This window comes from Algibacter agarivorans (assembly GCF_039543245.1).
Lineage (GTDB): Bacteria > Bacteroidota > Bacteroidia > Flavobacteriales > Flavobacteriaceae > Algibacter_G > Algibacter_G agarivorans.
This window is the reverse complement of record NZ_BAABJJ010000001.1, coordinates 1-57,671: the sequence shown is the minus strand read 5'-3', so window position 1 is coordinate 57,671 and position 57,671 is coordinate 1. Positions and strand designations below refer to the sequence as shown.

At 33.1% G+C, this 57,671-nt stretch carries 60 protein-coding genes, 1 tRNA gene and 1 pseudogene (1 of these 62 running past the window's edge); 21 read left to right on the top strand and 41 right to left on the bottom strand.

The annotated features are described in order from the left end of the window. Together ABD935_RS00310 and ABD935_RS00305 are read right to left on the bottom strand one after the other, a co-directional pair. Positions 1-766, bottom strand: the 5' portion of a protein-coding gene (locus ABD935_RS00310; RefSeq protein ID WP_345189444.1) for a M48 family metalloprotease. Its footprint begins 2 nt before the window's first position; 766 of the gene's 768 nt are visible here — the first part of the coding sequence; the start codon lies at positions 764-766; the stop codon is cut by the window's left edge — 1 of its three bases falls inside, at position 1. Between the two features lie 96 nt (positions 767-862). Continuing rightward, positions 863-1,330, bottom strand: a complete 468-nt coding sequence (locus ABD935_RS00305) for a GNAT family N-acetyltransferase (RefSeq protein WP_345189442.1) — start codon at positions 1,328-1,330, stop codon at positions 863-865. A 62-nt stretch (positions 1,331-1,392) separates the two neighbouring features. Here ABD935_RS00305 and ABD935_RS00300 point away from each other — a divergent pair, with 62 nt between their 5' ends. Beyond that, complete coding sequence (locus tag ABD935_RS00300) at positions 1,393-1,818, top strand: GNAT family N-acetyltransferase (RefSeq protein ID WP_345189441.1); 426 nt, start codon at positions 1,393-1,395, stop codon at positions 1,816-1,818. 49 nt (positions 1,819-1,867) lie between these two features. Then, positions 1,868-1,940 (top strand) — tRNA-Gly (locus ABD935_RS00295). Positions 1,941-2,156: 216 nt separating this feature from the next. On the opposite strand, the gene pepE is transcribed toward ABD935_RS00295, so the two are convergent. Continuing rightward, the gene (gene pepE, locus ABD935_RS00290; RefSeq protein ID WP_345189440.1) at positions 2,157-2,864 is read right to left on the bottom strand and encodes a dipeptidase PepE; all 708 of its coding nucleotides are present in this window, start codon (positions 2,862-2,864) and stop codon (positions 2,157-2,159) included. Positions 2,865-2,958: 94 nt separating this feature from the next. Between pepE and ABD935_RS00285 the strand changes: the two genes are divergently transcribed. The 5 genes from ABD935_RS00285 (at position 2,959) to ABD935_RS00265 (ending at position 8,074) form a co-directional block, all read left to right on the top strand. Then, positions 2,959-3,759: a carboxypeptidase-like regulatory domain-containing protein gene (locus ABD935_RS00285; RefSeq protein ID WP_345189439.1), complete on the top strand. Its 801-nt coding sequence runs from the start codon at positions 2,959-2,961 to the stop codon at positions 3,757-3,759. Positions 3,760-3,843: 84 nt separating this feature from the next. Further along, positions 3,844-4,632, top strand: a complete 789-nt coding sequence (locus ABD935_RS00280) for a peptidase associated/transthyretin-like domain-containing protein (RefSeq protein ID WP_345189438.1) — start codon at positions 3,844-3,846, stop codon at positions 4,630-4,632. 160 nt (positions 4,633-4,792) lie between these two features. Then, positions 4,793-5,296 carry a DUF6702 family protein gene (locus ABD935_RS00275; RefSeq protein WP_345189436.1) on the top strand — a complete coding sequence of 168 codons (504 nt, stop codon included), beginning with the start codon at positions 4,793-4,795 and terminating at the stop codon, positions 5,294-5,296. Between the two features lie 110 nt (positions 5,297-5,406). Then, positions 5,407-7,713: a M1 family metallopeptidase gene (locus ABD935_RS00270; protein WP_345189435.1), complete on the top strand. Its 2,307-nt coding sequence runs from the start codon at positions 5,407-5,409 to the stop codon at positions 7,711-7,713. A 73-nt stretch (positions 7,714-7,786) separates the two neighbouring features. Next, on the top strand, positions 7,787-8,074 hold the full coding sequence (locus ABD935_RS00265; RefSeq protein ID WP_345189434.1) for a Sec-independent protein translocase subunit TatA/TatB: 288 nt from the start codon (positions 7,787-7,789) through the stop codon (positions 8,072-8,074). A gap of 129 nt (positions 8,075-8,203) precedes the next feature. On the opposite strand, the gene ABD935_RS00260 is transcribed toward ABD935_RS00265, so the two are convergent. From ABD935_RS00260 to kynU, 9 genes are all read right to left on the bottom strand, one after another. After that, the gene (locus ABD935_RS00260) at positions 8,204-8,848 is read right to left on the bottom strand and encodes an O-methyltransferase (protein WP_345189432.1); all 645 of its coding nucleotides are present in this window, start codon (positions 8,846-8,848) and stop codon (positions 8,204-8,206) included. Positions 8,849-8,934: 86 nt separating this feature from the next. Then, positions 8,935-10,017: an amidohydrolase family protein gene (locus ABD935_RS00255; RefSeq protein ID WP_345189431.1), complete on the bottom strand. Its 1,083-nt coding sequence runs from the start codon at positions 10,015-10,017 to the stop codon at positions 8,935-8,937. A 141-nt stretch (positions 10,018-10,158) separates the two neighbouring features. After that, positions 10,159-10,692, bottom strand: coding sequence for a 3-hydroxyanthranilate 3,4-dioxygenase (locus tag ABD935_RS00250; RefSeq protein ID WP_345189430.1), 534 nt, complete (start codon positions 10,690-10,692; stop codon positions 10,159-10,161). Between the two features lie 223 nt (positions 10,693-10,915). Continuing rightward, positions 10,916-11,698 carry an SDR family oxidoreductase gene (locus ABD935_RS00245; RefSeq protein WP_345189428.1) on the bottom strand — a complete coding sequence of 261 codons (783 nt, stop codon included), beginning with the start codon at positions 11,696-11,698 and terminating at the stop codon, positions 10,916-10,918. Between the two features lie 174 nt (positions 11,699-11,872). Further along, positions 11,873-13,315, bottom strand: coding sequence for an aldehyde dehydrogenase (locus ABD935_RS00240; protein WP_345189427.1), 1,443 nt, complete (start codon positions 13,313-13,315; stop codon positions 11,873-11,875). Further along, entirely contained in the window at positions 13,308-13,718 is a 411-nt protein-coding gene (locus ABD935_RS00235; protein WP_345189426.1) for an endonuclease domain-containing protein, read from the bottom strand. Before ABD935_RS00235 ends, ABD935_RS00240 begins: the two co-directional genes overlap by 8 nt. Before the next feature lie 206 nt (positions 13,719-13,924). Further along, the gene (locus ABD935_RS00230; RefSeq protein WP_345189425.1) at positions 13,925-14,359 is read right to left on the bottom strand and encodes a RidA family protein; all 435 of its coding nucleotides are present in this window, start codon (positions 14,357-14,359) and stop codon (positions 13,925-13,927) included. Positions 14,360-14,669: 310 nt separating this feature from the next. Further along, positions 14,670-16,076: an FAD-dependent oxidoreductase gene (locus ABD935_RS00225; protein ID WP_345189422.1), complete on the bottom strand. Its 1,407-nt coding sequence runs from the start codon at positions 16,074-16,076 to the stop codon at positions 14,670-14,672. Positions 16,077-16,202: 126 nt separating this feature from the next. Further along, on the bottom strand, positions 16,203-17,471 hold the full coding sequence (kynU, locus tag ABD935_RS00220) for a kynureninase (RefSeq protein WP_345189421.1): 1,269 nt from the start codon (positions 17,469-17,471) through the stop codon (positions 16,203-16,205). A 118-nt stretch (positions 17,472-17,589) separates the two neighbouring features. On the opposite strand from kynU, the gene ABD935_RS00215 reads away from it, so the two are divergent. Beyond that, entirely contained in the window at positions 17,590-18,009 is a 420-nt protein-coding gene (locus ABD935_RS00215; RefSeq protein ID WP_345189419.1) for a (4Fe-4S)-binding protein, read from the top strand. Positions 18,010-18,119: 110 nt separating this feature from the next. Here the strand turns inward: ABD935_RS00215 and ABD935_RS00210 are convergent, their stop codons facing one another. Next, positions 18,120-18,788 (bottom strand): hypothetical protein, encoded by a 669-nt coding sequence (locus ABD935_RS00210; protein WP_345189418.1) that lies wholly within the window; start codon positions 18,786-18,788, stop codon positions 18,120-18,122. A 33-nt stretch (positions 18,789-18,821) separates the two neighbouring features. On the opposite strand from ABD935_RS00210, the gene ABD935_RS00205 reads away from it, so the two are divergent. Beyond that, positions 18,822-19,622, top strand: coding sequence for a class I SAM-dependent methyltransferase (locus tag ABD935_RS00205; RefSeq protein ID WP_345189416.1), 801 nt, complete (start codon positions 18,822-18,824; stop codon positions 19,620-19,622). Between the two features lie 65 nt (positions 19,623-19,687). Here ABD935_RS00205 and ABD935_RS00200 read toward each other — a convergent pair whose 3' ends face one another. The 5 genes from ABD935_RS00200 to ABD935_RS00180 all read right to left on the bottom strand — a co-directional run bounded on the left by ABD935_RS00200 (position 19,688) and on the right by ABD935_RS00180 (position 26,142). Further along, the gene (locus tag ABD935_RS00200; RefSeq protein ID WP_345189415.1) at positions 19,688-21,085 is read right to left on the bottom strand and encodes a reverse transcriptase family protein; all 1,398 of its coding nucleotides are present in this window, start codon (positions 21,083-21,085) and stop codon (positions 19,688-19,690) included. Positions 21,086-21,249: 164 nt separating this feature from the next. Beyond that, on the bottom strand, positions 21,250-22,470 hold the full coding sequence (locus tag ABD935_RS00195; RefSeq protein WP_345189414.1) for a phosphoribosyltransferase-like protein: 1,221 nt from the start codon (positions 22,468-22,470) through the stop codon (positions 21,250-21,252). A 277-nt stretch (positions 22,471-22,747) separates the two neighbouring features. Then, positions 22,748-23,407, bottom strand: a complete 660-nt coding sequence (msrA, locus tag ABD935_RS00190; protein ID WP_345189413.1) for a peptide-methionine (S)-S-oxide reductase MsrA — start codon at positions 23,405-23,407, stop codon at positions 22,748-22,750. An 857-nt stretch (positions 23,408-24,264) separates the two neighbouring features. Continuing rightward, positions 24,265-25,044 carry a zinc ribbon domain-containing protein gene (locus ABD935_RS00185; protein WP_345189412.1) on the bottom strand — a complete coding sequence of 260 codons (780 nt, stop codon included), beginning with the start codon at positions 25,042-25,044 and terminating at the stop codon, positions 24,265-24,267. Positions 25,045-25,047: 3 nt separating this feature from the next. Beyond that, entirely contained in the window at positions 25,048-26,142 is a 1,095-nt protein-coding gene (locus ABD935_RS00180) for a Nif3-like dinuclear metal center hexameric protein (RefSeq protein WP_345189585.1), read from the bottom strand. 209 nt (positions 26,143-26,351) lie between these two features. Here ABD935_RS00180 and lpxK point away from each other — a divergent pair, with 209 nt between their 5' ends. After that, entirely contained in the window at positions 26,352-27,350 is a 999-nt protein-coding gene (lpxK, locus tag ABD935_RS00175; RefSeq protein ID WP_345189411.1) for a tetraacyldisaccharide 4'-kinase, read from the top strand. On the opposite strand, the gene ABD935_RS00170 is transcribed toward lpxK, so the two are convergent. The 7 genes from ABD935_RS00170 to ABD935_RS00140 all read right to left on the bottom strand — a co-directional run bounded on the left by ABD935_RS00170 (position 27,340) and on the right by ABD935_RS00140 (position 34,625). Then, positions 27,340-29,541, bottom strand: a complete 2,202-nt coding sequence (locus ABD935_RS00170; RefSeq protein WP_345189410.1) for an ATP-binding protein — start codon at positions 29,539-29,541, stop codon at positions 27,340-27,342. The two genes, lpxK and ABD935_RS00170, sit on opposite strands and share 11 nt — an antisense overlap. 63 nt (positions 29,542-29,604) lie before the next feature. Further along, positions 29,605-30,621: a type I glyceraldehyde-3-phosphate dehydrogenase gene (gap, locus tag ABD935_RS00165; protein WP_345189408.1), complete on the bottom strand. Its 1,017-nt coding sequence runs from the start codon at positions 30,619-30,621 to the stop codon at positions 29,605-29,607. Positions 30,622-30,623: 2 nt separating this feature from the next. After that, positions 30,624-31,502 carry a lipoyl synthase gene (gene lipA, locus ABD935_RS00160; protein WP_345189407.1) on the bottom strand — a complete coding sequence of 293 codons (879 nt, stop codon included), beginning with the start codon at positions 31,500-31,502 and terminating at the stop codon, positions 30,624-30,626. Between the two features lie 49 nt (positions 31,503-31,551). Further along, entirely contained in the window at positions 31,552-32,766 is a 1,215-nt protein-coding gene (locus ABD935_RS00155; RefSeq protein WP_345189406.1) for an Nramp family divalent metal transporter, read from the bottom strand. Then, positions 32,767-33,312: an RNA polymerase sigma factor gene (locus ABD935_RS00150; RefSeq protein ID WP_345189404.1), complete on the bottom strand. Its 546-nt coding sequence runs from the start codon at positions 33,310-33,312 to the stop codon at positions 32,767-32,769. Continuing rightward, positions 33,303-34,415, bottom strand: a complete 1,113-nt coding sequence (locus tag ABD935_RS00145; protein WP_345189401.1) for a glycosyltransferase — start codon at positions 34,413-34,415, stop codon at positions 33,303-33,305. Before ABD935_RS00145 ends, ABD935_RS00150 begins: the two co-directional genes overlap by 10 nt. Before the next feature lie 6 nt (positions 34,416-34,421). Beyond that, complete coding sequence (locus ABD935_RS00140; protein ID WP_345189400.1) at positions 34,422-34,625, bottom strand: membrane or secreted protein; 204 nt, start codon at positions 34,623-34,625, stop codon at positions 34,422-34,424. Positions 34,626-34,778: 153 nt separating this feature from the next. Here ABD935_RS00140 and aqpZ point away from each other — a divergent pair, with 153 nt between their 5' ends. Further along, on the top strand, positions 34,779-35,465 hold the full coding sequence (gene aqpZ, locus ABD935_RS00135; protein ID WP_345189399.1) for an aquaporin Z: 687 nt from the start codon (positions 34,779-34,781) through the stop codon (positions 35,463-35,465). A 71-nt stretch (positions 35,466-35,536) separates the two neighbouring features. On the opposite strand, the gene ABD935_RS00130 is transcribed toward aqpZ, so the two are convergent. From ABD935_RS00130 to ABD935_RS00115, 4 genes are all read right to left on the bottom strand, one after another. Continuing rightward, positions 35,537-36,325 carry an anti-sigma factor domain-containing protein gene (locus tag ABD935_RS00130; protein ID WP_345189398.1) on the bottom strand — a complete coding sequence of 263 codons (789 nt, stop codon included), beginning with the start codon at positions 36,323-36,325 and terminating at the stop codon, positions 35,537-35,539. Positions 36,326-36,337: 12 nt separating this feature from the next. After that, positions 36,338-36,868: an RNA polymerase sigma factor gene (locus ABD935_RS00125; protein WP_345189397.1), complete on the bottom strand. Its 531-nt coding sequence runs from the start codon at positions 36,866-36,868 to the stop codon at positions 36,338-36,340. A 68-nt stretch (positions 36,869-36,936) separates the two neighbouring features. Then, entirely contained in the window at positions 36,937-37,950 is a 1,014-nt protein-coding gene (gene murB, locus ABD935_RS00120) for a UDP-N-acetylmuramate dehydrogenase (protein ID WP_345189396.1), read from the bottom strand. After that, entirely contained in the window at positions 37,950-39,140 is a 1,191-nt protein-coding gene (locus ABD935_RS00115) for a pyridoxal phosphate-dependent aminotransferase (RefSeq protein ID WP_345189395.1), read from the bottom strand. The genes murB and ABD935_RS00115 overlap by 1 nt, the downstream gene beginning before the upstream one ends. A gap of 122 nt (positions 39,141-39,262) precedes the next feature. Between ABD935_RS00115 and ABD935_RS00110 the strand changes: the two genes are divergently transcribed. Beyond that, positions 39,263-40,600: an aspartyl protease family protein gene (locus ABD935_RS00110; RefSeq protein WP_345189394.1), complete on the top strand. Its 1,338-nt coding sequence runs from the start codon at positions 39,263-39,265 to the stop codon at positions 40,598-40,600. Between the two features lie 56 nt (positions 40,601-40,656). On the opposite strand, the gene ABD935_RS00105 is transcribed toward ABD935_RS00110, so the two are convergent. Continuing rightward, positions 40,657-41,073 (bottom strand): DUF1573 domain-containing protein, encoded by a 417-nt coding sequence (locus ABD935_RS00105; protein ID WP_345189584.1) that lies wholly within the window; start codon positions 41,071-41,073, stop codon positions 40,657-40,659. 292 nt (positions 41,074-41,365) lie between these two features. On the opposite strand from ABD935_RS00105, the gene ABD935_RS00100 reads away from it, so the two are divergent. From ABD935_RS00100 to ABD935_RS00085, 4 genes are all read left to right on the top strand, one after another. After that, complete coding sequence (locus tag ABD935_RS00100) at positions 41,366-43,999, top strand: valine--tRNA ligase (RefSeq protein ID WP_345189393.1); 2,634 nt, start codon at positions 41,366-41,368, stop codon at positions 43,997-43,999. 230 nt (positions 44,000-44,229) lie between these two features. Next, positions 44,230-45,510 (top strand): DEAD/DEAH box helicase, encoded by a 1,281-nt coding sequence (locus tag ABD935_RS00095; protein ID WP_345189392.1) that lies wholly within the window; start codon positions 44,230-44,232, stop codon positions 45,508-45,510. A 12-nt stretch (positions 45,511-45,522) separates the two neighbouring features. Beyond that, complete coding sequence (locus ABD935_RS00090) at positions 45,523-45,732, top strand: DUF6500 family protein (RefSeq protein ID WP_345189391.1); 210 nt, start codon at positions 45,523-45,525, stop codon at positions 45,730-45,732. 85 nt (positions 45,733-45,817) lie between these two features. Next, positions 45,818-46,042, top strand: coding sequence for a VF530 family protein (locus ABD935_RS00085; protein WP_345189389.1), 225 nt, complete (start codon positions 45,818-45,820; stop codon positions 46,040-46,042). An 82-nt stretch (positions 46,043-46,124) separates the two neighbouring features. Here ABD935_RS00085 and ABD935_RS00080 read toward each other — a convergent pair whose 3' ends face one another. The 11 genes and pseudogenes from ABD935_RS00080 to ABD935_RS00030 all read right to left on the bottom strand — a co-directional run bounded on the left by ABD935_RS00080 (position 46,125) and on the right by ABD935_RS00030 (position 54,656). Beyond that, positions 46,125-46,439, bottom strand: coding sequence for an EF-hand domain-containing protein (locus ABD935_RS00080; RefSeq protein ID WP_345189388.1), 315 nt, complete (start codon positions 46,437-46,439; stop codon positions 46,125-46,127). A gap of 76 nt (positions 46,440-46,515) precedes the next feature. Beyond that, entirely contained in the window at positions 46,516-46,965 is a 450-nt protein-coding gene (locus ABD935_RS00075; protein ID WP_345189386.1) for a tRNA (cytidine(34)-2'-O)-methyltransferase, read from the bottom strand. Then, entirely contained in the window at positions 46,955-47,179 is a 225-nt protein-coding gene (locus ABD935_RS00070; RefSeq protein WP_345189385.1) for a hypothetical protein, read from the bottom strand. Before ABD935_RS00070 ends, ABD935_RS00075 begins: the two co-directional genes overlap by 11 nt. A gap of 4 nt (positions 47,180-47,183) precedes the next feature. Further along, a complete protein-coding gene (gene trpA / locus ABD935_RS00065; protein ID WP_345189384.1) occupies positions 47,184-47,945 on the bottom strand; it encodes a tryptophan synthase subunit alpha in 762 nt (253 codons plus the stop codon). Positions 47,946-48,143: 198 nt separating this feature from the next. Then, positions 48,144-49,325 (bottom strand): tryptophan synthase subunit beta, encoded by a 1,182-nt coding sequence (gene trpB, locus ABD935_RS00060; protein ID WP_345189583.1) that lies wholly within the window; start codon positions 49,323-49,325, stop codon positions 48,144-48,146. Positions 49,326-49,445: 120 nt separating this feature from the next. Continuing rightward, positions 49,446-50,138 (bottom strand): annotated as a pseudogene (locus ABD935_RS00055) (phosphoribosylanthranilate isomerase); the annotation flags it as partial. Positions 50,139-50,155: 17 nt separating this feature from the next. Beyond that, a complete protein-coding gene (trpC, locus tag ABD935_RS00050; protein WP_345189383.1) occupies positions 50,156-50,941 on the bottom strand; it encodes an indole-3-glycerol phosphate synthase TrpC in 786 nt (261 codons plus the stop codon). 77 nt (positions 50,942-51,018) lie between these two features. Further along, a complete protein-coding gene (trpD, locus tag ABD935_RS00045) occupies positions 51,019-52,011 on the bottom strand; it encodes an anthranilate phosphoribosyltransferase (protein WP_345189382.1) in 993 nt (330 codons plus the stop codon). Positions 52,012-52,135: 124 nt separating this feature from the next. Further along, positions 52,136-52,720, bottom strand: a complete 585-nt coding sequence (locus tag ABD935_RS00040; RefSeq protein WP_345189380.1) for an anthranilate synthase component II — start codon at positions 52,718-52,720, stop codon at positions 52,136-52,138. A gap of 178 nt (positions 52,721-52,898) precedes the next feature. Then, a complete protein-coding gene (locus tag ABD935_RS00035; protein ID WP_345189379.1) occupies positions 52,899-54,305 on the bottom strand; it encodes an anthranilate synthase component I family protein in 1,407 nt (468 codons plus the stop codon). Positions 54,306-54,359: 54 nt separating this feature from the next. After that, positions 54,360-54,656: a GIY-YIG nuclease family protein gene (locus tag ABD935_RS00030; RefSeq protein ID WP_345189378.1), complete on the bottom strand. Its 297-nt coding sequence runs from the start codon at positions 54,654-54,656 to the stop codon at positions 54,360-54,362. A 313-nt stretch (positions 54,657-54,969) separates the two neighbouring features. Between ABD935_RS00030 and ABD935_RS00025 the strand changes: the two genes are divergently transcribed. The 5 genes from ABD935_RS00025 to ABD935_RS00005 all read left to right on the top strand — a co-directional run bounded on the left by ABD935_RS00025 (position 54,970) and on the right by ABD935_RS00005 (position 57,544). Then, positions 54,970-55,512, top strand: coding sequence for a TlpA family protein disulfide reductase (locus ABD935_RS00025; protein WP_345189377.1), 543 nt, complete (start codon positions 54,970-54,972; stop codon positions 55,510-55,512). 4 nt (positions 55,513-55,516) lie between these two features. Then, positions 55,517-56,137, top strand: coding sequence for a thioredoxin family protein (locus ABD935_RS00020; RefSeq protein WP_345189375.1), 621 nt, complete (start codon positions 55,517-55,519; stop codon positions 56,135-56,137). A gap of 111 nt (positions 56,138-56,248) precedes the next feature. Next, a complete protein-coding gene (locus ABD935_RS00015) occupies positions 56,249-56,566 on the top strand; it encodes a rhodanese-like domain-containing protein (protein WP_345189374.1) in 318 nt (105 codons plus the stop codon). Positions 56,567-56,663: 97 nt separating this feature from the next. Further along, entirely contained in the window at positions 56,664-57,059 is a 396-nt protein-coding gene (locus tag ABD935_RS00010) for a rhodanese-like domain-containing protein (RefSeq protein ID WP_345189373.1), read from the top strand. A 215-nt stretch (positions 57,060-57,274) separates the two neighbouring features. Next, entirely contained in the window at positions 57,275-57,544 is a 270-nt protein-coding gene (locus ABD935_RS00005; RefSeq protein WP_345189372.1) for a hypothetical protein, read from the top strand. The last annotated feature ends 127 nt before the right edge of the window (positions 57,545-57,671 follow it).

Here is a 57,671-nt window from a genome sequence, read left to right as displayed (position 1 = left end):
ACTGATTTTTATATTTCTCAATAGCTTCATGAATTTTTTCTATGCGATTATCAGGGTCTGGGTGTGTGCTTTGCATTTCCGGAACTCGATTTGGTCCAGCCGCTTGTTTTAAGATTTCCATAACGCCAATCATGGCTTCTGGGTTGTAACCTGCTTTAAGCATAAAGCGAACACCTAAATCATCACTTTCTAATTCATCATCGCGTCCATTTGTTAACAAGGTGTTTTGACCAATACCACTAACTAAACCACCCATATCCGCGCCAACAGATCCAGCTGTTGTTAATCCTTGCCAGTATTCACTTTCGGCAATACGTTCTGCACTATGACGGCCTAATACATGTCCAACTTCATGGCCTAAAACACCAGCTAATTGATCCTCGTTTTCTAATTTAGAAAATAAGGCGTATGTTATAAATATTTGTCCACCGGGAAGCGCAAAAGCATTAATGGTATTTGGGTCTGCTAATAAATGAAACTCATATTTATAAGGTGTTTCTCTTGCTATACTATTGTTTACTAATTTGTTTCCAACGTTATCAACTAAAGCTTGATATTGGTTATTAGAATGCAGGCCACCATGTTGTTGGGCCATTTGCGGAGCACTTTGTAAACCAATGGCAATTTCCTTATCTGGAGTCATAGATATGGTTTGGGTTCTACCTGTATATGGGTTTACTTCTTGCTGGCTACATCTTTTGAAAACAAAAAATAAGGCAATGGCTGCACCGATTAGTAATCTGACTTTTAGATTTTTCCCTCTCATCTTTAAAAATTTATAATAACTAAAATTACAAAAAAATAGCTTATAGTTATTAGACCCATTTTTGACATAAAGTCACTCAAAAATAGGATGTAGATCTTATAATTTCTTGTACATAGCATAATGTAAGCCTATGTTTTTAATATCAAATGGTTTCCCTATAATTTTATACTCGGATTTTTTATAAAAATTAACAGCAACTTCTCGGGCATTGCACCATACTATCTGAATGTTTTTAGTTTTCAACAAGGTTTCACCATGACTTAAAATAAGGTTTCCTATGCCTTTGCCTTGATATTCTTTTAAAATGGCCATTCCTCTTAGTTGGTATTGGGGTGTTTCAGAAATATCAATGCGATTATTTTTAAAAAAGGAACAAATGCCTACTAATTTTACTTGATCAAATAAGCCTAAATGTATGGTGGTTTTAAAGTTATCCCCATCAAAAATGCAAGATTCCATAGGCATTCCAGATCTTAGAACAGGATGCCGAACCTGATGTGTATCTTCAGGGTTTATTAACTTTATTTTGTAATTTGAAGTTTTAATAAGATGAATATTATACATGTTACAAGTCAAACTTAAACATTATTTTTAAGGAATTAATTATCTTCACTTAAAATTTATTTATGGCTTTTGCATTTAAAATTATAGAAAAAGAACATATAGATTCAGTTATACCTTTAGTTCAAAAGTTGAATGGGAATCAAGTTTCTGATGCTGTTATGAAACAGCGTTTTTCTGAAATGATTACCCAAAATTACGAATGTGCTGTTATTTATGATGGTGATAAACTAATAGGTGTTTGTGGTTTATGGTTTTGCACAAGGCACTATTCTGGAAAAAGTGTAGAGCCAGATCATGTTTTTATAGATGATGGCTATAGGAGCAAAGGTTTAGGGAAGCTGTTTTTTGAATGGATTTACAATTATGCGCTAAGTAAAGGTTGTGAAGCGGCAGAGTTAAACACTTATGTGAGCAATGGGTCATCTCATAAATTTTATTTTAATGAAGGTTTTAAAATATTAGGGTATCATTTTTTGAAAAAGTTATGATTTTTTCTTGCAGGTAAATAAACAGTTTATATATTTGCAGCCGATTATTGCGAGAGTAGCTCAGTTGGTAGAGCGTCAGCCTTCCAAGCTGAATGTCGCCGGTTCGAACCCGGTCTCTCGCTCAAAAAGGTTTCACGTAAAGTGAGACCTTTTTTTATGCAGAATGGTTTGGATTACGGGCAGGAATTATTGTTGGCTGATAGGCTTGCATGAGTGATAGAAGTGGAAAACTCGCAGTAATCCTTATGGCCTGCCGGCCGAGATTGCGAGGATTTGGAACCCTTTGACTCCGCTCAGGATAAACTTCTAGCCCGACCCTAGATACCCAAATTATTTTGCTATTTTAAGTGGTTTAATTCTATTCCGGAATCAACTTCATACGGTGTTTTGTTGTATTCAAAAATCCTAGCAGTCAAATGCCCTTTTAAAATAATAGAATCATTTTTTACGAGCAGCCAGCTTCCTTCTCTTAGACCAACAACAGGCTGCGTATTAAAATAATGGAATTCTTTTATTCTAGTTTCTCTGGTTTCGCCCTTGTGTTTACTAGTGGTGTCGGGGTCTAAATAATGCGGATTAATATTGAAGGGCACTAAGGCCAAGGCATTAAAGCTTGGTGGGTAAACAATAGGCATATCATTCGTGGTTTTTATATTTAAGCCACAAATATTACTGCCAGCACTGGTTCCTAGATAGGGCGTTCCATAAAAAACAACCTCTTTTAACGGTGCAATTAAATGATTTTTGTGTAATTGGTTTGTTAATACAAAGGTATTACCACCACCTACAAAAATAGCTTCGGCATTTTTTATGGCTTCTATAGGGTTTTCAAAAGTATGAAGCCCATTGACTTTTTTATCGATTTTACCAAAAGCAGTGCTTGCTATTTCGGTATAATCATCATGTGAAATACCGCTAGGTCTAGCATAGGGAACAAAAAGAATAGTGCTTGCCTGTTCAAAAAACACTTTTAAGTCGGCCATTATATAGTCTAAATACCCACTTCCGTGAATGGTCGATGTGCTTGCAATTATAATATTTCGCATAATATTTGTGTTTTCAGCGTAAAGCTAATTAAATTTTCATCTGTTTTGTTTTACAAATAGAAATTAAAGTAGTAATTTGAAGATAAAAACCACCATGAACAAATTTATCTTCTTTTTAGCTTTTTTAACGACGCTTAGTACAATTTCCCAAAACATTACTAGAATTGAAGTTTCTGGAAAAATTATTGTTGAAGGCAATGATATTTCAGGGATAACAATTTTTAATACCTCGTCAAATAAAGGAACCATATCCGACGATAAAGGAGAATTTAAATTGCAAGTAACACTAAATGATATTATTGAAGTTAGTGCGCTACAATATCAAAACATTAGTTTTAAGGTTAATGAAGCTATCATTAAATCTAAAAGAATGAAACTTTTTTTAATTGAAGAAATTAATAGATTAGATGAGGTTATAGTATTGCCAAAAGGATTATCTGGAAACTTAAAAAAGGATGTGGCCGTTACAGAGCCTTTCAAGCCTAAGTTAGATGCTTTGTATTTTGGTGTTAAGCATAGTGCGGAGTATGATTTTGAAAAAGATTATAAGACAAAAGTGAAAAATATTGCTATGAGTTCTGAGCGCCAAACCATGATAAACGGACTTAATATCGTTAACGTAGTAGATCAATTGTTGCTTCCCTTGTTTAGGTCTGGAGTAAAAGATAAAAAGAAAGCTGGCATACCCGAAGTACCTATTGAGTCTATAAAATATTATTTTGGTTCGGAATTTTTAGTTGATAATTTCAGTATTCCAGAGCATCGTGTTGAGGAATTTATTAGGTTCGTAGAAAGAGACGATTTCGATTTTTCTTTACTTAACTACGGAAAAGAAATGGAGTTTCTTGAACTTCTAAATAAAAAAAGTCTTGAGTTTTTAAACGCTAAGGGGTAAGCGTGTTTTTAACAAAAGCTTAAAAGCTATTTACATTTTCTTTAAGATATGAAATACGTTCTTTGATGTTCTAATGACATCAAATTGAAACGCTTATTCTTTATTTTTACACTTGTATTACTATCACTTTATGCAAATAGTCAATCTATTGAAATATCTGGTAAGGTTGAAAGCCTATCTAATGTTGAAAACATTCACGTTATCAATAAAACACAACAACTATTTGCGACTACAGATAAAAGGGGGGTATTTGTTATTACAGCAAAATTGAATGATACACTTATCTTTTCGTCAATACAACACCAAGTAAAAAACATAATACTTACCAAACAAATGATTATTGATAAAGTTGTTTATATAAAATTAGAAGAACAAATTAATGTATTAGATGCTGTTACCGTTGGAAAAGTACTAACGGGCAATTTAATGTCCGATATTAAAAATACAGAAGGCGATCCTCCCATTGATTTTTTTGACGTTGGAATTCCAGGTTATCAAGGTAAGCCTGCAACACAAAGTGAAAGACGATTAAGCGAAGCAGGAGAGTTTAAACCAAAAATGCTTTTAGGTTTTTTAGGAGGAGGGATACCTCTAAATCCCATATTAAATGGAATTAGTGGCAGAACTAAAATGCTTAAAAAACGAGTGGCAATTGAAACTAGGGAAGAATTGATGCTTAGTATAAAAGCACGATTATCAAAGGATTTTTTAGCATCAAACCCGTTAAAAGATGATTTAGTAGCAGACTTTTTTTATTTCTGCGCAGACGATCAGAACTTTCTAAAGCACTGTAAAAACCAAACCGATTTTAAAATCTTAATTTTTTTAAGAATGAAATATAAGCAGTACAAGGAAAATTTTAATCAAAAATAATTTCTGCAAGCTTGAATTTTAGGTTACCTTTTAAGTTTTCATTTCAATGCAGAATTGGTATTGCTTCGGTGAAATCGGGAATCGAGTAAAGACTAATATTTTTGGAATGCTTTTTGAAACATAGTTAACAAAATAATTACTTTAGCAAAAAAAAACAGGAATGAAACCATTAAAGGTATTTTTAATACTTGTCGTATTACCACTTTTTGCCTTTACAAGTATGCATAAATACTATATAAGCGTTACTCAAATAGATTATATTGAAGAGAAACAATCTGTCCAAATCACATCAAGAATTTTTATAGATGATTTTGAAAGGTTGTTGAGAGAGCGTTATGATGAAAGCATCACGTTAGCAGAAGACGATGAACCAGCAATTGTAGATTTTTATATTGAGCGCTATTTAAGCGATAAAATTAAGATCAAGATTAATAATGAAGATGCGAATTTTATTTTCATCGGAAAAGAATATGATGCTGATATTATGCGTTGTTACTTAGAAATAGAAGATGTGAAAAAAATAAATACTTTTGAAATCACAAATCAAGTATTGTTCGATTTATTTGAAGAGCAGCAAAATATAGTTAAAACAAAAATTAACTCCAAACAAAAAAGCTTTATACTTATTCCCCAAAATGCTAATGCCGTGTTAAAGTTTAATTAAATTAAAGTTAATTGCCTATAGAAATTATTACTTTCGATCACTTTTTGTAACAATCTTTTAATGAAAGTTATGAAAAAACGCATTTTTTTAAATAATACACAAAAACTACTATGAGAAAAATCACATATATCTGTCTTTCCTTAATTTTTATGTCTTCAGCGATTTTTGCTCAAGATCAAGAAAAAACAGAACGTATAACTGGACATGAAAACACCAATAAATTTAAGCAGTTGTATGATGAGTTTTCAACACCAAATATGTACAGAGCAGCATCTGGTGCGCCAGGTTCAGCCTATTATCAGCAACAGGCTGATTATAAAATGGATATTATTCTAGATGATAAAAATGCTAAGTTAACTGGGTTTGAAACCATAACATACACTAATAATTCACCAGATGAATTAAAATATTTGTGGATTCAATTAGAGCAAAACAAAAGAGCAAAAGATTCTAAATCGCCATTAATAGAAGCTAGTGGTGTAGCTCCTGTTTTTCAACCTAGTGAATTTGCTAATCAATATTTAAAGGAATCTTTGGAAAGAGGTTTTAATATTCAAGAAGTTAAGGATACAAACGGTAAATCCCTACCGCATATGATTAATAGAACCATGATGCGTGTAGAATTACCAAAAATCTTAAAATCTGGTGAAAAATTTTCGTTTTCAATCAAGTGGTGGTACAATATAAATGACCATGTTGCGGAAGATGGTCGTTCTGGTTATGAGTTTTTTCCAAAAGATGGAAACAGAGCCTATGTAATAGCACAGTTTTTTCCAAGAATGGCAGTATATAGTGATGTAGAAGGTTGGCAAAACTCCCAATTCTGGGGTCGAGATGAGTTTGCTTTACCTTTTGGAGATTACGAGGTTAATATTACTGTGCCAGCAGATCATATTTTAGATGGAACAGGTGTTTTAACCAATAGGAAAGAAGTGTATTCTAAAACCATGATGCAACGTTATGAACAAGCTAAAAAGTCTTATAACGAGCCTGTTATAATAGTTACTCAAGCTGAAGCTGAGGCTGCGGAAAGTAGTTTTTCAAATGAAACAAAAACATGGAAACTAAAAGCTAAAAACGTCCGCGATTTTGGTTTTGCCACATCAAGAAAATTTATTTTGGATATGATGTCAGTTAAAATTGGCGGTAAGGATGTTATGGCTATATCGCTTTATCCTAAAGAAGGCAACCCACTTTGGGAAGAATGGTCTACTAAGGCTGTTGCAAGTACATTAGAATCCTATTCAAGAATGACGTTTGATTATCCATATCACAAAGCTATTTCCGTGCATGCCAAACAACAAGGTATGGAATACCCAATGATTTGTTGGAATTATGGGCGCCCAAAAGAAGATGGTACTTATAGTGATCGCGTAAAGTACGGGATGATGGGCGTTATTATCCACGAAATAGGACATAACTTTTTTCCTATGATCGTTAATAGTGATGAACGTCAATGGGCATGGATGGATGAAGGTTTAAACACGTTTGTACAATACGTAGCAGAACAAGATTTTGGAAAAAAATATCCAGAGGCATTATCACCACAAGACGAACATTTTCCGTCAGATAGGGGGCCAGCAAGTATGATAGTTCCATACATGGGAGGTAATCAGGATTTTATAGCGCCAATAATGACCAAAGGGTTAAATACCTACCAATTTGGTAATAATGCTTATGGGAAACCAGCAACAGCATTAAATATTTTAAGAGAAACCGTTATGGGGCATGAGTTGTTTGATTATGCATTTAAAGAATATGCGCGTCGTTGGATGTTTAAGCACCCAACTCCAGAAGACTTTTTTAGAACCATGGAAGATGCTTCGGCGGTCGATTTAGATTGGTTTTGGAGAGGTTGGTTTTACACCACAGATTGGGTAGACATTGGGTTAAAAGAAGTCAAAAAGTACTATGTCTCTTCAGAACCAAATGCTTTCGTAAAGAATCTTATGGAAGAAAGAGGGGTAAGTAAAAGTCAATTAAGGCCTTTGGTTTATATGGTTGAAGAAGGCAGTGAGGAATATACAGAAGACTTGAAAAATGGAACACTTCTAGAAAATTCCACACCACTTAAAACATATATTATGGATAATTTTACGCCAGAAGAGCGTCAAAATATCAAAGCGCCAAAGTACTTCTATAATATAACGTTCGAAAAACCAGGAGGACTTGTCATGCCAATAATTGTAGAGTATACCTATGCAGACGGCACTTCAAAAACCGAAACATACCCAGCGCAAATTTGGAGGTTAAATGATAATGAAGTTAGCAAAGCCATTTCGTCAGAGAAAGAAATCATTTCAATAACCATAGATCCAAAACAGGAAACGGCAGATGTAGATACCTCAAATAATTCATGGCCAAAACAAGTTCAAGAAAGCGATTTTAATCAATTTAAAGAAAACATTAAAGGCTAAATTTTTTTAAGTAAAAGCCGATTTTTGCAATCGGCTTTTTTTATTCTAACAAAACAAGACCTATATTTGTATCGTGATACAGCAAGCAACATTTTTATTTATTAGCGGAACCGAAATAGCTTTCATACTATTTATTGCGATTATGGTTTTTGGTGCCGATAAATTACCAGAAATAGCACGAGGGTTAGGGAAAGGCATGCGTACGCTTAAAGACGCCACCAATGATATTAAGCACGAAATCACCAAAACTGCCGAAAAAAACGGTCTCGATACCAGCATCACTAAAGATGTGAAAAAAGAACTCAATAAAGTAAAAGACGATATAGAGGATTTTACAGGTTCTGTTAAGCGAAAGTTTTAATAGTATTTTGGGCGTTCCCCTATCGGGGTCAGGCTTTCCGTTCCAAGTCCTCGCTCGTACCTCACTGTGGGCTTTCCTCTACAATCCTTAACGCAGTCTATACGCCAAAGTCATTTTCAGGAACAGATATTATACTTTTCTACTAATAGTCAATCCATCTCGAATAGGTAAAACAACAGTTTCAACACGTGTATCGTTCTTTAAAAGCGCATTATATTCAATAAGGGCCGGAGTAGAAGTGTCTTCCTTTTTAAAAGTGGTTTCCAGAACTTTTCCACTCCATAGTACGTTGTCAGATAAAATAATACCTCCAGTACTCAGTTTGTCGATTATAACATTAAAATAGTTTGAATAGTTCTCTTTATCGGCATCAATAAATATTAAATCGAAGGTTTTTTCTAGTTTTGGTATAATCTCCAAGGCATCACCTAAATGCTGAAAAATCTGTTTGCCATAACCCGAAGCATCGAAATATTTTCGCTGGAAATCCACCAACTCTTCATTGATGTCAATCGTATGTAGTTCGCCATCTTTTTGTATGCCTTCCGCTAAGCATAACGCAGAATAGCCTGTGTAAGTCCCGATTTCTAAAATATTTTTAGGATTTACCAATTTAGAAATCATGCTTAACACCCGACCTTGATAATGGCCGCTTAACATTCTAGGTTGTAAAATCTTTTGGTATGTTTCTCTGCTTAGTTGTCGCAATAATGCAGGCTCATCCTCAGAATGGGCAACCACATAATCATCTAATTCTTCTGGTATAAAATGCATGTTTTTTCTGGTCGAGCGCAGTCGAGACCTAATTTAATGTTTCCTTGTTTAACAACCTCTCGACTGCGCTCGAGGGGACGTAGGAATTAATTTAAAATTCTATTTAATAGTTTTTTCTTAGCATTTTCATCATCGCCACACAACCATTGTATTACATTATCCTCCCAAATGGCATGATATTCCTCTTGATTAATAATCTCTCTTTCAACAGCTAAATCCAGTATCTTACCTGGATAAGATGATTGCGCATCACTTTCCATTTCACCAAGCGGATAAGGGTCGTCAAGTCCCATAATTACTTGTTTTGATCCATGGTTTCTTATTAATAATTCTAAGCCGCCAGTATCGTGTACCAAAGTGTCAAAGAAAATATTTTTGTGCCCAACCGCTTTTCTGGGGTGGTGCTTGCCTTCAAATAAATCGGGTCTGCCATCAAAACCTTGAATACGTCTTCCTAAATTAATTTGTGCTAATTGCCCGCCATGAGCAAAACAAGTACGCATATTTGGAAATTTATCTTGGTAGCCATTTAAGGTTAAAAAATGATAGGCATCGCCACATTGTGCCAACATCCAAATTAAATGGAAACGCCACGAGGTGTTTTCTAATTTTATGAATTTTTCGCCATCATAAGGATGAATTTCAACAGCTAAATTATATTTATCCGCCAATTCAAAAATTGGCTCATTCTCTTCGTCAAAAATACAACGCCATGTGCCAATAGTATCCATGTAATGTGTTGGTAAACAAAGTAATTGCATACCATGGTTTTCTACACAGCGTTCAATTTCCCAGCAAGCACTTCTTAAAAAACCAGGATGCACCACAAAACCGCAGGTAAATTTACTTGGGTTTTCATGTTGGATTTTGGCATTAAAATCATTCTGAAAGCGTAGTGCTTTCTTCATTTCCTCAACGCGTAAACCGTTACCGTATAATTGAGACAGGTTTAGAACAACGGCATGGTCTATTTTGTTGCGTTCCATCCATTCAAGTTTTTCATGCAAGAAAAAACTAGAATCAGTAACAGGCCTGCTCCAATCTTTTTGAAGCATAAATTTCCGGTCTTTATCTACCCAAAAAATCCCTTTTTCTCGCATATAATCTGGTATTTCCTCGGGGTAGGGAAGTAGGTGTGAGTGGCCGTTTATTCTAAGTTTAGGTTTCATGTTGAAATCCTGAGAGGTCAGGAATCTTTAAATTAAATTTCCATTTTGTTATTCTGTCCCGATTACTATCATGATTGTTTCAGAATCTTGTGCTTATTTTTCATTTCTTAAAAGGATTTTGTTTCCCCTTAGGGATGGCTTTTAATCTATTTTCACTTTTGTGGGCGGCTGCATAATTTTTCCGCAATTTGGGCAACTTCGTTTGTCTTTATCCTTATAATATTTGTCAAATATCTTTGGCATATCTGTTTCAATATTATCCAAAGTAAAATCTTCTTCATAAAGTTTAGTTACACAATTTTCGCAAAACCAAAGTAGTGCATCACGCATCCCTTCGGGTCTTTTATATTCTATAACTAGCCCAACAGTATTGGCGCCTCGTTGCGGAGAATGCGGCACTTTAGGGGGTAATAAATAAATATCACCCTCTTTAATATGTACATCTTTAGGGGTGCCTTTATCAATTATTTTTAAAATCATATCACCTTCAACTTGATAGAAGAACTCTGGAGTTTCATTATAATGATAATCCTTTCTGCTATTTGGTCCACCAACAACCATGACGATAAAATCGCCATCTTTCCAAACCACTTTATTACCAACTGGTGGTTTTAAAAGATGTCTATTTTCTTCAATCCAAGCTTTAAAATTTATTGGAGATGTTAAATTACTCATAGTCTCATGTTTTGGGCGTTACCACAAGGGTCAGGCTAACCGCTATATCTTTTTTGTGCTAACTTATTTCAGTATCTCATCAAGTACGCTGAATTATAGTAAAATAACGTTTATTAGATACTTTAGAGTTCACCAAAAAAGGATGCCGCTTCTATCCTTAACGCAAATTCGTTACTAATATACGAACCCCTTAAATTTTATTAAAACTATCGTAGTTAAAATATTATAAAGATTTGGTGCGTCCACCATCAACGGGGACATTAATCCCAGTAACATAACTCGCAGCCTCACTAGCTAAAAATGTAATAACATGGGCAGTTTCTTCTGGTTGTGCAAAGCGTTTTGCAGGCGCATAATTTTTCATAATTTCGGTCATATCTTCAATAGACCTATCCTCAATCTTCGCCTTAATTTTAATAATTTCAGATAAGCGTTCAGTATCTGTAAATCCAGGTAGCACATTGTTAACCGTAATACCAAATTCAGCAACTTCAATAGATAAGGTTTTACCCCAATTGCCGACAGCTCCTCTAATGGTGTTACTGACGCCTAATCCTGGGATTGGTTCTTTTACTGAGGTTGAAATAACATTAATAATTCTACCAAAACCTGCTTCTTTCATAAACGGGATTGTGGCCTGTGCTAAAAGATGATTGCATTTTAAATGCATTGTAAACGCATTTTCAAAGGCTTCTAAACTAGCCGTTAAAATCCCTCCACTTGGTGGTCCCCCAGTATTGTTTATCACAATATGAAACCCATGTTCCTTTTCAATAAATTTAATCACTTGCTCTTGCAACTCTCTAGGGTTAGAAAAATCAGCGACTATGTAACTATGGTTTCTGTGCGCTGGTAATTCAGCTAAAACTTCTTTTAGTTTTTCTCTATTCCTAGCAACCAGAGTTACGTTTACACCTTCAGCGGCCAAAGCTAAAGCTGTTGCTCTTCCTATACCTTGTGTGCTTCCGCAAACTAATGCGTTTTTGTTGTTTAGTTTTAAATCCATAATAAGCCCCTCCTAATCCCGATTTTAATCGGGAAACTCTTAACGGGGACAAAGAGTTAGTTAAACTTTATTTTTTATTTTTTTAGATACTGAAACAATCCCGATAGTAATCGAGACAGCATTGCAATATTATTGATTCCGTTTCAATTCAAAAGATTCCCGCCTTCGCAGGAACTAGTATTTTATGCATACATTTTTAGCTTCAGTAAAAAAACGTAACGCTTCAAAACCACCTTCACGACCAATGCCAGAAGCTTTTATTCCGCCAAAAGGCGTTCGTAAATCGCGTAACATCCATGTATTTACCCAAACAATACCTGCTTGTAATTGATTGCTCATGTGCATGGTACGTTTAAGATTGTTAGTCCATAGTGTTGCCGATAGACCATACTTGACTTTGTTCGCCATTTGTAAAACGTCAGCTTCAGTTTTAAAAGGCATGATGGTTACAACTGGACCAAATATTTCTTCTTGATTGACTCTACAGTCATTAGTTTCAATTTCAATAATTGTGGGTTCTAAATAATAACCATTTTCAAAATGTTTTACCGTTACTCGATTCCCACCACAAAGTATTTTTCCTCCTACATCTTTAGCAATATCAATATAATTTAAAACCTTTTCTAAATGTGGTTTTGAAACTAAAGCACCAATATCTGTAGAGCCTTCCGATGGGTGACCAATTTTAAGTTGTTTTACTTTTTCAACAAAGTCTACTTTAAATTTATCATAAATTGAAGCTTCAATAAAAATGCGACTTCCACATAAACAAATCTGTCCTTGATTGGCGAATGAGGAGCGTACCGTAGTTTCCAACATATCATCATAATCGCAGTCAGCAAAAATAATGTTTGGGTTTTTACCTCCAAGTTCCAATGATAACTTTTTAAACATAGGCGCAGCAACTTTGGCTATATGCGCTCCAGTTGAGGTTCCGCCTGTAAACGAAATCGCTTTAATATCTGGATGTTCAATAATAGCTTCACCTGTGGTAGTGCCTAATCCATGAACAATATTTAGAACTCCTTTAGGTAAACCTGCTTCATTGCAAATTTCTCCAAGTAAATAAGCGGTCATTGGTGTTACTTCGCTAGGTTTGGCAACCACACAATTTCCTGCGGCAATGGCTGGCGCAATTTTCCAAGTAAAAAGATAGAGAGGGAGGTTCCAAGGCGAAATGCAGCCTACAACCCCAATAGGTTGTCTTAAGGTGTAATTTATGGCGTTTTGACCAACGCTTTCATGGCTTTCACTAGCAAATTGTGTAATAGCATTTCCAAAGAATCTAAAATTGCTTGCTGCTCTGGGAATATCTATAACTTTTGCTAAACTAATCGGTTTGCCATTGTCTTTACTTTCTGCTTCTGCGAAGCGTTGTAGGTTTGCATCTAGTAATTCTGAAATTTTAATGAGTATTCTACTTCGTTCCTCTAAAGTGGTTTGAGACCACTGCCTAAAGGCAGATTTGGCACTTTGATATGCGTTTTCTACATCTACTTTTGATGAGTTTGGGATTTGTCCGTAAACGTCTCCATTGGCTGGATTGTAATTGTCAATCCACTCATTGTTGATTGGGTTTTCAAACTTCCCGTTTATATAGTTTTTGATTTTAATCATACCTATTGTTTTTCCCCTCCTTGGAGGGGTTAGGGGTGGGTTTCATATCCCAAATTACTTTTTTAATCTCCTCTAAGACCCAGCTCAAATTATGCTTTACATCCAAATCGCTGAATTTGACAATATATACTCCTAAAGATTCTAACCGACTTTGGCGAAGCGAGTCCTTTTCTTGTTGTCCTTCCGTGAAGTGAATGGTGCCATCAACTTCAATGGCCAATTGGAGGTCTTTACAGTAAAAATCTACTATAAAATTATCAATTGGGATTTGTCTATTAAATCTTACTCCCAGCTTTTTGTTGTTTATTTCACGCCATAATGTAATTTCTCCCAAAGTCATATTGTTGCGAAGTTTTTTCGCAAGAGGTACTAAATCTGGATTATATGGAATGATTTTTCTCATAACGCTACCCACCCCTTAATCCCCTCCCAAGAGGGGAATGTTGTACGGTTTATTTTATGCTTATGTTTAATTATGATAATTGTTATTTAGATTTAATCTCTACTACTTCCCCTCTTGGGAGGGGAACACTTCGTAACTTGTTTGATGTTTATATCTAATTAAAATAATCAAAGGTTTTAAAAAGCATAGCAAAAAAATGATTTTATCTATAACTTTTTAAAGGCCACAACCTTAATCTCCACCACCAAATCTGGATGCGGTAATTGATGTACTGCAATTGTTGTTCGTGTTGGTCCGGTTTCTTTATCAAAAAATGTAGCGTAAGTTTTGTTATAACCTGCAAAATCGTTCATATTCACTAAAAATGTAGTGACATCTATTATATCTTTTAATACTGCACCTTCTTTAGCTAAGTTCTTTTCTATATTCTTTAAAACTTCACGAGTTTGAACTTCAATATTTAGATACTTAGTTCCCATATCATCAATAATATCAACACCAGCAATAGTATTGTCTGCTCTTCGAGAACTGGTCCCAGATACAAAAATAAAATCGCCAACACGTTTAGTATGCGGGTATGCACCTCTTGGGATTACTTTAGTTCCTTCAGAAGCAGGAATCTCATTCTTTTCGTTACTCATAATTTATATTTCCTTTTTTTTATCGTTCATTTTGTCTTGATACAAAACCCTTCGACGGCACTCAGGATAAACCAAGTCAAAAATCAAATCAATCTGAAGAAATTGCTAAAGCACCATTCACTTTTGGAATTATGCGCTTAAAGCTGCGCTTTGCGACTTCATTCCTTTGCTCTTTATTTCTGCAGATTACTGATTCCGATGGAGTCGGAACTTGGGTGTTGACTTCCTGTTATGTTTTTTAAAATTACAAATTATTTTTTCAAGTTTTCTAACTTCTAACTTCTAACTTCTAACTTCTATCTTCTAACTTCTATCTTTGGTACAATCCGGCAATTCTGTCGTCTTCAAGAATCGCTTCGGTTTCTTGTTTTACTTTGTATAAAATGTCTTTTAAATTTCCATTTATATCAATTTTTTTATCTGAAAGCATATTTAATATGGCTTTGTCTTGCGCACGTCCTCTTAGCATGGCTTCTCTATATCCTATATCTTCCTTAAACGTTACTAACGAATACTTTGAAGAATAGTCATTTGGGAATTCTTTTTCTAAAGCCATTTCCAATTTACGCTTTTCTTGGAAGATTACTTGATTTACGTGCCCTTTCATTTCATGAAAATTATCAATAGCTAAGTCAGCTATAGCATCGGTGTCTTTTTTACGAGTGTTTTCATAAGTTTTAAAGATAGCTTCCCAATCGCCTAAGTTTTGGTCTAAGACTTTATCAAACTCAACCACATCTTCAAATGAAGCATTCATACCTTGGCCGTAAAACGGAACAATAGCATGTGCTGCGTCGCCCATTAATAGCGTATTGCCTTTATAGTGCCAAGGGGAGCATTTTATAGTGCCTAATGGTGCTGTTGGGTTTTCAAAGAAATCATTAACTAGATTTGGCATGAGCGCTAAAGCATCAGGAAACGCTTCTTGGAAGAATTCTAGAACACGGTTATCAGTTGTTAGATTATTGAAATTGTATTTGCCTTCATCGTAACTTAAAAAAAGCGTTACAGTAAAACTACCATCTAAATTCGGTAAAGCTATCAGCATTAAATTACCACGAGGCCAAATATGCAGTGCATTTTTGTAAGTTTTATAATCGCCATTTTCTTTAGGTAGAATGCTAAGTTCTTTATAGCCATGAGTTAAATAGTCTTGAGAAAAACTAAATAAGAATTTCTTGCCTAAATAATAACTTTTTCGCATTGCCGAACCGGCACCATCTGTAGCGATTATAATATCTGCATCTTCAACAAATTCATCTTTGGTGTTGTGATCTTTAAATAATGCAGTCGTTTTTTCAAAATCAACGGATTTGCATTTTTTATTGAAATAAATGTTTACGTTTTTGTGTTTCTCAGCTTCATCTAAAAGTAAGGCGTTCAATTCGCCACGTGAAATAGAATTGATATATTCATAGTCACGACCGCTATAATTTGATTGAAAGGTATTGCCATGTGCATCATGAATCATTCTACCAGTCATGGGTATACATAGTGATTTAACTTTGTCTTCTAAACCAACCAATTTTGTAGCCTTATTGCCACGATTTGAAAATGCTAAGTTTATGGAACGGCCGGCACTAATATCTACTTTTCGTAAATCTGGGCGCATTTCGTAAACGGATACGTTATAGCCTCTTTGTCCTAATCTTAAGGCTAAAAGGGAACCGCAAAGTCCTGCTCCAATTATTAATACGTTTTGTTGTTTTTCTTTCATCTTTGTCATTCCCGCGAAGGCGGGAATCTCATGATTTTAGTATTTATTATAATTTAACCCTTCCGTCTTCATTCCAAGGTGTTGGAATGAATCCACCTTCCCTTGAAAAAAGGGAAGGAGTTCTTGCTATCGTGTTATTCCTTTCAACTTCTCAACTAATCTATAAACATCTTCAAAAGAATTATAAAGCGGTACAGGAGCGCACCTAATAACATCGGGTTCGCGCCAATCGCTAATTATTCCAACTTCAGTTAATTTATTGTGTAATGTTTTATCCGCATTTTTAACTTGTATCGATAATTGGCAACCACGTTCTTTTGGATTGCTTGGTGTAATAATTTTAATCGTGTCTTCTCCTAATTGGTTCAATAAAAACTCAAAATAGCCTGTTAGCTTTTTAGATTTAGCGATTAGTTTATCAATACCAACATCATTAAACATATCTAAAGACCCTTTTATAGCAGCCATAGATAGAATAGGCGGATTACTCAATTGCCAACCTTCGGCTCCTGGTAGTTGGTCAAAATCATCACGCATATTAAAGCGAGTTTGTTTGTTATGGCTCCACCAGCCTGTAAATCGGTTTAAATCTTTACGGTGTGCGTGCCGTTCATGCACAAAACAACCTGCTAAACTTCCTGGGCCAGAATTCAAATATTTATAGGTGCACCAAACGGCAAAATCTGCTCCAGAATCATGCAGGTTCAATGCTACATTTCCTGCGCCATGGGCACAATCAAAACCCACGTTACAGCCATGCTTATGTCCTAATTTCGTAATGTGTTTTAAATCAAAAAACTGACCCGTATAATAATTCACGCCACCAATCATAATGAGAGCTATGTCGTTGCCTTGTTCATCAAGAATAGATTCTAAATCTTCATAATTCAACAATTCTTCTCCTTTTCGAGGTTTCCAAAGGATTAATCCTTCTTTGTCATCAAAACCATGATGGCGTAGTTGAGACTCAACAGCATATTTATCAGAAGGAAACGCATCACTTTCAATAAGTATTTTATAACGCGTTTTGGTGGGTTTGTAAAACGACACCATCATGAAGTGTAAATTGGCAGTGAGCGTATTCATAACAATCACTTCAATAGGTTTAGCACCTACCACTTTTGCCATACTTTCGGTTAAAGATTCATGATAGTGCAACCAAGGGTTTTTAGCTTCCAAATGACCTTCAACACCTAAATTTGCCCAGTCTTCTAGTTCTTGATTTACATAAGCTTTGGTTTGCTTAGGTTGTAACCCGAGTGAATTGCCAGTCATATAAATCCACGGGTTCCCTTGTTTGTCCTTTGGGATGTGGAACTGACTTCGGTAAGCTTTAAGTTCATCATTTTGGTCTTGTTGTAAAGCGTATTCAAGACCTGTTTTATAGTCGGACAAAGTGTGTTGGTTTATGGGTTTCTAACAAAAATAAGAATTATAAAGTTAGAAATGAACACGAACAACAGAAGTTTAAAAGGCGTCTATTTTTTTGTATATTTAGTAAAAAGTTAAAGCTATGGGAAAAATAAAGGAATATTCAAATGGAGAAATAACAGTGGTTTGGGAAGCTGAAAAGTGTATTCATTCTGGAATTTGTGCTAAAGGATTACCAGCGGTATTTCGACCTAGACTGAGACCGTGGATAAAAATGGATACTGCAAAAACCGAAGCTATTATAAACCAAGTGAAGCAATGTCCTTCTGGCGCGTTGCGTTATTATATGAATGCTGAAGATGATAAAACCTCTGAAATTCTAGAAACTAAAGTTGAAGTTTTAGAAAATGGTCCTTTGCTGGTTTATGGTACACTTAAGGTCGTTGCTAAAGATGGTTCTTCTGAAATTAAGAATAAAACAACTGCTTTCTGTAGATGTGGAAAATCAAACAACAAACCATATTGCGATGGGGCACATATTAAAGCAGAATTTAAAGGTTAATTTGAAAATGAAAAAACGCTATAATCTATAAGCGATAAAGCTGAAAAATAATACGAAGCTTTATATGCCCACTTTTATTGTGGTTTTACTAATACCGAAATCGCGAAATTTTACTCTTTTAAAACTTTAATGTTTGTAAAATTTAAATTCCAGTTGCCTTCAGGTTTTTTATGATTTAATGCTATTTTAATACCATTAAAATCTTGATGGTTTTCAAAAGTTGCTATCAATGAAGGTTCTTTTTGATTCCCTTTTCTGAAAATCCATTCTTTAATTAAAAAATCATCTCCGAAATAAATGTCGTAAGCATCTCCTGGAGTATAACCACCTTCATTGGGATAGCTTATGGTAATTTTGTTTAGTTGAATTTTGTTGATTGGGCTTTCTTCTTTAGTAGCTTCAGAAATCGTTGCGCTTTCATCCCAAACTAACTGAAAAGGAACTAATAACCAATATTTATCATTTATAAAACTACGATCTGTTTTTGTGAGGGTTGAATCTATTTTATTTCTGTTGTAGGTTAGCGTGTCTTTTTTGCTAAAAGATGTTACTTCATTGGTTTTAGGTTTCCAAATCCATGAACGTCCAAAATGGCTGCTGTCTTTGTTTACATTAAAAGCGAATTGAATTTCAGAAACCTGTTTCCAGTTTTCAAAACCATGCGCGTTGGCAATTTTTTCGGCAATGGATATTGGTTTAGATTCAACCTGCTTTTTGTTTTCTTTTTTACAAGCAACAAATACAAGCATGGTAAAAGTAATATAAATGAAGTTTTTCATAATTTAGATTTTTTGTAAAGATATAATTTGAAGATGATTAATAACGACAATTATTTTAGGACTAACAAAGCCACTTGGAATGATAAGGTAAAAGTGCATGCCAACAGCGATATGTATAATATGGAAGCTTTTAAAAAAGGAAAATCCTCTTTAATGCCTTATGAATTAGAAGCTTTAGGCGATGTTTCTGGAAAATCGTTATTGCATTTACAATGCCATTTTGGACAAGACACCTTGAGTTGGAGCAGGATGGGAGCGAAATGCACAGGTGTAGATTTGAGTGATGAAGGCATTAAACTGGCGCAGCATTTAAATAATGAATTAAAGCTTGACGCTGAATTTGTTTGCTGTAATGTTTTGGATACTTCGGAATTTGTAAAAGATACTTTTGATATTGTTTTTACCAGTTATGGTGTGATTGGTTGGTTGCCAGATTTGAAACCTTGGGGTAAAATGATTGCTGAACGATTAAAAAAAGGAGGTACATTTTTTATGGCTGAATTCCACCCGATAGTTTGGATGTTTGATTATTTAGATGATAAACCCGTTATGAAATATGGTTATATGCAAGACGACGTAATTTATGAAGCATATGAAGGGACTTACGCTAACCAAGAATCAAAAATGGTAAGTAAAGAATATGGATGGAACCATGGTTTAAGCGAGGTTATTAATGCGTTAACTGAAGCTGGATTACAAATTGAGTTTTTGAAAGAATATGACGAAAGCCCTTATGATGTATTACCAAATTTGAAAAAAACAGATTCTGGAATGTTTGTAACCGAAGATAAGTTGTATCCTTTGATTTTTACTTTGAAGGCTATGAAGGTTTAGGTTTTAAATTTTGAGAGAATTTACTTGAATTTTATTTGTTATATCCGCATGTTGTGCTTTCGTTTTTATTCCCATTCTAAATCGTTGAACTTATCCCAAAGTTTTTTAGCTTTTCTAGGTTCAATATCGTGAATGAAAGCTATGTTTCCTGCTAACCATTCTTTAAATTGTTTTTTATTTTCAATACCAGTATTTTTTTTATGATTTTCAACACCATTTATCTTACAGTAATGTAAAATTTGTCTTATTTCTCTCTTCCTTTTTCTAGGAATACGTACTCCATCATTAATTGCTAATCCAGTTACGTATTGTTTACTTCCTTTAGAATAAAACCCTATTTTATCAGTATTCGTAAAAAAGCCTTCTTCTCTAATAATTTTGTTTATTAATTTTAAAGTCGGTAAGTCCGATTTACGACCTGAGAATGTTATATCATCCGCATATCTCGAATATTTACAGTTGCATTTAAGAGCTAACTTATTTAATCTATTGTCCAGTCTTCTGCATATAATATTTGAAATGGAAGGACTAGTTGGTGCTCCTTGAGGAATAATCTTAGGTTTCTTTTCTACTAGTTTTTTTAATTCAGGATGTTTGTTTAAGTCTATTTGATTCCAAAACCACTCTTTATGTTTCGCGGTTGTAAGACTTGCCAGTAGTCGAGCTAAATTCGGGTGATAACCAAATTGCTTAAACATACCAAAAACTCTTTCTTGAGTAATTGTATCAAAGAATTTAAGCAAATCTATATTTAAGATACATTCTTGGTTTATGTGAATTTTTGCATTGTTTTTAATTGAACGATTTTTAATAAAACCGAAGCAATTAGGGTGAATTTCTATTTGATTTAGGATGTAGAAATTAATCCATCTTTGAATATTTTTGAGTTGCCCTTTCGGTGCCATAATTTCTCTATGACCACCATTTTTTTTCTTTATTTTAAAAAATTTATAATTACTATTTATAACATTATATTCATTTATATCATCGTAATAAAAATCTTCTTCGTTTTCAAATGGTGCATTTTCTTTAAATGAGTTATCTAGTAATGAGGCATTAGATTTTTCTTCATTTATATTTTCAAATGGTTGAATCTCATTTAATATGTCATCTATTAATAATTGGTCGTTAGCTTCTTTACGTTTCTTATAAAAAGGATTATATTTTTTATTTAAAGAAGTAAGGTATAGTTTTATTGATTCTAACCATTTTTTTGATTTCTTAATTTGATAGTTGTAGAGAACCGTTTTATTTTTTACATCAAAAAAATTGCCATATTCTGCAATGCTTAACAATTCTGAGGGCTTAATATTTAAGCACTTTGATAGATGGGTAATAGAAAATATGATAGGCAAATTATTTTCTTTAAGTCTCTTTGTATAAGTGTCAATGTCTTTTATAAAGACTTTTGAATGACGTTTAGCTTTTGCCTTTTTTTTATAATTTTCAATAGGAATGGACATAATATAATAGTTACTTCTTACTTGAATAGCAGACTGAGTTTGCTCAGGCTGTTAATGGTGGTGCTTTTGGCACAAAATGTATCACCATTAAGATGTTTAGATGTATTATAATACCACGACGAATACATCGTGGAACTTCATATAGAAGTATAAGCTAACTCTTATTATGTCCTCCCATTGAATTTTTTAGGTATATAAAACACATTATTTGGGTTTTCAAAATTATGTTTCCAATAAAGGTCGTAATCATATTTGTTTTTTAACGAATTTATGTGATTATATTCAATTGTTCCAATATCAGTAAAATTGCCGTCAATAGTAAATAAACCTCTATTGTAGCCGTCTTTAATTAATTCATCATAATCAAAAAGTCTAATGTCTAACTTCTGACAGATTGAGGCTAAATTTGCTCCATTTTTTTTAAGTCTCATAACACAGAGTAATAAAACATCGTTTTGAGTAATGTAGGAATTTAATTTACCATCATCTTCTTTAATAATTCCAGTTATTAAAGCATAATTATTTTTAAATACTAGTTTAGCTTTATGTAAAAGAAAAGCAGACTCTTTTCTGTAATCCTTAGCTTCACTTATAATATCATTCGCAAAACGTGGAAATAGAGGATGCCAATTATTAGCACTACTCCAGATTATTGGTAAAGTATTATTTGGTGTTCTGTAGCAAAATGAAATTAGTTCTTGTGAATTTTTGTATCCAAGTGATAAACTAACTTTCTTTTTTACTCCATCTTTATTAATATCCCAAATAAAAAATTGTTCACCATATTTATGACAAAATTCACGAATCACTTTCATTTTTTTTTCATAACCGAAAACGGAACCTCTTCTCGAAAAAGCTCTTTTTCGGGGTTGAGATATTATATTCCAGTTGGGAAGCTTTAAATTAAGATATGATTCTCCATTTTCTGATATGTATAGAGATAAAATATAGGTTGAATCTAACTCGGAATAATATTGTTTGTGTAGTTTAAATATTACCTTATTAATAAAATTATAAATTTGATGTCCACTACCTATATAATCATCAAAAATTACCAGTACAGCATTTTTTTTTAAATCGTTTTTAAATTTTTGACCATTTCTAGAATTAGATAAAAAAATAATCCTATTACTTTGTTCATCAGGTAAATTTTCAATTATTTTTTTTATATAATAAGTCATTAACTGTGAGCTTTTACCTGAGCCAGTCGTTATATCTTGAACTTTTGAAGGAAGTAAGAATATTTTATCTTCTTTTCTTATTGAATCAAATAAATTTTCAAGAAGATGTTTATATTGGGCATATATTTCCTCCTCAGAAACATAAGTAATTTTTTCTGCTACAGTTAATGCTTTAGTCCAATCTTCTTTTTCAAAGTTATCCAACCATCTTAAAACTCTTAAAGGGGAAATTCCGCTGGCTTTTAGATTTGAATTACAGCACTTTTCTATTCTGTTATGAATTATTTTTGTTTCCAGATAATTTTTATTTTTTCATAAGGTTTGATGAAATGAAGCACAACTCGTTATATAGTAACTTTTATTACCGATATCCCGTAAATAAGTAGGGATATGGTAAGTTTTTTGTTACCGTTATCCCGTAAAGGTAATTAATTTTTCTTACGTAAAAATCAAAAAAATATTATATAAAAGTGATTTGTTTTTAATGACTTGCTTTAAGCAAATCCTTAGGGAACTTAGCCTTAAATCGATTTAGTCTTGGAATAGATACATTTTGAATATAAGGATGGTTGGGATGCAATTTTTCATAATCTTGATGATAATCTTCTGCTATCCAGAATTTTTGAAACGGATACACTTCTGCTGCTATTTTAGCATGGAGTGTCTTAGTTAAAGCGGCTTTCTTTTTTAGAATGATTTGTTTTTGTTCGTCATTTTGGTAAAAAATAATAGAACGGTATTGTGAGCCTCTGTCGTTTCCTTGTCCGTTTACTTGGGTTACATTTTGCGATGCAAAATACACATCCACTAAGGTTTCAAAACTTACGATTTTGGGGTCGTAAATGATTTCTACAGCTTCGGCATGTCCTGTTCTGCCTGTGTTGCTAGATGCGTAAGTTGGGTTTTTTGTATGCCCACCGGAATATCCTGAAATAGACTCGTCTACACCTTTTACGCTTTCATAAATGGCTTCTACACACCAAAAACAACCACTGGCAAAATAGGCTCTGGCTTTTCCGTTTTTTAATGGAACTTCTATAGGTTCTGCATTAATTACAGCGTCTTGTTCTTTTTTTGTTTGTGCTGTGTTTTGGCAACTGAAGAATAGGGTTAACGCTAATATTGGGATGATGTGTTTCATGGTTTCATTTTTCTTTTTATAATAGACGTTTAAAAATACGAAACCTTAAATGGTTTTATGTGAAATTTGTTTTATAATAAAGCTTCAATTTATGTCATTGGAATTTTTTTTAATGTTGAAAGTGGTTTAATGTGATAGGTTGTTTTTTTCTATGTTCATTTTGCCTTGATGCACTATTTAGCTTTTTTAGGAATGTCTAGGAGACATTTAAAGCTAAATACAAAAACCAAAAAATCAAGTCCAAGTCAAGGAATTTTTTATCGCGATTTTTGTTGGGATGAAAACCGATTTGATAAAGGCTGCGTCGGACTTTGTTCTCCTGCTCTCGGAGCTTTTCTTCTTCTATTCTACACCTTGGCGTTCAATTCTTTGAATTGATATGGGGGTTGATTTTTTGTTGAGGTTTTGGTTTGCTAAGCTTTTTAAAAAAATACCCACCCCTTAATCCCCTCCAAGGAGGGGAAACTCATACGCAACAGTTTCCCCTCCTTGGAGGGGATTAAGGGGTGGGTCCAGCAAAGCTATTTAATCATTATTATACCAAGTAGAAAATAATTTATTTTTTAGTTGATTATAAAGAACTTAATTTTCAAGTACACTAACTACCTGCTAACTGCAAACCGACTACTGCAAACTGTCCCGCGTTAGGGATTGCAGTGGCATCCTTTTTAAAACTTATAATCGATAAATTTAGTATAGAACTATAAATTGGCAGATTGCCACGTCGCTTACTCCTCGCAATGACGTTTTAAAAAGATATAACGGAAAGCCCGACCCTTTCGGGTAACGCCCAAATTATTGAGCATAAAAAAAACCTTCAGTTTCCTGAAGGTTTTAAATATCTATTTGGAAATGGATTATAGTTTAGAAAACATTTTTTCCATTTTTGCTTTTTGTTCTTCGGCTAACTCAGCGTCGACCAAAATACGTCCACTGTGCTCATCGGTAATTACTTTTTTACGAGAAGCAATCTCTACTTGTACTTGTGGTGGAATTGTAAAGAAAGACCCGCCAGCAGCGCCTCTTTCAATTGGTACAACCGCTAAGCCATTTTTAACGTTGGTTCTAATTCTGGTATAAGCAGCAACCAAACGCGCTTCAATCTGTTTTTTGTAATCTTCAGATTTACCAATTAAAGCTTGCTCTTCTTTTTCAGTTTCAGCTAAAATTGCATCTAACTCACTTTTCTTGTGCTTTAAGTGATTTTCACGCTCTTTTAAACGTTCTTTAGTTTCTGCAATCACTTCTTTTTTCTGCTCAATTTGAACCTTGAATTCTTTAATGTGCTTATCAGCCAATTCAATTTCTAATTCTTGAAATTCAACTTCTTTAGTAAGTGAATTGAATTCCCTGTTATTTCTAACGTTTTTTTGTTGTTCAGCATATTTTTTCATTAAAGCTTTTGACTCTTCAATCAAATTCTTTTTGCTAGTAATATCGTTATCAATAACTTCTAAATTAGAAACCAATTTTTCTAATCTCATGTTTAATCCAGCAACTTCATCTTCTAAGTCACGAACTTCTAAAGGAAGTTCTCCACGAACATTTCTTATTTCATCTATACGAGAATCGATGAGTTGTAAATCGTATAAAGCTCTTAAGCGCTCTTCAACAGTTACTTCTTTCTTTTTAGCCATACTTTAAAAATACTTAACAGGATTGGTGTTTATCTGTGATAAAATGATTGCAAAATTAGTAATTTTTTTTGTAAGATGTGCTACTAAACCATTTTTTGTGAACTGTTCACTTTCATAATGTCCAATATCGGCTAAAAGGATGCTGTTTTCGGCAGTAAAAAAGTCATGATATTTTAAATCGGCAGTTATAAAAGCATCAGCACCAGATAGTTTAGCGGCTTGTATTGCAAAACTACCAGAGCCTCCCAGAACAGCAATTTTTTTAATTTTTTTGTTTAAAAATGATGAATGCCTGATGCATTTCGTGTTCATAGTGGTTTTTATATAAGCTAAGAAGCTAGATTCATCCATAGGTTCTTCTAATTCGCCAACCATACCCATGCCAATATTCTGGTTTTTGTTCTCTAAAGTTGTTATTTCATAAGCCACTTCTTCATAAGAATGATTTTTAAAAAGCGCTTGAAGTAGTTGTTGCTCTAAATGTTTACCATAGGTTATCGTAATTTTTGTTTCTTCTTCAGTATGAATCCTGCCTTTTTTGCCTATAGTTGGATTGGAGGCGTCATTGCCGTTAAATGTCCCATAACCTTCTACATTAAAGCTACAGTCATTATAATTTCCAATACTACCGGCTCCAGTTTCAAATAAAGCAGTTCTTAGTTGCTCTGCTTCATCTTTAGGGACATAGGTGGTTAATTTTTTTATGGTTTCGCTTTGCGGTATTAAAATACGTTTATTTTTTAGCTTCAACTGGTTACAAATCATATCATTTACACCTTGTAGTGCATTGTCTAAAGCGGTATGCATGCTATAAATGGCTATATCATTTTTAATGGCTTTCATGACAACCCGCTCCACATAATTTTTGCCAGTAAGTTTCTTTAAACCTTTAAAAATAATAGGGTGGAAGCTTATAATAAGATTGCATTTTTCTGTTATGGCTTCATCTACAACGGCTTCAAGTGTGTCTAAAGTGACTAAAACACCCGTTATTTTTGTGTTTTTATTGCCGACTAAAAGCCCAACATTATCAAAGTCTTCAGCGTAAGCTAAAGGAGCAAGTGCTTCTAAATGGTTTATGACGTCTTGTACAATCATATTATTTGTGTTTAAATATAATGAACTCATCTTGACTTTTTCTATTTCCTAAAAAATGTCTGAAATTCGTCCATATTTCATCTATTTTCTTATGCTTAGCAATGCTATGCCTTTCAAAAATAGTTTCATCTGAACAAATTTCAACTCATTTTCGGTTAAAAATAAAAAGTCAAGATGAGTTCAAAGATAAAATAATTACTTTCGTTGCTGTGAAGCTTTTTAGAAAAATATTGTTCCCTATAGTTCCAATTTATTATTTGGTGACTTGGTTACGCAACAAATTATATGATTTAGGTATTAAAAAATCTGTTAGTTACGATTTCCCTGTAATTTGTGTTGGTAATTTAAGTGTTGGTGGCACCGGAAAAACACCTATGATTGAATATTTAATCCATCTTTTAAAAGATGAATATAAAGTGGCGACGCTAAGTAGGGGATATAAAAGAAAAACAAAAGGGTTTCAGTTGGCCGATAAAAATGCTAATGCAGCATCTATTGGAGATGAACCTTTTCAGTTTTTTTCTAAATTTAAAAATGATATTCTTGTGGCTGTGGATTCGGATAGGAGAAACGGTATTCAAAATTTACAGCAAAACAATCCAGACGTTATTCTATTGGATGATGCGTATCAACACAGAAAAGTAAAAGCAGGGTTTAATGTTCTATTAACTACGTACGCTAATCCGTATTTTAAAGATATTGTTTTACCAACAGGAAATTTAAGAGAACCTAGAATTGGTGTGAAACGAGCGGACGTTATAGTTGTAACCAAATGCCCGAAAGTTTTAAGTGAAAACGAAAAAAATGACATCATAAAACATATTAATCCTAATGAAAATCAGCATGTCTTTTTTAGTTCTATAGTGTACTCTGATTGTTTGTTTTCTGTTGAAAAAACTAAAATGATTGAGGAATTTGAATCTTTTACTTTAGTTACAGGTATTGCAAACCCAAAACTTTTAGTTGGTTTTTTAGAAGCTAAACATTTGAATTTTGAACATTTGAATTTTAAGGATCATCATGAGTTTTCAGAACAAGATATTGATGAGTTAAATAAAAAACAACTTATTGTGACTACTGAAAAGGATTTTATGCGATTAAAACAGTATGATTCATTAAAGGATAAATTGTTCTATTTGCCTATAACCGTTAAGATTGACGACGAACCAAAAATCAATAAACTTATTAAAGATTTTGTTAAGCGCTAGTTGAGGTATTGCTTTTACTAGCTAAAGCATTGTAAAGCTTTTTCTCAAACTCTTCTTGTTTGAATGGTTTTGGTATAATATCCGTAAAACCAGCTTCTTCAAACTCATGCATTTTGTCTTCAATAGTTACTGCGGTAAGTGCGAAAATAGTCAGTTCTTTATCGAATGATCTAACCCGTTTAGTAGCTTCCATTCCGCTAATTCCTGGCATATGAATATCCATTAAAATAATGTTATAGTCATTCGCTTTTATCATTTCTACGGCATCTTCACCATTATCAATAATATCACAATGAAGTTCCATTTTAGTTAAAATCTTTTTGGTAATCATTTGGTTGATTTTATTATCTTCAACCACTAAAATTTTAACACTTGATAAGTCTAAATCACTAGCGTTTCCATCAAAATAAGTAACTTTATTTTCTTTTGCTTCCTCAATTGTAGTATGTTCTAGGGGGATTTCAAAATAAAATGTGGTGCCTTTTCCTAATTCACTTTTAACGTAAATTTTTCCTTTTAGAATATCCATTAACCCTTTAACAATGGATAATCCTAAACCAGTACCACCGTATTTGCGATTAATTTGAATGGACCCTTGAGAAAAACTTTCAAACATATTGTCTTGTTTCTCTTGGCTAATTCCAATACCGTTGTCTTCTACTTCAAAACGAAGTGTATATATTTTGTCTTTTTCTTCAATTTTGTAAACACGGATCCAAATATCACCATCTTTCGTAAACTTAATAGAATTACCAATTAAATTAATCAAAATTTGAGAGATTTTTAATTGATCTGCTATAAAGTGTTCAGGTAAATCTTTATCGTATTCAAAATGAATCTTAATATTATTATCATTTGCAGAATTATTTAAAGCTAAGACAATATTGTTTATTTTCTTTTTTAAGCTGAAAGATTCGGGTTCTATATCAACTTTATTGGCTTCAATTTTATTTATTTGAAGAATATCATTAATGAAAGTTAAAAGATAATCTCCAGAAAATTTTAATGATTTTAAGTGTTGAATTTGCTCCGGTTTTGGGTTTTCATCCAATAGCATATTACTTAAACCAGTAACTGCATACAAGGGCGTTCGTAACTCATGGGTAACCGTAGACAGGAAATTAGCTTTGGTTTTAGAGGCTAATTCTGCTTTTTCTTTAGCAATAATAAGTTCTCCATTTTTTTTATGGAGCATGTTATTTGTTTTTAATCTAATATTATTGTTTTTGTAAAGCGATAAGGTTAAAAGTGATAAAATAGTAATTAGCGCCACACTTAAAATAGATATTAAAGTGTTAAGGTTTTTATCATCTTTTGCTTTTTCTAACTCTTGAACAACTTCTTTGTTTTTCTCTATCTCTTCGCTCAATAAGTATTGTGTTTCTTGATCTCTAGATGAATTTATTCGAGTTAAACTTCTAATAGAGTCTGAAAGTTTAAGGTGTAAATCTAGATAGTCTCTTGATAGTTTATAGTTTCCAGCATCTTTATACAATCCACTAATAACTAAATAACTTTCATTAAGGATACTTGTAAACTTGTTGCTGGTTGCTATTTGTAAACCTTCATTAGCTAGGGCTAAGGCTTTTTCATTATTGCTTAATTTGTTATATACAACAGCTTGATTGATTAGTGCTTCACTTTGCGTTTTAAGATAATCGCCTTTTTTTGCAATCGCTAAAGATTGTTCAATAATATCTCTCGATTTTCTGTAATTTTTTAAATACTCATAAGTTTTTCCTTCACATAATAGCGTTTCTGCTAAGTCTTCATTGGAATCTTCTTCTTCAAATTTTGATTTAGCCGCAGTATAAGAATCTAAGGCCGAGTAGTAATCTTTCTTGGCCACATAAACATCGCCAAAAGTTTTATAAGATTTTCCTAAATTTTCGTTGTCGTTTATAATGCGCTGAATTTCAATCGCTTTATTTAAAGACTTTATAGCTTTATCTTGTTCTGAAATGATATGCTGTAATTTTCCTTTTCTAGCATAAATGAGACCTATACTTTTTTTGTTATCCGATTTTTCGGCTAATTCTAAAGCCTCATCAAGATTTATTTGCGCTTTATAATAGTTGTAGTTTTCTAGTTCGATTTGCGATTGTGCAAGACGATAGTTAATGTTATTTTGTAATATTTCAGGGTCATCATCGATTGATTTTTGCGATGAAGCACTGAGGCAAAATAGCATTACTATAATATATATGTAGTATTTAGTCTGGGACATTATAATCAATATTGTTGACAAATATAATTATTTTATCGATAAAAGACACTTTTTTTCCGATAAATAACATAATAAGTCAATTAGCCTTTTGGAATATCCAGTTTCATTATCATACCAGCCTATTATTTTTACCATGTTTCCTATTACAGATGTCATTTGCGAATCGAAAATACAAGAATGTGGGTTTCCCACAATGTCAATTGAAACTATGGGGTCTTCGGTATATTCTAAAATGCCTTTATAATTTGTTCTTGAAGCGTCTTTAAACGCATTATTAATATCTTCTATAGAAACTGTCTGTTTTACATTGAATGTAATATCGGTTAAAGACCCATTTATAACAGGAACTCTAATGCCACAGCCACCTATAACATCAGAGAGCTCTGGAAAAATTTTAGTAAGCGCCTTAGCGGCACCAGTTGTTGTTGGTACTATAGATTGACTTGCAGCTCTAGATCTACGTAAATCTCGATGCGGTTGGTCATGTAAACTTTGGTCGGTAGTATAAGAGTGCACCGTAGTTATATAGGCCTGATCAATACCGCAAAGTTTATTGATGATATCAATCATTGGTGCTGCATTGTTTGTAGTACATGATGCGTTAGAAATTATGGTTTCTGTACCATCAATACTATTATCATTTACACCAAATACAATAGTTTTAATATCATCTTCAATAGGTGGAACACTTAAAATAACTTGTTCTGCACCGTTTTTAATGTGATACTCTAAATCTGAAGTGGTTTTAAATTTTCCAGTGGCTTCAATAACAAAGTCAACATTAAAAGGTTTCCAATTAATATTTTTAGGATGTTTTTTGTTTAGTAAGGGGACTTTTCTGTTATTTATTATGATATGCTGATCATCATTTGAAATTTGTCCATTAAATACACCATGAACACTGTCATATTTTAATAAATGACTTAGGGTTTTAGTATCGGCCAAATCGTTGATTGCAACAACTTGTATGTTTTTATAATCTTGTAGTAGCCTAAAAACACGTCTTCCTATTCTACCAAAACCGTTGATAGCAACATGAATCATGATTAATTAATATGTTTTTGTGCTTTGTAAGATGATCTTACTAATGCACTACTTTCCACATGACGGAACCCTAATTCTAAACCTATGTTTTCGTATTCTTTAAACTGATCTGGAGTAATAAATTGCTTAACGGGCAGGTGCTTTTTACTTGGTTGAAGATATTGCCCTATAGTAACTACATCTACATCATTTGCTTTTAAATCATGAAGTGTTTCTATAACCTCTTCTCTAGTTTCGCCTAAACCAAGCATAATTCCTGATTTTGTTCGTCTTTGACCTTGTTCTTTTAAGTATTTTAAAACGCCCATACTTCTATCATACTGAGCTTGAATTCTAACCTCACGAGTTAAACGACGAACGGTTTCAATATTGTGAGATACCACTTCTGGAGCCACATCAATAATTCTGTCTATATGTTTTTCAATACCTTGAAAATCTGGAATAAGAGTTTCAAGTGTCGTTTCTGGGTTCATTCTTCTAACAGCTTTAACTGTTTCAGACCACATGATACTTCCCATATCTTTCAAGTCATCTCTATCAACACTGGTTAAAACGGCATGTTTGATTTGCATGATTTTTATTGAGCGGGCTACTTTTTCTGGTTCATCCCAATCTACCGTTTCTGGTCGACCTGTTTTTACACCACAAAAGCCACATGACCGTGTGCAAACATTGCCTAAAATCATAAATGTAGCAGTGCCTTCGCCCCAGCACTCTCCCATATTAGGGCAGCTTCCTGAAGTGCAAATGGTGTTCAGTTTGTATTTATCAACTAAACCTCTTAGTTCGGTGTATTTTTTTCCCGTTGGAAGTTTAACACGCAGCCATTTTGGTTTTGCTTGGCGTTCTGGTAATATATTTGAAGCTGTTTCAGTGCTCATATCTCTAAAATATAGATTGCAAAGATACAAAGTATTCTTTTAAATTATCTTAAAGTGTAGTAAGGAACCAAATACTAAATCCTATTAAAAATACAATGCCCAATATGCTAAGAATATGTAGTGATTTAGAGGGATGCCATTCTTTTGGTGTGTGCTTGCTGCAAATTAATTTATAATTTATAATGGCATAAAAAGGAGCGGTAATAAACGATAAAATGGTGGCTATTTTAATTAGTAATCCCATTTCTGATGCTAAAAACCAAAAGATAGCAATAGTGCCTATTGAAAGTAATGCTATCCAAAATATATAATTTAGTTTAGGTGTCCTTTTAAAAAGTAACTGTGTGGTTTTTGCCATAGCTCTAGGTGAAGCATCTAAAGTGGTTAGCGTTGTACTAAACATGGTGGTAAAGGCAGCAACACCTATTATAATATAAGCCCAATCTCCAAGACTGGACGTGTACATTTTAATCAATTGTCCGGAAAACACACCGGCTTTGTTACTAAACGTTTCCCCGCTATTAAACATAACTAAAGTTCCTAGAAGTACGAATCCAGTCCCTAAAATAATGGTGCCTAGATAGCCTATGTTAAAATCAAACAATGCTGATTTAGTAGTGTATGATTTTGTGTCTTTATTTTTTTCAATAGACCATAAAGATTGCCAAACAGCAATGTCTAAAGGGGCAGGCATCCAGCCCATAAAAGCAATTAAAAAGGCTATTTCTAAACTATTTTCTGGTAATATCTGTTTAAAGGAAAGTGCGCTAGTATTATTAAATAAAGCCATGCTTACTGCTGCTAAAGTACTAATAGTTAGTGTAATGATGATTATTTTTATTAACCTGTCTAATAGCTTGTATTTCCCGAGAATTAATAGACTTAAACATATAGCCAGAATAATTACTGTCCAGGCCTTTATACTAATAAAATCCCCAAATAAAGAAGATGCTAAACCGGCCGTAACTATGGTTACAGCGGTTTGTATGGTAAACATGGTTGCTAAGCTTAATATAAAGTATGTAGCTAAAACTCCTTTCCCTAGCTTTTTGTATCCATCAAGTAAGCTTTCTCCTGTGGCTGTAGCATATCTTGGGCCGAATTGAAAAAACGGATATTTAAAGAGATTTACCAAAAGCAATGCCCAAAGCAAGCCTAAACCGAAATCTGCACCAGCACGTGTAGATTGTACCAAATGGGATACCCCAATAGCAGCTCCAGCAAATAATAATCCTGGTCCTAGGTTTTTGAGTTTAGAAATCATTTAGTTCTTTTGAATAATTTCAGCCAATAGTTTTTTAGCACGTAAAAGTTTGACTTTTACATTATTCATAGGCTCTTTAAGCTCTTTTGAGATTTCTTTATAGCTTAATTCTTGAAAATAACGTAAGTTGATAACTTCCTGATAATGAGGTTTTAGTTTTTTAATGTCACGAAGTAGTTTTGCTAAATGTTGCTCGGTAATTAGCTTGTCTTCAGGTGAAGGCGATTCATCTAAAACTTGTAAAATTTCGTGATTATCTTTTGATGTAACTTGAGAAATGGAGGTTTTTTCTTTTCTCAATAAATCAATATGAATGTTTTTGGAAATGGTAATTAGCCAAGTTTTGAACGTGTACTTTTCATCAAAAGTTTCAATTCTATCAAATGCTTTGGAGAAGGTTTGAATGGTAATATCTTCGGCATCATTTTCATTTTGAGTACGCTTTAACTGAAACCCATAAACAGCATCCCAAAAAACATCTAATAAATAGTTAAATGCTTTCTGGTCATTGTTTTTTGCTCGCTTAATAGCTTCCTCTATGTCCAATGCTTAGGTTTTGAAATGAGATTATTTATAAAGATAGTTAATTGTGCAATAATTAGAAAGATTTCTAAAAAAGGAAGATAAATTAACAAGTCTGATTCATTAAGTTTTTTTGATGACATTCCTAAAATGACATATTGTAAAATAATTCTAAGCAAAAACAAACTTAATATTATTTGCCAGCTGTAAGTCGATATAAAAAGAGCTATTGCTAAAGACCAAAAGAGTAGGTTAGAGAGGAATAGTAGTGTTAACAGATATTTATGTTTTAATTTGTAATGCTTTGCAGTTGAAACATGACGCCTTTTTTGTTTTAACCAATCCTTAATAGTTGTTTTTGGTTCAGATTCTGTAAAACTTTGTCTTGAAAGGCATATGGCGGTATTTTGATGCGTTGCTACTTGGTTTACAAATAAATCGTCATCACCAGAGCGCACCTTCATATGGTTTATATAGCCATTGGCATTAAAGAACTCTTTTTTTGTGTATGCTAAATTACGCCCAACGCCCATATAAGGCATGCCTAATTTTGCAAATGAAAAATAGTGAACAGCAGTTATTAAGGTTTCAAAACGAATGAGCTTATTTAAAAATGATCTTTTAATTTTTGAATATCCGCCATAACCTAAAATAATTGACTTTTTATTGGTAAAATGGGCACTCATTTCTTTTATCCAATATTTTGAAACAGGTTTGCAATCGGCGTCTGTAAATAAAAGAAAGTCGTTTTTTGAAGCTTTTATCCCTAAAGTCAGAGCATATTTTTTATTTCCCCAAAAAGCCTCAATACCTTTTACGTCAACGACTTTAATGTTCTGGTGCTGTTTTTCATAATGATGCATGACTTCTAAAGTGTCATCGTGCGAAGCATCATTAATTAAAACGATTTCAAAATCTGGATAGTCCTGTGCAATAATTGAAGGCACAAAAGTTTTTAGGTTATCAGATTCATTTTTAGCACAAACGATAACAGAAATTGCAATATTTTTTGAAGCTACTTTTTTGGGTTTAAGAAAAGCAAATCTTCCGAAGAAAAGAAGATAAAAAACAACTTGAATACAAACTACAACAATAAATGCGTAGAAGACAAAATCAAGAAACACCATAAAGTATTATGAATGTTGAGGTTCGTTACAATCGCTAAATTGGTCTGGTGTTTTGCCACAATAGCCACAAGACTCACCTTCTGTATTAAGCATTGGGTTTTGACTTGCACAAGTACCGGCAAATTTGCCATCTTTTTTTGCCCAAATTTTTATGGCAATACCTGCAATTCCTAGTCCTAATAAAATGATGGTTATTAATAGAAGTTTCATTCGAATTTGTAATAATTTTTACAAAGATAATGCTTTTAGATAATAAAATTTATAAGAAACCATACTGAAATGGATGTGACTATTTGGCTTTTTAGTGTCTAATTATTAATTATTTGTACATTTAAATTTCTAACCAATTAAAATTATTTAATTATGAAAAAATTATTTGCAGAGTTTTTTGGAACTTTTTGGCTTGTTTTTGGAGGCTGTGGTAGTGCCGTTTTTGCAGCAGGTTATCCAGACTTAGGAATTGGCTTTGCTGGTGTAGCTTTAGCCTTTGGTCTCACTGTATTAACTATGGCCTATGCTGTTGGTCATATTTCTGGAGGTCATTTTAATCCAGCCGTTTCATTAGGTTTATGGGCAGGGGGAAAGTTTGAGGCTAAAGATTTAATAAGATATATTATTGCTCAATTAGTAGGGGCTATTGCAGCAGCAGGAGCATTATACTTGATTCTAACTAACAAATCGGATTTTGTTACTATAGGAGGTTTTGCCGCTAATGGATATGGGGATTTATCACCTGATGGCTATTCCATGACTGCCGCTTTAATTGCAGAATTTTTATTAACTATGTTTTTCTTGTTAATTATTTTGGGAAGCACCAATTCTAGAGCGCCAAAAGGATTTGCGCCTATAGCAATTGGTTTAGGATTAACTTTAATACACCTAATTAGTATTCCAATAACAAATACATCTGTTAATCCGGCACGTTCTACAAGTCAGGCATTATTTGCTGGCGGAGAATTCACTGGGCAACTTTGGTTATTTTGGGTCGCTCCAATTGCGGGTGCTATTGTTGCTGGTTTTATCCATAAAGCTTTGTTTGATAAAGAATAGTTTAGAGTTTTTGTAGCAAAAAGAGCCTCATTTTATAAAATGAGGCTCTTTTTTATTTTAAGTAGTCTGTCTTATTGTAAATTAATTCGAGCTACAGCGTTATTTACTGATGCAATACTATTACCGCCTTTAGGCTCTATGGTAATTTTTAGTGCTAATGCATTTTCTGCATAAGGTATAGACATTAGTTTTCTGTCAGCTTCATTTAAAATACCTAAATTGACCATTTTGTCTTGCAATTCAGCCCATATTTGGTAGCATTGCTCTTCTGGTAACTGTGGTAAAGACACCACATCAATCATAGATGTTTTTTCTTTAGCATTAATGTAGGCGACTGTTCTTAAATCTTTTGCTCTGTCATTTCCTGTAATGATATACTTTTCAGTTTCAGGATTGTTAAGCTTTAAAAGTTGTCTCATTACTTTATCAAGCATTTTATTGTTTTGCTCAATATCACCACGTAAATCAAAAAGTTCATCAACTACAATCTGATTTTCATTAGAAAGTTTTTGATTTTGATTATAAAATAAATACGAAGTACCGGCAAAAATTAAGGCTGCAACACTGGCGGCTACAGTAAATTTATACCATTTCTTGTATCTATATGATGTGTTTAATTTAACAACGGGTGTGTCATCAAGTTCATCTAAAATATTATTTAAGATGTCTTTAGGGGCTTCAACAGCATTGCTTTTTGCAACCACTTCTAAATTGAATTGCAAAGTGTTGTAGGCATTCTGCACTTCTGGGTATTTTGAAATATGAGATTCCACCATTTCAGTTTCAACAGAAGTAGTTTCACCTAGTAGATATTTTTCTAATAGGCCAGAATTTAAAAAAGTTGTTATTTTCGCATTCATGACTTTGTTTGATTAAGGATTGTAAATTTTTTTCAATTCACGTAATCCAATTTTTAATCTCGATTTTATGGTTCCTAACGGGATATCAAGTTCATCACTAGCCTCTTGTTGGGTCATTCCCTCAAAAAAGAGTGCATTTATAACGATTTGATATTTTTCGTCCAAACTGCTTAGATGCTTTTTTATATCTAAAACATCCTGATTTAATTCGTTGGAACTTACTTTATATACGGTAGAAGTTTCCATTTGGACTTCTTTACTATTTTTGTTTTTTTGAGACCTAACCTTATCTATTGCTGTATTATAAGCAATTCTGTATAACCAAGTAAATAACTTCGCCTTACTAGAGTCGTATTTTTTTGAATATCTCCATATTTTAACAAAGGTTTCTTGAAGCACATCTTGGGCTGTGTCTTCATCAGAAATCACTTTTTGAATGACACCATATAATGAATCAGCATAATTTTCATACAGTAAGTTAATGGCTTTTTTATCACCATTCTGTAATAAGGAAACTATTTGTTTTTCTATAGCTGAAATCAAGGTAAGTTGGTTTTAGTATATTTTTTTAAGTTATTCTATAACGTCAAAGTTAAAAATTTCTTTTTAGATTATAAGATGTTTACTTCGGTTTCAATGGAAATTCCAAAAATACGTTGAATTGTTTTTTGGATTAATTTTGAAAGATTTAAGATGTCTGAACCTTTGGCATCTCCGTAATTCACAAGTACTAAAGCCTGATTTTTATGTACGCCGTAATCACCAAACCGCTTGCCTTTAAAGCCTGCTTTTTCAATAAGCCAACCCGCAGGTACTTTTACTTCGTTATCTGAAACAGGGTAGCTTGGTATGTCCTTGAAATTTTCAACTAAGGTGTTAAAAAGTGTTTTAGATATTACAGGGTTTTTAAAAAAACTACCACTATTGCCAATTGCTTTTGGATTAGGTAATTTACTTTCCCTAATGTTAATAACAGCTTTTGAAATGTCTTGAATAGTAGGATTGGTAATCTGCATAAACTCTAATTGTGAAGCAATAGTACCATAATTAATATTCAATTTATGGTTGTGCTTAGTGAGTTTAAAAACGACATTTGTAATAATATATTGCCCTTTTGCGTGTTGTTTGAAAATAGAATTTCTATATCCAAAATCGCAATCGGTTTTGGTAAAAGTTTGTAATGTGTTTGTTTTTAATGACATGGCTTCACAAGACTCAAACGTGTCTTTTAGTTCAATTCCATAAGCACCAATATTTTGAATAGGTGCAGTGCCTACATTTCCAGGGATTAAAGATAAATTTTCTACACCGCCAAAATCATTGTTAATACACCAGAGTACAAAGTCGTGCCAATTTTCGCCTGCTTTGGCTTTTACAAAAACAAAGTCTTCATTTTCAGAAACAATATCAATTCCTTTTAAATTAATATGAATAACCAAACCGTCAAAATTTTTGGTAAGTAACATATTGCTACCACCGCCTAATATTAATTTTTTGGGATAATCTTGTAAAGATAAAATGTCTTTTAAATCATGAATATTAGCTACTGAAACAAAATATTTCGCTTTCGCATCAATACCAAATGTATTAAAGGGTTTTAAAGATATGTTTTGTTGAATTTGCACTAGTCTTTATAAACTTTTAGGGCTTCTTTTAAAATATTTACGGCTTTTATCAAGCTCTCTTTTTTAAGTACATAAGCAATTCTAATTTGGTTTAAACCAGCGCCAGGTGTTGAATAAAATCCACCAGCGGGAGCTACCATAATGGTTTCGCCATTCAATTCAAAATCTTCAAGAAGCCATTGCGCAAAATGATCAGAATTTTTAATGGGTAATTCTGCTATACAATAAAAAGCACCTTTTGGCTTTGCTACTTTTACACCTTCTATTTTTTGTAATTCAGTAATTAACGTATTTCTTCGTTCTACATATTCGTCAATAACAGCATCAAAATAACTTTGTGGTGTTTCTAGGGCAGCCTCACTTGCTATTTGAGCTAAAGTAGGTGGGCTTAAACGTGCTTGCGCAAATTTTAGCGCCGTTTGAATTACATCTTTATTTTTTGAAACTAAACAACCAATTCTTGCGCCACACATACTGTAACGTTTTGATACTGAGTCAATCATTATTGCGTAGTCCTCTAAGCCTTCTTCTTGCATTATGGAGTAATGAGTATTACCATCATACACGAATTCTCTATATACTTCATCTGCTAATAAAAACAGGTCATGTTTTTTTACAATAGCAGCTAGTTTTTGTATTTCTTGTTTTGAATATAAGTACCCTGTTGGGTTTCCCGGATTACAAATTAATATAGCTTTGGTTTTTGGTGTGATTAATTTCTCAAACTCTTCAATTGGAGGTAATGCAAAATTATCTTCTATTTTAGAAATTATTGGAACTACTTTTACCCCAGATGCTATTGAAAATCCATTATAATTAGCATAAAATGGTTCAGGAATAATAACTTCGTCTTCCACATCCATAACGCTTCCAAATGCAAAAAGAAGGGCTTCACTACCTCCCGTAGTTACAATAATATCCTCATGAGATACATCAATATCGTGTTTTTTATAGTAGTCGGAAATTTTTTGTCTATAAATTTCAGAACCTTCAGACCTTGAATACGCAAGGGTGTCTATTTTACTATCTTTAACTGCTTGTAAAGCAATTTTTGGCGTTTTTATATCTGGTTGCCCAATATTTAAGTAGTAAATGGATTTACCGTTTTTAACAGCTTGTTCGGCAAAAGGCACTAATTTTCGTATGGGCGATTGAGGCATTAACTGCCCCTTTATAGATATTGATGGCATTTATAGAGGTTTAGTTGCAAAGTTGAGAAAATTATCTTAAAGTTTTTTTAAAAAACAGCTTTAAAAAATTATGCTACTCTAAAGATTTGTAAATTGATAATGTCAAAATTAGCTGCTTTTTAATGAAAAAATGTCTAACCTACCTATTGTTTTTATTTTGTTTGAGCTATTCTGGCTTTTCTCAAGACAAGTTTGTTATTCAAAATAAGAAACAGTCAGATAAAATTAAGTTTAAATTAATAAATAATTTGGTGGTAATTCCAGTTGAAATAAATGGGGTTACGCTATCTTTTATATTAGACACAGGTGTTAGTAAGCCTATTATTTTTAATTTTTTAAATGTTGCAGATACCCTGAAAATAAAGGATACAGAAAAGATTTATTTAAGAGGTTTGGGTGAAGGTGAATCTGTTGAGGCTTTAAAATCCAGAAATAATATTTTTAAAATTGGCGATGCTATTAAGTTAAATCAAGATTTATATGCCGTTTTTAATAACAAATTAAATTTTGCTTCTAAACTCGGTATTCCTGTTCATGGCATTATAGGTTTTGATTTATTTAGGGATTTGATAATAGAAATAAATTACTCTTCGGGATACTTGAAATTAACTGTGCCAGAGGTGTTTAAATATAAATCATGTAAAAAGTGCGAACGTTTTAATTTAGAGTTTTACAATGGTAAGCCATATATTAATGCTGAAGTTAAGATAGAAGAAAGAAAAATCCCTGTTAAATTGTTGATAGATTCTGGTGGGAGTGACGCTTTGTGGTTATTTGAAAATGATTCTTTAGGTATAAAGTCAAGCAATAATTTTTTTGTAGATTTTCTGGGTCATGGACTTAGTGGAAGTGTCTATGGAAAACGCTCTAAAGTGAATGCGTTTTTCCTGAAAAGTTTTACCCTTAAAAATGCCAATGTAGCATTTCCAGATTCTACTTCTGTATTGTTTGCTAAACAGATTAAAAATCGTAATGGGAGTTTGTCGGGCAATATGTTAAAACGATTTGATGTTGTTTTTGATTATCAAAAAGCAATGGTGACTTTAAAAAAAAACAGACACTTCAAAGAAAAATTTAGTCATAATAAAAGTGGTATTGAATTAGAGCATGATGGCGTAAGGCTTGTAAAAGAAGTGAATAAAAACAATATAACAGGTAAGAGTATTTTCGAGAATAATGAAATGGAGAACAACAATAAAATTGTTATAAATACGCAATACAAAATATCATTAAAACCTGCTTATACTATAGTGGAATTGCGTGAAGATTCCCCAGCAAAAAATGCAGGTTTACTTATTGGAGATATTATCCTTAGTGTCAATAATAAACAAGTGCATCAATATTCATTACAACAAATTATGGAAATGTTTTATGATGATGCTGGTAAAAAAATCAAATTAAAAGTAGATAGAAATGGCAAGATTTTGACTTTTTACTTTCAATTACAAAAGTTGTTTTAACAAAAAAAGGCTTGAACATTATAATGTTTAAGCCTTAAATTTATTGGTAATATATTTTATTGTTGCACAATACTTTTCTCTTTCTTTTCAAGTAGATTTACTTTACTTGAATCTACAACTAAACCTTTAATTTTTAAAGCTACAGTAGGTGTTTTTGCGTTAGAAAGTACCGTAATGGTTTTTCTTATAGGATTTACTCTATTGGTATCGTATTTTACTTTAATTTCTCCTGTTTTTCCTGGTAAAATAGGGTCTTTAGGTTTTGAAGGAATAGTACATCCACAAGAAGACTTTACGTCCGATATTATAAGTGGCTCATTACCGGTGTTTGTAAATTCAAAAACTCTAACACCGTCAGACCCTTTTTCAATGGTTCCATAATCAATAGTTTCAGATTTAAACTCAATTTCAGCTTGAGCGTTAACGGAAAAACTGATTAATCCGATAAATAAAAGTGTAATTAATTGTTTCATGGGTTTATTTTTTATGGTTTTCATTCTTTTTTTTTATCCTTAACAATACAGGGTAATTCATTTATTTTAATTCATTTCTAAGTCAAACATACTTACTTTTCCTATAATCTGCAAAAATAATAGATGTAATGCATGCATATTAACATATTTAACTCATTTAAAGGTATATACAACTTTTCTGTTAATTTGTTTAAAACTGTTAAAATAAGTGATAATCATTATTTGTCTAGCTTTCACAGAAAGAGAAATATAAGTACTTTTGCCTATCATTATTCAAAAACTATTCCAAAGTATGCAAATCCCATCAAAATACGATGCAAGTCAGGTAGAAAGTAAGTGGTATGACTACTGGATGAAAAACAATTATTTTCATTCAGAACCCGATGAAAGAGAGCCTTACACCATTGTTATTCCTCCACCAAATGTTACTGGAGTATTGCACATGGGGCATATGCTTAATAATACCATTCAAGATGTTTTAATTCGTCGTGCACGTTTATTAGGAAAAAATGCGTGTTGGGTGCCTGGTACAGATCATGCATCAATTGCTACCGAGGCTAAAGTAGTAGCTAAATTGAAGGAACAAGGTATTGATAAAAATGATTTATCTCGTGATGAATTTTTAAAGCATGCCTGGGATTGGACACATGAATACGGTGGCGTTATCCTAGAACAGTTGAAAAAATTAGGTTGTTCTTGTGATTGGGACAGAACTAAATTCACCATGGATGATGACATGAGTGAATCCGTAACTAAAGTTTTTGTTGATCTATATGAAAAAGGCTTGATTTACCGCGGATACAGAATGGTAAACTGGGATCCTGAGGCTAAAACGACATTGTCTGATGAAGAAGTCATTCATGAAGAGCGTCAAGGGAATCTGTATTATTTAAAATATAAAATTGAAGGAAGTAATGAAGTGCTAACTATTGCAACCACACGTCCTGAAACCATTTTTGGAGATACTGCCATTTGTATTAATCCAAATGATGAACGATTTGCTCACTTGCGTGGTAAAAAAGCCATCGTGCCTATTTGTAATCGCATAATTCCAATAATTGAAGATGATTATGTAGATATGGAATTTGGTACAGGATGCTTAAAAGTTACGCCTGCACATGACGAAAATGATAAAAATTTAGGTGATAAGCACAAGCTAGAAGTTATTGATATTTTCTATGAAGATGCGTCTTTAAACAGTTTTGGATTGCATTATGAAGGCAAAGATCGCTTTGTCGTTAGAAAAGAAATAACCAAAGAATTAGAAGATAAAGGCTTTTTGGTTAAAACCGAAACCCATATTAATAAAGTAGGGACTTCTGAACGTACAAAAGCTGTTATAGAGCCACGTTTAAGCGATCAGTGGTTTTTAAAAATGGAAGATTTAGCAAAACCCGCTATTAAGTCGGTGTTGGAAGATGAAGATATCAAGTTGTTTCCAAAAAAGTTTGAGAACACCTACAGGCATTGGATGGAGAACATTCGCGATTGGAATATTTCCCGTCAATTGATGTGGGGACAACAAATTCCAGCCTATTTTTATGGCGATGGAAAAGAAGATTTTGTAGTTGCTGAAACCATTGAGAATGCAGTAGAAAAGGCAAGAGTCGTAACTTCAAACTCAAAACTTCAAGCTTCCGATTTAAAACAAGATAAAGATGCTTTAGACACTTGGTTCTCATCTTGGTTGTGGCCAATGAGCGTGTTTGACGGTATTAGAAACCCCGAAAACGAAGATATAAAATACTATTACCCGACCAACGATTTAGTAACAGGGCCAGATATCTTATTCTTTTGGGTAGCTCGTATGATTATGGCTGGATATGAGTATAAAGGCGAAAAACCTTTTAATAATGTATATTTTACAGGGTTGGTGCGTGATAAGCAACGCCGAAAAATGAGTAAATCTTTAGGGAACTCTCCAGATGCCTTAAAACTGATTGAAGCGTATAGTGCAGATGGCGTTCGTGTTGGATTGTTATTAAGCTCTGCTGCTGGAAATGATTTAATGTTCGATGAAGCTCTTTGCCAACAAGGAAAAGCCTTTGGTAACAAAATATGGAATGCCTTCCGATTGGTTCAGGGTTGGGAAATAGATGAAAGTATACCGCAACCAGAAACCGCAAAAGTAGGTTTAGAGTGGTATGAAGCTAAGTTTCAAAAAGCTTTAGTAGAAATCGAAGATCATTTTAGTAAATACAGATTAAGTGATGCTTTAATGGCTATTTATAAATTAATTATGGACGATTTTTCGTCTTGGTTATTAGAAATTATAAAACCAGCATATCAAAAACCAATTGATATAAAAACATATAAAGCGGTCATTGTGGCTTTTGAGAATAATTTAAAAGTTTTGCATCCGTTTATGCCTTTTTTATCAGAAGACATTTGGCAGTATATTTCAGAAAGAACTCCTGAAGAAGCATTAATTGTTGCTAAATGGCCAGAAGTAAAATCTGTAAATGAATCTTTGATTTCAGAATTTGAATTTGCTTCGGAAGTAATTTCTGGTATAAGAAACATCAGAAAACAAAAGAATATTGCGTTTAAAGATGCTATTGGTTTTTCAGTAATTAACAATGAAAATACAAACACTACTTTTGATGGTGTTATAGCCAAATTAGGAAATCTTGAAAGTATTGAAAACACCTCTGAAGCTATTGAAGGTGCATTGACTTTTAGGGTTAAATCTAACGAGTATTTTATCCCAATGGCAGGTAGTATTGATGTAGAAGCAGAAATTAAAAAACTTACTGAAGAATTGAGTTATACAGAAGGCTTCTTGAAATCTGTGCAAAAGAAACTGTCAAACGAACGTTTTGTTGCAGGAGCACCCGAACAAGTTGTAGCAAGTGAAAAGAAAAAAGAGGCTGATGCTTTAGCTAAGATTGAAACATTAAAAACAAGTTTGGCAAGTCTTAATTAGTTTAAAAAACAATACAAGTTAGGCTAAAGAGACGTAACAATGACCTGAAAATAATTTTAAAACAAGTAAATTATATTTTATGAAGAGGCTATGTTGCCTTTTCTAAGAAAGTATAGGATTTTAATCCTAAAATTAGATGTACCTTTGCGCTTTAATTAGAAGAAAGGGGATAGAATTCATTATGTTTTGTTATCTCAAATGTCCATTATGGATCTTCATAAACACAATATATGTCATTTCAATCTTTAGGCTTATCCGAAGCCTTGCTAAAAGCAGTTAGCAAAAAAGGATACACTACCCCAAGTCCAATTCAACAAAAAGCAATTCCTCCAGTATTAGAAGGTAAAGATGTGTTAGCATCGGCGCAAACAGGAACAGGTAAAACAGCAGGTTTTACATTACCACTTTTACATATACTTTCTGAAAACCCGAAAGAAAAATTTAGACCCGTTCGAGCTTTGGTTTTAACGCCAACGCGAGAATTGGCAGCTCAAGTTTATGCCAACGTCAGAGAGTACAGCGAGTTTTTAAACTTACGAAGTGCTGTTATATTTGGAGGTGTTAATCAAAAACCGCAAGCAGCGGCTATTCGTCAAGGTGTTGATATTTTAGTAGCTACACCTGGACGTTTGTTAGATTTGCAAAATCAAGGATTATTATCGCTAAAGCGGGTTGAAATTTTTGTTTTAGATGAAGCCGATAGAATGCTTGATATGGGCTTTTTAAGAGATATTGAAAAAGTAATAAAATCCATGCCAGAGAAACGTCAGAATTTGATGTTTTCGGCAACATTTTCAAAAGATATCAAAAAATTAGCACATGGTATTTTAAATCATCCCGTGCAAGTTGAGGCAACACCGGAGAATACAACTGTTGATGCTATATCTCAGAAAGTATACAGAGTTGCTAAAGGCTTAAAAACAGGATTAATTATTAAGTTGATATCTGATGGTAATTGGAAACAAGTTTTAGTCTTTACTAGAACTAAACACGGTGCGAATAAGCTTTGTGAAAAAATGATTAAAGCAGGAATAACTGCTGCAGCTATTCATGGTAATAAAAGTCAAGGTGCAAGAACTAAGGCGTTAGCTGGTTTTAAGAGTGGAAAAGTACGTGTGTTAGTGGCAACAGATATTGCAGCACGTGGATTGGATATTCCATTATTACCACATGTTATCAATTTTGAATTGCCTAATATTTCTGAAGATTATGTACATAGAATTGGAAGAACAGGTAGAGCCGGAGCAAGTGGGGAAGCTTTATCTTTAGTTAGTGCTGATGAAACTTCTTTTTTAAGAGATATTGAAAAATTGATTGAAATGAAGCTTCCTGTTCAAATTATAGAAGGTTTTGAACCTGATCCAAATGCATCAACAGCACCAATAAAACAAGGTCAAGGTAGACAAAACCGAAACTCTAGAAACTCTGGCAGCTCTAGGAGTTCAAGTAGAAATTCAAAAGGGAGCAGTAACTCTAGACGACCTAATCGCAATAGTGATAGGCGTAACTAGAACCCAGGACTCATGCAACAAATTCTGAAAGATAAAATCATTGAAGTTTGCGATAAAAAAATCGCTGTCAAAGGTGAACATGTTGGTGTTTCCTTTTATGCATTTTTCAAAAATAAAAATGATAATCCAGAATTATTATTGGAAGCTGCCACTTGGTGGATTAAAACCCATAGGTTAGATCATTTTGAGAAGGCTGTAAAAATTAAAAGTTTAGTAGAGTAAATTATTTTGTTCCCTCGAGCGCAGTCGAGAGGTTTTAATTTTTCGAATCTAAATAAGGTCTCGACTGCGCTCGACCAGACACAGTATGGAATCGCAACCCAATAATCCGTTACACGGCATAAAGCTTGAGCAAATCATTAACGATTTGGTGGCGCATTATGGTTGGGAATACATGGGTTATAATATAAAAATTAAATGTTTTACAGATAAGCCTTCGGTAAAATCGAGTTTGAAATTTTTACGCAGAATGCCTTGGGCAAGAACCAAAGTGGAGAATATGTATTTACAAATGCTGAAAAATAATAAATAGTTTTGTTCAAAAGGATATATATTGAAAAGGCTCAAATTTACGTTTGAGCCTTTTTATTGTTTTAGAAAGAGAAGATGTTAATCTATTCTTGTTTTTTCTTCTTCTTACCTTTTCCTTTACTCTTTCCCCAGTTTTCTTTTAATTCAGCTAAAGTTAAAGCACCATTGCCATCAGCATCTAATTTTGCGTAGTTTTTTTCTAATCTCTCTACAGGTACTTCTTTTTTTCGTTTTGCAGATTTATATTCTTCTAAAGAAATAGAGCCATTAGCATCAGCATCAAATCTTTTATGCATTTTCTCAAAGTTTGGCCCTTTCTTTTCTTGTGCCATTGTAGTTAAAGAAAAAGCGAATAATAACAGTGCTAGTACACCAAATTTCACGGTATTTAATTTCATTTTTTTAAGTTTTATTTGTTATGGTAATAATACTGTTCAATAAGACTATTTAAAGTTAAAAAGGTTTAATATATAATTAAATATTTTTCAAGCCTTCGTAAATCACTATACTAACTGCGTTTGCTAGATTCAAACTTCTAACGTGTTTACTGTATAAAGGAATTTTAAAAAGTTTATCAGAGTGTTTTTCAATAATAGTTTTAGGTAGGCCCACGGACTCTTTTCCAAAGATTAAAAACATATCACTTTCAAAAGGAATATCCCAATGGTTTGTTGTCCCATGACTAGAGAGGAATGCCATGTTTTTATCCTTATTGATGCTGAAAAACTCATCTATATTCTCGTAGTAAGTAATAGATAGATGCTGCCAATAATCTAATCCTGCACGTTTTAATCTTGTATCATCAATTTTAAAACCAAATGGTTTTACAAGATGGAGGTGCGAACCTGAAGCCAAAGCTAAACGCCCAATATTTCCCGTGTTATTGGGTATTTCGGGTTCTATTAAAACAATATTAAGACTCATCTTTTTTTGTAAAATTTACAATTATTAACCGTATCAAAAGCAAGAAAGGGAAACCGTGCATAAGCGTATCAAACCAATCCATGGGTTGCATATTATTAGCTCCACCAGCAATCCATTTTAGTTTACCCCAAAAATGAGGTTCTGGAAAAAAAGGTGCCAAGCCTAAAGTGAGGCAAAGTAAAATAACAAGTTTCCAATCGTTAAGTAATTTCATCTGATTAATTAAGAATTGTATTTACAAACTCATCAATATTATCAATCCCTTCGCTCACATGTTTTACAAAAGCACTTCCGATTATAGCTCCTTTTGCATACTGCGTAGCTTGGGTAAAGGTTTCATTGTTACTGATGCCAAAACCGATAATTTGTGGATTCTTTAAGTTCATACTGGCAATACGCTCAAAATAGGCTGATTGCTCGTCACCAAAGCCGGATTGCGTTCCAGTTGTACTTGCGCTACTTACCATGTAAATAAATCCCTTTGAAATAGAATCAATATATTGGATACGCTCATCGCTTGTTTGTGGTGTAATAAGGAACACATTTATTAATCCGTATTTTTCAAAAATAGCTTGGTATTCTTCATGATACACATCTACTGGTAAGTCTGGAATAATTAGGCCATCAATGCCTGTTTCTTGGCATTTTTTGCAAAACTCTTCAACACCATATTGAAACATAGGGTTGAAATACCCCATAATAATTAATGGAATATTTACTGTTTTTCGGATGTCTTTTAATTGATTAAAAAGGACTTGGCTAGTCATACCATTTTTTAATGCTTTTGTTGAACTATCTTGAATAGTTGGTCCATCTGCTAATGGGTCACTAAATGGTAATCCAATTTCAATCATGTCAACACCATTTTTTTCTAAATCTTGAATGATTGAAACGGTGTCGTTAATATCTGGATAACCTGCCGTAAAGTATATGGATAATAGCTTTTTGTTTTCTTGAAGCTTTGTTTGAATACGATTCATACTTATGTTTTTTGTCTACCTAAATTCTTTTTAGGTTCTCATTATTTATTTTTTGAGACCTCACAGGTTTTAAAAACCTGTGAGGTCTGTTTGCGTTAGGGATTGCAGTGGCATCCTTTTTTGTTTTTCTCAAAAAAGATATAGCGAAAAGCCCGACCCTTGCGGTAACCTGCCTGCCGGCAGGCAGGCGCCATAGTTCTATATCTTAAAATAATCAATATAATTCTGCAAATCCTTATCGCCACGACCAGACAAACTTACCACGACAACATCATCAGGTTTAAAAGTTCTTTGTTCGAAAATAGCTAAGGCGTGCGAACTTTCTATTGCTGGAATAATACCTTCCAATTTGCTAAGTTCTAAACCTGCATTCATAGCTTCACCATCTGTAATAGACATAAATTCTGCACGACCAGTTTTACATAAATGTGCATGCATTGGTCCAACACCAGGGTAGTCCAATCCTGCTGAAATGGAGTATGGTTCAGTTATTTGTCCATCTTGGGTTTGCATTAAAAGGGTTTTACAACCATGAATAATACCTTCTTTTCCTAAAACAGAGGTTGCTGCACTTTCGCCAGAATCTATTCCTAGACCTGCGGCTTCAACGGCAATAATTCCAACTTCGGGTTCGTGTAAATAATGGTAGTAGGTTCCGGCAGCGTTACTTCCACCGCCAATACATGCCACAATAAAGTCAGGATTTTCCCTGCCTTCTTGTTCTTTTAATTGCCATTTTATTTCTTCTGAAATAATGGCTTGAAAACGAGTCACCATATCCGGATAGGGATGTGGTCCAATAGCAGATCCAATGATGTAATGGGTGTTCACAGGATTATTAATCCAATCTCTAATGGCTTCGTTGGTAGCATCTTTTAACGTTTTACTCCCTGATAATGCAGGTACAACTTTGGCTCCTAACATTTTCATTCTTGCCACGTTTGGTGCTTGTCGAGCAATGTCAATTTCGCCCATATACACAATACACTCTAATCCCATTAAAGCACAAACCGTAGCTGTTGCAACACCGTGTTGACCGGCACCTGTTTCGGCAATAATACGTGTTTTTCCTAAGCGTTGCGCCATTAAAATTTGACCAATAGTGTTATTTATTTTATGTGCGCCAGTATGGTTTAGATCTTCACGCTTTAAATAAATTTTGGTATTATATTTTTCTGAAAGGCGTTTGGCAAAATAGAGTGGAGAAGGACGCCCAACATAATCTTTAAGTAGTTGGTCGAACTCCTTTTTAAAATCTGGTTCGGCCATTACTTTTAAATAATTTTGGCGTAATTCCTCTACATTGGGATATAGCATTTCTGGAATGAATGCCCCTCCAAATTCACCATAATAGCCTTTTTCGTTTACGTTATAATTCATATTATTTTCTTTTTCGTCATTGCGAGACTTTTGAAAAAAGTTGTGGCAATCTGTTTCTTTTGATGAGATTACTTCGTCGCTTTCTCTCGTCGTAATGACACTTCTTTTAAATGCTTTTAAATCTTCAATATTTTTTAAACCAGGCTCAATCTCAAATTTACTATTCACGTCTAATGCGTAGCAGTATTTTGATGCTTTACTGTTTATAAATTGTTTTATGTCTCCTACTTCGTTTAATCCCAAACCACCGCTTAAAAAGAATGGCGTGGTTGATGGATAATCGTTTAATACGCTCCAATCAAATGTGTATCCGTTGCCTCCGGGGAGTTTTCCTTTGGTATCAAAAAGGAAGTAATCAACAATACCTTCATAAGGTTTTAGAACACTAAAATCAAATTCATCTTTAATTGAAAATACTTTTATGATTTCCGGTTTTTTGTCATTGCGAGACTTTTTTTCTAAGTCATGGAAATCGGTTTCTATTAAAGAGGTTACTTCGTCGCTTTTCTCCTCGTAATGACGTTTTGGTTTAATAGATGCTGAAACGAGTTCAGCATGACGATTTTTTAAATCGTCACAATATTCAGGAGATTCTTTTCCGTGCAATTGAACCGCTTGTAAATTGTGTTTATTAATTTTTCCGATTACGAAATCTAAATCTGCATCAACAAAAACGCCAGTTTTCTTTATAGATTTTGGTAATTGGGGAATGTTATGAGTGTTAAAGTTTCTAGCGGATTTTTCATAAAAAATAAACCCAAGGTAATCAGGTTGTAATGCTGCAACTTGCTCAATGTTATCCTGATATTTCATACCGCAAATCTTCAGTTTCATCCTTCTAAAGTTTTAATGAATTCTGTTGCACTAGCTCCTGGATTATCAGTTTTCATAAAGTTTTCTCCTATTAAAAACCCTTGATAGCCATAAGGTTGTAATTCTTTAATCGCTTCAATGTTACTTATACCACTTTCTGATACTTTTACAAAGTCATTAGGAATAAGGTTACTTAAATTTTTACTCGTATCTAAACTAACATCAAACGTTTTTAAGTTTCTGTTATTTACACCTAACATATCTAAACTGGGCATTATAGATTTATGCAATTCGTCCTCGTTATGAACTTCTAAAAGCACATCTAAATGTAAACTTTTAGCAAACTCAGAGAATTGTTTTATTTCTTGTCTTGAAAGAATTGCGGCAATTAACAAAATAACGTCTGCTCCATAGGCTTTTGCCTCAAGCATTTGGTATTCATCTATAATGAATTCCTTTCTTAATAAAGGTAGATTGCAAGCTGCTCTTGCGGTTAGTAAATCATCTAAAGAACCACCGAAATATTTACCATCTGTTAAAACAGACATCCCGCAAACACCTGCAGATTCATAGCCTTTTGCTACATCTTGAACATTTAACGTGTTGTTAATTAAAGATTTAGAAGGTGAACGCCGTTTGTGTTCTGCAATAATTCCTGACTTACTGTTACGTAAGTTATCTGCAAGCGAAGCTGTTGGTCTTTTAAATAAAACAGATTGCTCTAATTGAGATGTTGGAATAAGTTGCTTTCTTAGCGCAACTTCTTTTCTTTTATCTAATGTTATTTTGTCTAAAATATTCATGTTTTAGTCTTTAGCCTTTAGTCTTTAGTCTTCAGTGAGCAAACTGCCAACTGAATACTGCCAACTGTGGACTTTTTTTATTTACTTAACTCAATCAATTTGTCTAAACTTGCTTTTCCTTTTCCTGAAAACAAGGATTCTTTTGCCATTTCAAATCCCTCTTGATGTGAAATTTGTTTTGTTGTTGCAATTGCTAATCCTGCATTGGCGCAAACAACATTGTTTTGTGCTTCTGTACCGTTACCACTAATAATATCAACAAATATTTTTGCAGCATCTTTAACAGAGTCTCCTCCAAAAATAGCGTCTTGTTTAATTATGTTAAGTTCCAAATCTTCTGGTGAAAACAATTTTTCAGTATGATTAGAAACAATTTTTGCTTTTCCTGTTAATGAAATTTCATCATAGCCATCTAAGGCATAAACAATATTATAGTTTGTTTCCGTGTTTTGATATATAAAACTATAAAGACGTAAAAGCTCTAAACTAAAAACGCCAAGCATTTGGTTTTTTGGAAATGAAGGATTAACCAAAGGGCCTAACATGTTGAAAAAGGTCTTAACTCCTAACTCTCGACGAATGGGAGCAACGTTTTTCATAGCAGGATGAAATAATGGTGCATGTAATATGCATATTCCAGCTTTGTCTAAACAGCGTTTTAAAAAATCTTCGTTGTTGGAAAATTTCACTCCTAAATTTTCCATAACATTAGATGAACCGGACGTTGATGATACACCGTAGTTGCCATGTTTTGAAACATTAACACCAGCACCTGCGGTAATAAAAGCCGATAGGGTAGAGATATTGAACGTATTTTTGCCATCGCCTCCAGTACCAACGATATCTACAGCATTAAAGTCGCTGAGGTTTATGGATACGCAAAGTTCTAAAAGGGCATCTCTAAAGCCTTTTAATTCTTCTATAGTAATGCTTCGCATCATATAAACCGATAAGAAGCATGTTATTTGGCTTGGGTTATACATATCATTTGATATGTTAACAATAACCTGTTTTGCCTCCTCAGTTGAGATGGTTTCGTGATTTATAAGTCTGTTTAATATGTCTTTCATCCTCTCTCTAGCCCTCTCTATTTCGACTGCGCTCAGCACAAGCTCGGAGAGGGGATTGATTTGTTATTTGATTCTTTTATTTTTCACTTTTAAAATCCCCTTTCGGGAATTTGGATAACTTTTTTTAAGCCCCTTTAGGGTTTGGGGAATTCACCCAATTCTCCAATATCTTCTTGCCGTCTGGTGTTAATACCGATTCCGGATGATATTGCACACCTCTAACATCATAAATTTTATGCCTTAAAGACATGACTTGTCCGTTTGCATCAAAAGAAGTAGCTTCTAAACTATCAGGTAAATCTGGATTAACTACCCATGAATGATAACGCCCAACTTCAATGTTTTTATCTAAATCATTAAAAATATATTCATCATCAACACTAATAGTCACATTGGTAGCAACTCCATGATAAACATCTTCTAAATTAATTAATGATCCACCAAAAACTTCGCCAATAGCTTGTTGTCCTAAACATACACCTAAGATACTTTTTGTAGATGCATATTTTTCAATGATAGGTTTTAATAAGCCTGCTTCATCTGGGATGCCAGGACCTGGTGATAATACAATTTTATCAAAAGGCTCCACATCTTTTAAAGCTAATTTATCGTTTCTTACAACTGTTACATCACAATTTAAATCTTCTAAATAATGGACTAAGTTGTATGTGAAACTGTCGTAATTGTCTATAACTAATACTTTTTTCATTTTTTCTATTGCCACGAATACACGAATGTTTTCTGGACTTGTTGTTTAAAAACTTGCAGTGACTACTAACTAATTACTGCCAACTGCGGACTGGTGCGTTAGGGATTGAGCGATTGTTGGAGCTCCTCTTTTCGAGAGCGACTCGTGAAAGCCCGACCCTTGTGGTAACGCCATAATTTTAAATATCTTCTGCTAATTTAATAGCTTTCGTTAATGCGCCTAACTTATTATAAACTTCTTGTAATTCGTTTTCTTGATTAGATTTTGAAACTAATCCTGCGCCTGCTTGCCAATTTAATTTATAATCTTTACTTAAAAAAGTACGAATCATAATAGCGTGATTAAAGTTGCCATCAAAATCCATGAAGCCAATTGCGCCACCATAATACCCGCGACTTGTTTTTTCGTAATCTTCAATAAGTTGCATGGCTCTGTGTTTTGGAGCACCACTTAAGGTTCCTGCAGGAAACGTATCTGCAACCACTTGCATGGTTGAGGTCGTATTATGTTTTTGCCCTGTAACTTTACTAACTAAGTGAATAACATGAGAGAAAAACTGAACTTCGCGATACGTTACCACTTTTACATCGCTTCCATGTCGGCTTAAATCGTTTCTGGCTAAATCGACTAGCATGACATGTTCAGCATTTTCTTTGTCGTCATTTTTGAGTTCTTCTGCTAAAATTTCATCTTTATCCTCATCGCCAGTTCGCTTAAATGTTCCAGCAATGGGATGGATTTCAGCTAATCCATCATCCACAATTAATTGTGCTTCTGGCGAACTGCCAAATATTTTAAAATCACCGTAGTCAAAATAAAATAGGTAAGGCGATGGGTTAATGCTTCTTAAGGCTCGGTAAACATTAAAGTCATCTCCAGAAAATTCTTGAGAAAAACGTCTTGATAATACGAGTTGAAAGACATCTCCTCGTTGACAATGTTTTCTGGCTACTTCAACATGTTCTCTAAACTCGTTATCGGTTAGGTTCGATTTAATATCGCCTTTTGAACTAAAATTATAAGATGCGAAGTTTTGAACGTTTATTAGTTTGTCTATCGCGTCAATATTATTTTCAGTGCCTTCATAGCAATGCGCAAAAATATAAGCTTCATTTTTAAAGTGGTTAATGGCTATAATATTTTTATAAACCGCATAGTACATATCTGGAATAACCACAGAATTGTCTTTTTTGCTTATTTCAACATCTTCAAAATAACGCACGGCATCATAAGCGGTATAGCCAAAAATACCGTTGTTTATAAACTTGAAATCTTCTTCGGATTTAGTGTCGAATTTTTTAGTGAATTTATGAATTTCATCAGGAACACTAACGTCTTTTGTGATTTTTAAATTTGTTGAACTTCCATCAGGAAAGGTCTCTGAAATCACTTCATTTTCAACCTTTATTGAAGCAATAGGGTTAAAACAGATGTATGAGAAATTCTTGTGACTTCTATGATAATCACCACTTTCCAGCAATATACTGTTAGGGTATTTATCGCGTATTTTATAATAAACAGAAACTGGTGTAATGGTATCTGTTAATATTCTTTTGTGATGCGTGTAAAGACTGAATTTTTTCATAAAGTTAGTCATAGTCTTTTCCGCGAAGGCGGAAATTTTTTAGTTCAAATTTAGTTATATAAAGAAAAAGGATAAATCATTCCAATCAGGATTTAAATCGTTAATAAGAGTTGTTTTCCATAGTCTATTCCATTTCTTGATTTGCTTTTCTCTTTTTATTGCTTCAAGTGCAAATTCAAATTTTTCATAATAAACTAAAGTGTTTAGGTTGTGTTTGTTTGCAAATCCTTTAGTATATTTCTTTTTGTATTGAGTCATTCTTTGTTTTATATCTGCAGTCATTCCAATGTATATAATGCCATCTTTTTTGTTAGAGATTATATATACATAAAATATTTCATCATTATACATTTCGTTTTTTAGGTTTTCCGCCTTCGCGGAAATGACAAACTTTTAAATAAAAAAGGCTTGTCGTGAATGACAAGCCTTTTGAATATTTTAAGTTTTAAATATACTAGGGTTTTACTTCACGAAGATTAGTTTCGAAAGCACCACCACCCAGTATTATTTAAAATTGTGTTCATTTTTATTTTTTATCCCGATAACTATCGGGAGTTCAAATATAGAAATGAAAATAGTATTACACAAAACTTTGAAACATTTTTTATATAAAAGTTTGTTAAACTGTAAGATATGCAAAGAACTATTAATTAATTTTATGGTTATGAAACTAAACGTATTAACTGTTGTCATTCTTTTAATGATAAGTTGTGGGAAAAAGGACAAAACTGCTGAAGTATTTAAAGCTGCTACAGAAAAAGTAGTTGAAAACGAACTAAATACAATTGATATTGAACTGGAAGTTTATGATTACGCAGGTTTAGAGAAGTTTCTAAATAAAAAAGACGATAAGATTTATGTTATCAATTTTTGGGCAACTTGGTGTGCACCTTGTGTTAAGGAGTTGCCTTATTTTGAAAAACTGAATGAAAATTATAATAATGAAAACGTTGAGGTCATATTAGTAAGTTTAGATTTCCCACATTTATATGATAAAAAATTAAAACCTTTCATAGCTAAAAGGGCATTGAAAAGTAAAATTATAGCTTTAAATGATTCAAACGAAAATGAATGGATTAGTAAAATAGACGAATCTTGGTCTGGCTCTATACCTGCAACCATAATTTATAATAAAAACGAACGTAAGTTTTTCGAAAAATCTTTCACCTATGAAGAACTTGAAAATGAGGTTAAACAATTTAAATAAACAGATGAAAAAGATAGTAAAAATTTGTACAGTTGTAGTTTTTGTGATAGTATCCAGTGCTTTTATAAACTCTAAAACCGTTCATGGCCATGGTTACAAAATTGGTGATGTTGTTGAAGATTTCTCATTAAAAAATATTGATGGAAAAATGCTGTCTTTAGCGGATTATAAAGATTCTAAAGGTTTCATTCTTATCTTTACTTGTAATACATGTCCTTTTTCTGTTGCATACGAAGACAGGATAATTGCGCTTAATAAAAAATATGCTTCAAAAGGATATCCCGTTATTGCCATAAACCCAAATAACCCCAATACAAAACCTGGTGATAGCTTTGAAGCCATGCAAAAAAGAGCTAAAGAAAAGGAATTTACATTTCCTTATTTAGTAGATAAAGGACAGAAGGTATACCCTAAGTTTGGAGCTAAAAAAACACCTCATAATTATGTGCTACAAAAAACAAAAAAGGGATTAGTAGTTAAATATATAGGCGCTATAGATGATAGTTCTAGAAACCCCGAAGCTGTTAAGGAAAAATATTTGGAAAATGCCGTTAAAGCTCTATTGAATGGTAAAGAAATTGAGTTGAAAGAAACAAAAGCCATTGGTTGTTCTATTAAGGTTTAAAAAGGGCAAGGAAATTGCAAGATAAAATCCGAAGTTGTAATACTTCGGATTTTTTTTCGTCTATAGTTTTAGATGTATTAATTTTGTCGGATATATTATTTTAAAGAAAACATGGAAGATTTAACACAAGAAGAATGGACTGAGCAATTAGCAAACGATGATAATGCAGTTGTTTTAGATGTAAGGACAGAAGCTGAAGTTGCTGATGGTATTATACCAAACGCTATTCATATAGATATATATAAGGGTCAAGAATTTATTCATGACATTGAAGATCTTGACAAAAGTAAAAGTTACTATGTGTATTGTCGTTCTGGAAATAGAAGTGGTCAAGCATGTAAAATTATGGAACAACTCGGTTTTGAAAACGCATTCAACCTTGAAGGCGGTATGTTACAATGGACTGGGGATATTGTTGACATTGATTAGTTTTTTTATGAAACATGCTTAACTAAAACTTGATACCAAGTAAAATGATTAAATAGATGTAATATTTGACTATTAAAAAACCAATAAATATAAACAAATGAAAAGATTTTTAATTCATATATGTTTGCTTTTAAGTGTATTGACCTTTAATTGTCAAAATACAACTAATACAAAAGCTACTCGCCTTACTTCGGAGGAATTTCAATTGTCTATAAATAATGATTCAATACTGCTTATTGATGTTAGAAAACCAAGTGAGTATATAGCTGGACATATAGCCAATGCTGTAAATATTGATTTTTTATCAGAAGATTTTTCTAGCAATATTAGTAAGCTAAATAAAAAAAAACCAGTTTATATTTATTGCCGTTCAGGAAAACGCAGTAATGAAAGTATTATTGAATTTGAGAAAGCTGGTTTTTCTAAAATCTACGATTTAGAGGGAGGCATATTAAAATGGGAATCTAAAGGTTTGGAAACCGTTACTAAATGATAAAACTTAAATATCTTATATTTGATAAGGAGGTTGCGGTTTGTCGTTATTTTGCACATTCAACTTCTTTTTTAGTACTTCACCTTTTTTATTTTTTGTTGAGACAACCTTTTGCATATATTTACAAAAACTTTGTTGTTTTATTAAAAAATCATTAATTTAATGCCTTGTTTTAAACATTATCATTTTTTTGATTAACCCCTCATTTTAAAAGTATGGAAAACGGTTACGTAATATTAGGAATTATTGCACTATTGTTTTTAAGCATATATGGCTATTCTTATTTGTCTGTAGCTATGCAAAAAATAAAGCAAAAGAAAGAAGAAAAGAAAGAATTAGAGCGCTTAGAGTTAAGACGCCAAGAGCGTATTAAGCATCAGGAAATGATTGATGAAAAAGTGAGGAAATTCAATAAAAGAAAAGAAGAAATCCAGCATGAGTTAATGTTGCTAGAAAAAATGAAAGAAAAACAGAAAGTGAGTTAAACATTTTGTTTTCTTTATAGAAAAACCCACATAAATTATTTTTATGTGGGTTTTTTAGGCACTTTCAGATACACACAAATACTTGTAAATCAGCGATATAATTCGTAAATTAGAATAAACAAACCCC

Bases quoted from the DNA above. Each gene is read 5' to 3' on its own strand.
- ABD935_RS00215 (WP_345189419.1), top strand. From the start codon at position 17,590: ATGGGAAAAATAAAGGAATATTCAAATGGAGAAATAACAGTGGTTTGG.
- ABD935_RS00230 (WP_345189425.1), bottom strand. From the start codon at position 14,359: ATGAGTAACGAAAAGAATGAGATTCCTGCTTCTGAAGGAACTAAAGTA.
- ABD935_RS00180 (WP_345189585.1), bottom strand. From the start codon at position 26,142: ATGATTGTACAAGACGTCATAAACCATTTAGAAGCACTTGCTCCTTTA.
- ABD935_RS00040 (WP_345189380.1), bottom strand. From the start codon at position 52,720: ATGAAAAAAGTATTAGTTATAGACAATTACGACAGTTTCACATACAAC.
- ABD935_RS00095 (WP_345189392.1), top strand. From the start codon at position 44,230: ATGTCATTTCAATCTTTAGGCTTATCCGAAGCCTTGCTAAAAGCAGTT.
- ABD935_RS00080 (WP_345189388.1), bottom strand. From the start codon at position 46,439: ATGAAATTAAATACCGTGAAATTTGGTGTACTAGCACTGTTATTATTC.
- ABD935_RS00030 (WP_345189378.1), bottom strand. From the start codon at position 54,656: ATGTATAATGATGAAATATTTTATGTATATATAATCTCTAACAAAAAA.
- ABD935_RS00090 (WP_345189391.1), top strand. From the start codon at position 45,523: ATGCAACAAATTCTGAAAGATAAAATCATTGAAGTTTGCGATAAAAAA.
- ABD935_RS00235 (WP_345189426.1), bottom strand. From the start codon at position 13,718: ATGAGAAAAATCATTCCATATAATCCAGATTTAGTACCTCTTGCGAAA.
- aqpZ (WP_345189399.1), top strand. From the start codon at position 34,779: ATGAAAAAATTATTTGCAGAGTTTTTTGGAACTTTTTGGCTTGTTTTT.
- ABD935_RS00005 (WP_345189372.1), top strand. From the start codon at position 57,275: ATGGAAAACGGTTACGTAATATTAGGAATTATTGCACTATTGTTTTTA.
- ABD935_RS00305 (WP_345189442.1), bottom strand. From the start codon at position 1,330: ATGTATAATATTCATCTTATTAAAACTTCAAATTACAAAATAAAGTTA.
- msrA (WP_345189413.1), bottom strand. From the start codon at position 23,407: ATGAAACACATCATCCCAATATTAGCGTTAACCCTATTCTTCAGTTGC.
- ABD935_RS00260 (WP_345189432.1), bottom strand. From the start codon at position 8,848: ATGCATTTTATACCAGAAGAATTAGATGATTATGTGGTTGCCCATTCT.
- ABD935_RS00140 (WP_345189400.1), bottom strand. From the start codon at position 34,625: ATGAAACTTCTATTAATAACCATCATTTTATTAGGACTAGGAATTGCA.
- ABD935_RS00300 (WP_345189441.1), top strand. From the start codon at position 1,393: ATGGCTTTTGCATTTAAAATTATAGAAAAAGAACATATAGATTCAGTT.
- trpA (WP_345189384.1), bottom strand. From the start codon at position 47,945: ATGAATCGTATTCAAACAAAGCTTCAAGAAAACAAAAAGCTATTATCC.
- trpD (WP_345189382.1), bottom strand. From the start codon at position 52,011: ATGAAAGACATATTAAACAGACTTATAAATCACGAAACCATCTCAACT.
- ABD935_RS00025 (WP_345189377.1), top strand. From the start codon at position 54,970: ATGAAACTAAACGTATTAACTGTTGTCATTCTTTTAATGATAAGTTGT.
- ABD935_RS00145 (WP_345189401.1), bottom strand. From the start codon at position 34,415: ATGGTGTTTCTTGATTTTGTCTTCTACGCATTTATTGTTGTAGTTTGT.
- ABD935_RS00010 (WP_345189373.1), top strand. From the start codon at position 56,664: ATGAAAAGATTTTTAATTCATATATGTTTGCTTTTAAGTGTATTGACC.
- ABD935_RS00115 (WP_345189395.1), bottom strand. From the start codon at position 39,140: ATGCCATCAATATCTATAAAGGGGCAGTTAATGCCTCAATCGCCCATA.
- ABD935_RS00270 (WP_345189435.1), top strand. From the start codon at position 5,407: ATGAGAAAAATCACATATATCTGTCTTTCCTTAATTTTTATGTCTTCA.
- ABD935_RS00285 (WP_345189439.1), top strand. From the start codon at position 2,959: ATGAACAAATTTATCTTCTTTTTAGCTTTTTTAACGACGCTTAGTACA.
- ABD935_RS00250 (WP_345189430.1), bottom strand. From the start codon at position 10,692: ATGAGTAATTTAACATCTCCAATAAATTTTAAAGCTTGGATTGAAGAA.
- ABD935_RS00210 (WP_345189418.1), bottom strand. From the start codon at position 18,788: ATGAAAAACTTCATTTATATTACTTTTACCATGCTTGTATTTGTTGCT.
- ABD935_RS00185 (WP_345189412.1), bottom strand. From the start codon at position 25,044: ATGGCTAAAAAGAAAGAAGTAACTGTTGAAGAGCGCTTAAGAGCTTTA.
- ABD935_RS00275 (WP_345189436.1), top strand. From the start codon at position 4,793: ATGAAACCATTAAAGGTATTTTTAATACTTGTCGTATTACCACTTTTT.
- ABD935_RS00015 (WP_345189374.1), top strand. From the start codon at position 56,249: ATGGAAGATTTAACACAAGAAGAATGGACTGAGCAATTAGCAAACGAT.
- ABD935_RS00100 (WP_345189393.1), top strand. From the start codon at position 41,366: ATGCAAATCCCATCAAAATACGATGCAAGTCAGGTAGAAAGTAAGTGG.
- ABD935_RS00155 (WP_345189406.1), bottom strand. From the start codon at position 32,766: ATGATTTCTAAACTCAAAAACCTAGGACCAGGATTATTATTTGCTGGA.
- gap (WP_345189408.1), bottom strand. From the start codon at position 30,621: ATGATTCATGTTGCTATCAACGGTTTTGGTAGAATAGGAAGACGTGTT.
- ABD935_RS00110 (WP_345189394.1), top strand. From the start codon at position 39,263: ATGAAAAAATGTCTAACCTACCTATTGTTTTTATTTTGTTTGAGCTAT.
- ABD935_RS00020 (WP_345189375.1), top strand. From the start codon at position 55,517: ATGAAAAAGATAGTAAAAATTTGTACAGTTGTAGTTTTTGTGATAGTA.
- ABD935_RS00170 (WP_345189410.1), bottom strand. From the start codon at position 29,541: ATGCTATTTTGCCTCAGTGCTTCATCGCAAAAATCAATCGATGATGAC.
- ABD935_RS00035 (WP_345189379.1), bottom strand. From the start codon at position 54,305: ATGAAAAAATTCAGTCTTTACACGCATCACAAAAGAATATTAACAGAT.
- ABD935_RS00225 (WP_345189422.1), bottom strand. From the start codon at position 16,076: ATGAAAGAAAAACAACAAAACGTATTAATAATTGGAGCAGGACTTTGC.
- ABD935_RS00205 (WP_345189416.1), top strand. From the start codon at position 18,822: ATGATTAATAACGACAATTATTTTAGGACTAACAAAGCCACTTGGAAT.
- lipA (WP_345189407.1), bottom strand. From the start codon at position 31,502: ATGAGCACTGAAACAGCTTCAAATATATTACCAGAACGCCAAGCAAAA.
- trpB (WP_345189583.1), bottom strand. From the start codon at position 49,325: ATGAATTATAACGTAAACGAAAAAGGCTATTATGGTGAATTTGGAGGG.
- ABD935_RS00245 (WP_345189428.1), bottom strand. From the start codon at position 11,698: ATGGATTTAAAACTAAACAACAAAAACGCATTAGTTTGCGGAAGCACA.
- ABD935_RS00070 (WP_345189385.1), bottom strand. From the start codon at position 47,179: ATGAAATTACTTAACGATTGGAAACTTGTTATTTTACTTTGCCTCACT.
- ABD935_RS00075 (WP_345189386.1), bottom strand. From the start codon at position 46,965: ATGAGTCTTAATATTGTTTTAATAGAACCCGAAATACCCAATAACACG.
- ABD935_RS00105 (WP_345189584.1), bottom strand. From the start codon at position 41,073: ATGAAACAATTAATTACACTTTTATTTATCGGATTAATCAGTTTTTCC.
- ABD935_RS00130 (WP_345189398.1), bottom strand. From the start codon at position 36,325: ATGAATGCGAAAATAACAACTTTTTTAAATTCTGGCCTATTAGAAAAA.
- trpC (WP_345189383.1), bottom strand. From the start codon at position 50,941: ATGAATATTTTAGACAAAATAACATTAGATAAAAGAAAAGAAGTTGCG.
- ABD935_RS00200 (WP_345189415.1), bottom strand. From the start codon at position 21,085: ATGTCCATTCCTATTGAAAATTATAAAAAAAAGGCAAAAGCTAAACGT.
- pepE (WP_345189440.1), bottom strand. From the start codon at position 2,864: ATGCGAAATATTATAATTGCAAGCACATCGACCATTCACGGAAGTGGG.
- ABD935_RS00255 (WP_345189431.1), bottom strand. From the start codon at position 10,017: ATGAAACCTAAACTTAGAATAAACGGCCACTCACACCTACTTCCCTAC.
- ABD935_RS00240 (WP_345189427.1), bottom strand. From the start codon at position 13,315: ATGATTAAAATCAAAAACTATATAAACGGGAAGTTTGAAAACCCAATC.
- ABD935_RS00085 (WP_345189389.1), top strand. From the start codon at position 45,818: ATGGAATCGCAACCCAATAATCCGTTACACGGCATAAAGCTTGAGCAA.